Annotated in this window: 42 protein-coding genes; 17 read left to right on the top strand and 25 right to left on the bottom strand. The window is 44.6% G+C overall.

Annotation, left to right across the window (positions count from 1 at the left end):
* Positions 1 to 181: 181 nt before the first annotated feature.
* Complete coding sequence (locus tag QUA54_RS15515; protein ID WP_333415325.1) at positions 182 to 793, bottom strand: TetR/AcrR family transcriptional regulator; 612 nt, start codon at positions 791 to 793, stop codon at positions 182 to 184.
* Positions 794 to 905: 112 nt separating this feature from the next.
* Between QUA54_RS15515 and QUA54_RS15510 the strand changes: the two genes are divergently transcribed.
* The 3 genes from QUA54_RS15510 to QUA54_RS15500 all read left to right on the top strand — a co-directional run bounded on the left by QUA54_RS15510 (position 906) and on the right by QUA54_RS15500 (position 4657).
* Positions 906 to 2333, top strand: a complete 1428-nt coding sequence (locus QUA54_RS15510) for an HlyD family efflux transporter periplasmic adaptor subunit (protein WP_333415324.1) — start codon at positions 906 to 908, stop codon at positions 2331 to 2333.
* Positions 2334 to 2502: 169 nt separating this feature from the next.
* Positions 2503 to 3687: an ABC transporter permease DevC gene (gene devC / locus QUA54_RS15505; RefSeq protein WP_333415323.1), complete on the top strand. Its 1185-nt coding sequence runs from the start codon at positions 2503 to 2505 to the stop codon at positions 3685 to 3687.
* A gap of 253 nt (positions 3688 to 3940) precedes the next feature.
* Complete coding sequence (locus tag QUA54_RS15500) at positions 3941 to 4657, top strand: DevA family ABC transporter ATP-binding protein (RefSeq protein WP_333415322.1); 717 nt, start codon at positions 3941 to 3943, stop codon at positions 4655 to 4657.
* Between the two features lie 116 nt (positions 4658 to 4773).
* On the opposite strand, the gene QUA54_RS15495 is transcribed toward QUA54_RS15500, so the two are convergent.
* The 4 genes from QUA54_RS15495 to QUA54_RS15480 form a co-directional block, all read right to left on the bottom strand.
* Entirely contained in the window at positions 4774 to 5832 is a 1059-nt protein-coding gene (locus QUA54_RS15495) for a glycoside hydrolase family 104 protein (RefSeq protein ID WP_333415321.1), read from the bottom strand.
* A gap of 102 nt (positions 5833 to 5934) precedes the next feature.
* The gene (locus QUA54_RS15490; protein ID WP_333415320.1) at positions 5935 to 7200 is read right to left on the bottom strand and encodes a glycosyltransferase; all 1266 of its coding nucleotides are present in this window, start codon (positions 7198 to 7200) and stop codon (positions 5935 to 5937) included.
* A 120-nt stretch (positions 7201 to 7320) separates the two neighbouring features.
* On the bottom strand, positions 7321 to 7464 hold the full coding sequence (locus tag QUA54_RS15485; RefSeq protein ID WP_333415319.1) for a hypothetical protein: 144 nt from the start codon (positions 7462 to 7464) through the stop codon (positions 7321 to 7323).
* Between the two features lie 301 nt (positions 7465 to 7765).
* Positions 7766 to 8683 (bottom strand): YihY/virulence factor BrkB family protein, encoded by a 918-nt coding sequence (locus tag QUA54_RS15480; RefSeq protein ID WP_333415318.1) that lies wholly within the window; start codon positions 8681 to 8683, stop codon positions 7766 to 7768.
* 114 nt (positions 8684 to 8797) lie between these two features.
* Between QUA54_RS15480 and QUA54_RS15475 the strand changes: the two genes are divergently transcribed.
* A complete protein-coding gene (locus QUA54_RS15475) occupies positions 8798 to 9883 on the top strand; it encodes a hypothetical protein (protein ID WP_333415317.1) in 1086 nt (361 codons plus the stop codon).
* A gap of 241 nt (positions 9884 to 10124) precedes the next feature.
* Positions 10125 to 11021 (top strand): CNNM domain-containing protein, encoded by an 897-nt coding sequence (locus tag QUA54_RS15470; RefSeq protein ID WP_333415316.1) that lies wholly within the window; start codon positions 10125 to 10127, stop codon positions 11019 to 11021.
* A gap of 11 nt (positions 11022 to 11032) precedes the next feature.
* Here QUA54_RS15470 and QUA54_RS34475 read toward each other — a convergent pair whose 3' ends face one another.
* Entirely contained in the window at positions 11033 to 11170 is a 138-nt protein-coding gene (locus QUA54_RS34475) for a Rieske 2Fe-2S domain-containing protein (RefSeq protein WP_445301557.1), read from the bottom strand.
* A 119-nt stretch (positions 11171 to 11289) separates the two neighbouring features.
* Between QUA54_RS34475 and QUA54_RS15460 the strand changes: the two genes are divergently transcribed.
* Entirely contained in the window at positions 11290 to 11487 is a 198-nt protein-coding gene (locus QUA54_RS15460) for a hypothetical protein (protein WP_333415314.1), read from the top strand.
* Positions 11471 to 11800 carry a type II toxin-antitoxin system PemK/MazF family toxin gene (locus tag QUA54_RS15455; protein ID WP_333415313.1) on the top strand — a complete coding sequence of 110 codons (330 nt, stop codon included), beginning with the start codon at positions 11471 to 11473 and terminating at the stop codon, positions 11798 to 11800. The genes QUA54_RS15460 and QUA54_RS15455 overlap by 17 nt, the downstream gene beginning before the upstream one ends.
* 105 nt (positions 11801 to 11905) lie before the next feature.
* Here the strand turns inward: QUA54_RS15455 and QUA54_RS15450 are convergent, their stop codons facing one another.
* From QUA54_RS15450 to QUA54_RS15420, 7 genes are all read right to left on the bottom strand, one after another.
* Positions 11906 to 12955 (bottom strand): AbiJ-related protein, encoded by a 1050-nt coding sequence (locus tag QUA54_RS15450; protein ID WP_333415312.1) that lies wholly within the window; start codon positions 12953 to 12955, stop codon positions 11906 to 11908.
* Positions 12956 to 13417: 462 nt separating this feature from the next.
* Complete coding sequence (locus QUA54_RS15445; RefSeq protein ID WP_333415311.1) at positions 13418 to 20164, bottom strand: O-linked N-acetylglucosamine transferase family protein; 6747 nt, start codon at positions 20162 to 20164, stop codon at positions 13418 to 13420.
* A 27-nt stretch (positions 20165 to 20191) separates the two neighbouring features.
* A complete protein-coding gene (locus QUA54_RS15440; RefSeq protein WP_333415310.1) occupies positions 20192 to 21064 on the bottom strand; it encodes a GDP-mannose 4,6-dehydratase in 873 nt (290 codons plus the stop codon).
* On the bottom strand, positions 21061 to 23595 hold the full coding sequence (locus QUA54_RS15435; RefSeq protein WP_333415309.1) for a methyltransferase domain-containing protein: 2535 nt from the start codon (positions 23593 to 23595) through the stop codon (positions 21061 to 21063). Before QUA54_RS15435 ends, QUA54_RS15440 begins: the two co-directional genes overlap by 4 nt.
* Positions 23596 to 23631: 36 nt before the next feature.
* Positions 23632 to 24891 carry a class I SAM-dependent methyltransferase gene (locus QUA54_RS15430; protein WP_333415308.1) on the bottom strand — a complete coding sequence of 420 codons (1260 nt, stop codon included), beginning with the start codon at positions 24889 to 24891 and terminating at the stop codon, positions 23632 to 23634.
* A 16-nt stretch (positions 24892 to 24907) separates the two neighbouring features.
* Complete coding sequence (locus tag QUA54_RS15425; RefSeq protein ID WP_333415307.1) at positions 24908 to 25363, bottom strand: hypothetical protein; 456 nt, start codon at positions 25361 to 25363, stop codon at positions 24908 to 24910.
* A 348-nt stretch (positions 25364 to 25711) separates the two neighbouring features.
* The gene (locus QUA54_RS15420) at positions 25712 to 26191 is read right to left on the bottom strand and encodes a hypothetical protein (RefSeq protein WP_333415306.1); all 480 of its coding nucleotides are present in this window, start codon (positions 26189 to 26191) and stop codon (positions 25712 to 25714) included.
* A gap of 196 nt (positions 26192 to 26387) precedes the next feature.
* On the opposite strand from QUA54_RS15420, the gene ftsH3 reads away from it, so the two are divergent.
* Positions 26388 to 28226, top strand: a complete 1839-nt coding sequence (ftsH3, locus tag QUA54_RS15415; protein ID WP_172187434.1) for an ATP-dependent zinc metalloprotease FtsH3 — start codon at positions 26388 to 26390, stop codon at positions 28224 to 28226.
* A gap of 376 nt (positions 28227 to 28602) precedes the next feature.
* On the opposite strand, the gene QUA54_RS15410 is transcribed toward ftsH3, so the two are convergent.
* A complete protein-coding gene (locus tag QUA54_RS15410; RefSeq protein WP_333415305.1) occupies positions 28603 to 29451 on the bottom strand; it encodes a DUF1206 domain-containing protein in 849 nt (282 codons plus the stop codon).
* 763 nt (positions 29452 to 30214) lie between these two features.
* On the opposite strand from QUA54_RS15410, the gene QUA54_RS15405 reads away from it, so the two are divergent.
* The gene (locus tag QUA54_RS15405; protein WP_333415304.1) at positions 30215 to 30853 is read left to right on the top strand and encodes a bifunctional 4-hydroxy-2-oxoglutarate aldolase/2-dehydro-3-deoxy-phosphogluconate aldolase; all 639 of its coding nucleotides are present in this window, start codon (positions 30215 to 30217) and stop codon (positions 30851 to 30853) included.
* A 100-nt stretch (positions 30854 to 30953) separates the two neighbouring features.
* Positions 30954 to 31475, top strand: a complete 522-nt coding sequence (locus QUA54_RS15400; RefSeq protein ID WP_333415303.1) for a L,D-transpeptidase — start codon at positions 30954 to 30956, stop codon at positions 31473 to 31475.
* A 126-nt stretch (positions 31476 to 31601) separates the two neighbouring features.
* Here QUA54_RS15400 and QUA54_RS15395 read toward each other — a convergent pair whose 3' ends face one another.
* Together QUA54_RS15395 and QUA54_RS15390 are read right to left on the bottom strand one after the other, a co-directional pair.
* Positions 31602 to 32429, bottom strand: coding sequence for a YwqG family protein (locus QUA54_RS15395; protein ID WP_333415302.1), 828 nt, complete (start codon positions 32427 to 32429; stop codon positions 31602 to 31604).
* 77 nt (positions 32430 to 32506) lie between these two features.
* Positions 32507 to 34096: an Hsp70 family protein gene (locus tag QUA54_RS15390; RefSeq protein ID WP_172191256.1), complete on the bottom strand. Its 1590-nt coding sequence runs from the start codon at positions 34094 to 34096 to the stop codon at positions 32507 to 32509.
* Positions 34097 to 34464: 368 nt separating this feature from the next.
* Here QUA54_RS15390 and QUA54_RS15385 point away from each other — a divergent pair, with 368 nt between their 5' ends.
* Entirely contained in the window at positions 34465 to 35154 is a 690-nt protein-coding gene (locus QUA54_RS15385; protein WP_333415301.1) for a CPBP family intramembrane glutamic endopeptidase, read from the top strand.
* Here QUA54_RS15385 and QUA54_RS15380 read toward each other — a convergent pair.
* Positions 35147 to 37381 carry an ATP-binding protein gene (locus QUA54_RS15380; RefSeq protein WP_333415300.1) on the bottom strand — a complete coding sequence of 745 codons (2235 nt, stop codon included), beginning with the start codon at positions 37379 to 37381 and terminating at the stop codon, positions 35147 to 35149. The two genes, QUA54_RS15385 and QUA54_RS15380, sit on opposite strands and share 8 nt — an antisense overlap.
* 1142 nt (positions 37382 to 38523) lie before the next feature.
* Here QUA54_RS15380 and QUA54_RS15375 point away from each other — a divergent pair.
* The 5 genes from QUA54_RS15375 to QUA54_RS15355 all read left to right on the top strand — a co-directional run bounded on the left by QUA54_RS15375 (position 38524) and on the right by QUA54_RS15355 (position 44595).
* Positions 38524 to 39717 carry a glycosyltransferase family 4 protein gene (locus QUA54_RS15375; protein ID WP_333415299.1) on the top strand — a complete coding sequence of 398 codons (1194 nt, stop codon included), beginning with the start codon at positions 38524 to 38526 and terminating at the stop codon, positions 39715 to 39717.
* Positions 39718 to 40130: 413 nt separating this feature from the next.
* Positions 40131 to 41258, top strand: a complete 1128-nt coding sequence (locus tag QUA54_RS15370) for a glycosyltransferase family 4 protein (protein ID WP_333415298.1) — start codon at positions 40131 to 40133, stop codon at positions 41256 to 41258.
* 103 nt (positions 41259 to 41361) lie between these two features.
* Positions 41362 to 42732 (top strand): O-antigen ligase domain-containing protein, encoded by a 1371-nt coding sequence (locus QUA54_RS15365; RefSeq protein WP_333199294.1) that lies wholly within the window; start codon positions 41362 to 41364, stop codon positions 42730 to 42732.
* Positions 42733 to 43216: 484 nt separating this feature from the next.
* Complete coding sequence (locus tag QUA54_RS15360) at positions 43217 to 43957, top strand: WecB/TagA/CpsF family glycosyltransferase (RefSeq protein WP_333415297.1); 741 nt, start codon at positions 43217 to 43219, stop codon at positions 43955 to 43957.
* 194 nt (positions 43958 to 44151) lie between these two features.
* Positions 44152 to 44595, top strand: a complete 444-nt coding sequence (locus tag QUA54_RS15355; protein ID WP_333199287.1) for a DUF4079 domain-containing protein — start codon at positions 44152 to 44154, stop codon at positions 44593 to 44595.
* Positions 44596 to 44678: 83 nt separating this feature from the next.
* Here QUA54_RS15355 and QUA54_RS15350 read toward each other — a convergent pair whose 3' ends face one another.
* From QUA54_RS15350 to ubiG, 5 genes are all read right to left on the bottom strand, one after another.
* Complete coding sequence (locus tag QUA54_RS15350) at positions 44679 to 45587, bottom strand: alpha/beta hydrolase (RefSeq protein WP_333415296.1); 909 nt, start codon at positions 45585 to 45587, stop codon at positions 44679 to 44681.
* A gap of 541 nt (positions 45588 to 46128) precedes the next feature.
* Positions 46129 to 46866, bottom strand: a complete 738-nt coding sequence (locus QUA54_RS15345; protein ID WP_333415295.1) for an alpha/beta hydrolase — start codon at positions 46864 to 46866, stop codon at positions 46129 to 46131.
* 129 nt (positions 46867 to 46995) lie between these two features.
* Entirely contained in the window at positions 46996 to 47508 is a 513-nt protein-coding gene (fldA, locus tag QUA54_RS15340; RefSeq protein WP_333415294.1) for a flavodoxin FldA, read from the bottom strand.
* A 162-nt stretch (positions 47509 to 47670) separates the two neighbouring features.
* The gene (locus tag QUA54_RS15335; RefSeq protein ID WP_172191275.1) at positions 47671 to 47997 is read right to left on the bottom strand and encodes a cupin domain-containing protein; all 327 of its coding nucleotides are present in this window, start codon (positions 47995 to 47997) and stop codon (positions 47671 to 47673) included.
* 444 nt (positions 47998 to 48441) lie between these two features.
* Positions 48442 to 49287: a bifunctional 2-polyprenyl-6-hydroxyphenol methylase/3-demethylubiquinol 3-O-methyltransferase UbiG gene (gene ubiG, locus QUA54_RS15330; protein WP_333415293.1), complete on the bottom strand. Its 846-nt coding sequence runs from the start codon at positions 49285 to 49287 to the stop codon at positions 48442 to 48444.
* A 227-nt stretch (positions 49288 to 49514) separates the two neighbouring features.
* Between ubiG and QUA54_RS15325 the strand changes: the two genes are divergently transcribed.
* Entirely contained in the window at positions 49515 to 50246 is a 732-nt protein-coding gene (locus QUA54_RS15325) for a TIGR04283 family arsenosugar biosynthesis glycosyltransferase (RefSeq protein WP_333415292.1), read from the top strand.
* Between the two features lie 14 nt (positions 50247 to 50260).
* On the opposite strand, the gene QUA54_RS15320 is transcribed toward QUA54_RS15325, so the two are convergent.
* From QUA54_RS15320 to coaD, 3 genes are all read right to left on the bottom strand, one after another.
* Positions 50261 to 51313, bottom strand: coding sequence for an acyltransferase (locus QUA54_RS15320; protein ID WP_333415291.1), 1053 nt, complete (start codon positions 51311 to 51313; stop codon positions 50261 to 50263).
* Positions 51314 to 51658: 345 nt separating this feature from the next.
* Positions 51659 to 52345 (bottom strand): DivIVA domain-containing protein, encoded by a 687-nt coding sequence (locus QUA54_RS15315; RefSeq protein WP_172191282.1) that lies wholly within the window; start codon positions 52343 to 52345, stop codon positions 51659 to 51661.
* Positions 52228 to 52806 carry a pantetheine-phosphate adenylyltransferase gene (coaD, locus tag QUA54_RS15310; RefSeq protein WP_172191284.1) on the bottom strand — a complete coding sequence of 193 codons (579 nt, stop codon included), beginning with the start codon at positions 52804 to 52806 and terminating at the stop codon, positions 52228 to 52230. Before coaD ends, QUA54_RS15315 begins: the two co-directional genes overlap by 118 nt.
* Between the last annotated feature and the right edge of the window lie 59 nt (positions 52807 to 52865).

The following is a 52865-nucleotide window of genomic DNA, read 5'->3' as shown; positions in this document are numbered from 1 at the left end:
TTTCGACAATTTTCGAGCTCGACTATTAGCTGGCTTTTCTAATTAGTTTTTATTATCACCTCAAACCCAGAAGACCCAAAAACACCTGACTAAAACCTGCGATCGCAGCCATAAAGGGATCTCGCTCTTTATGGCATTTAAATAATTTTCAGATAAAATTCCTAGATTCTGTCGATCGCACTTAGGAATTGGACTGCGGGCCTAAAATCAAGTGCAGCAGACCGTCGATCAGTCGATCGCACTCCATTGGGATAATATCTTTGCCGTGCATCATATGCTGCGTTAACTGGAAATATACCAGCGATCCAATAAAAATCCGCGCCGTTGCCTCCGGATCGGGCAATTTTAACTCTGGATGCGATGCCAAATATTGAGTAAGCCGCTCGATACCCGGTTTAGCTAAGTTTTTCACAAAAGTCTGCGCTAACTGGGGAAAACGCCCTGACTCCGCAATCACTAACCTCACAAAATTGAGGAATTCAGGTTCCTGCGTCACCTGCTCTAATATAGTTGTGGCAACGAATCGCAGCGCTACGGCCGGTTCTTCATCCAGAACTGTAAAATGGACTTTTTTTTGCGCCAGCCACTGTACCAAGGCGGCGAATAATCCTTCTTTATCTGCAAAATAGCTGTAAACCGTGGCTTTGGAAACTCCCCCCGTCTTCGCTACCTTGTCCATACTCGTCCCCGCGTAGCCGTGAGTTAAAAATTCTTGCATCGCACCTTGCAGGATTTGCTCGGTTTTGTCACTTGCTGTGGGGCTGTCTGGTTCGCTGGGTTTTGTCCTGGCCATCGCTTGTTTTTGTAATTTTTGCTTGGGGTGTTGACATCATTATACTGAACGGTTTAGTCTTATATAAGAACTAAACGGTTTAGTTTTATTAACCTAAATGATGAGGTGTGTCATGGTACACCAACCAACAGCCGACGGCTTATCCTCAACTCCATCCCTAGTTAAACAACTCCTAGTTGTGGCAGCAGTAGCAACCCTGGCGGCAGGGGGAACAACAGGCTACACGATCTGGCGATCGCGCATACCCGATCCCAACGCAGTAGCCGCAGCAGCAGCCGTCGCAGCATCCCAATTAACCACAGTTACAGCCTTGGGGCGACTGGAACCCAGAGGAGAAGTAATTAAAGTCTCCGCTTCCGGTACGGCGGAAGGAAACCGGATCGATCGACTTTTGGTGAAAGAGGGAGACAGGGTGAAAACAGGTCAGGCGATCGCAATTTTGGACAGCCGCGATCGCCTGCAAGCCGCCCTCGACCAAGCTCAAGAACAAGTGCGCGTCGCCGAGGCAAATCTAGCAAAAGTGAAAGCAGGAGCTAAAAACGGCGAAATTCAAGCCCAAAAAGCGACTATTAGCCGTTTATCAGCCGATCGCAGCAACGAGATCGCAGCGCAACAGGCGATCGTCAGCCGGCTAGAAGTCGATCGCAGCACCGAAATCGCAGCGCAACAAGCCACAATTGCTCGCTTGAGGGCCGAACAGCAAGGGGAAATTCAAACTCAAAAAGCCGCAATTGCCCGCCTACAAGCCGAACTCCGCAACGCCCAAAGCGAGGATCGGCGCTACTCCCAACTCTATGAACAGGGAGCAATTTCCGCCTCAACTAGCGACAGCAAAAGCCTCGCCGCCGAAACAACTCAACAGCAACTCAACGAAGGAAAGGCAAAACTCAATCAAATTCAGGAATCCCGCCAACAGCAGATTAACGAAGCCCAAGCCAAATTGAATCAAATTCAGCAATCTCGCCAACAACAAATTAACGAAGCCCAAGCCAAACTCAGCCAAATTCAGGAATCTCGACAACAGCAGATTAATGAAGCCGTGGCAAATCTCGATCGCATCGCCGAAGTGCGTCCCGTTGACATAGCAGCAGCCGCCGCCGAAGTCAGTTCCGCCGCTTCAGCAGCCAAACAAGCCAAAGCCAATCTGGATCTAGCTTACATCCGTGCTCCCAGAGACGCCCAAGTCCTGAAAATTCACACGCATCCGGGGGAAAGGGTGGGAAACGACGGCATTGTCGAACTCGGACAAACTCGCGAGATGCTGGCTGTTGCGGAAATCTACGAAAGCGATGTGGACAAAGTACGCCTCGGACAAACCGCCAAAATTACTAGCGATGCTTTGACAGGCGAATTGCGGGGAACTGTCGAACATATTGGTTTGCAAGTGCAGCGGCAAAACATTGTTAACACCGATCCTTCTGCGAATATTGATGGTCGAATTGTGGAAGTAAAAGTGCGCTTAGATGAAACTTCCAGCCAGAAAGTAGCGGGATTAACCAATTTGCAAGTCAAAGTGGCGATCGGAGAAATTAAAGAGTAAGAAGTCTTAAACCGCAGGGTCGCTTTCGTCAATCCAAAATCCAAAATCTAAAATCTAAAATCGATCGGAGAAATTAAAGATTAAGAAGTCTTAAACCGCAGAGTCGCTTTCTTCAATCCAAAATCCAAAATCCAAAATCCAAAATCTAAAATCTAAAATCTAAAATTCTATGATTGGACTAATAAAACCCTTAGAACAGTTAAGACGCAGAACTCCCCTTGGATGGCTGCAACTGAGTCACGACAAAGGACGAATGCTGGTTGCAGTAGCAGGAATTGCCTTTGCTGACGTTTTGATGTTCATGCAGCTAGGCTTTCAAAATGCCCTTTACACCAGCAATACGCGGCTGCATCAAACCTTGCAAACAGACTTAGTTTTGATTCACCCTCAAGCGCGCAATTTGATTAATTTGTCTTCCTTCCCCAGGCGCAGATTGTATCAAGCAATGAACGTACCGGGCGTGAAATCAGCCGAGCCGCTTTACGTGAAAATTGCTAACTGGAAAAATCCCGAAACTCGGCGCGAAACGTCGCTCATGGTTGTGGGTTTCAATCCCGATCGCCCTGCGTTTGCGCTTCCAGAAGTTAACCAAAATTTGAGCGCGATTAAATTGCCGGATACTGTGTTGTTCGATCGAGCTTCTAGGGGAGAGTACCAAGGGACGATCGCACAAATCGCTGGAGGAAAAGCCGTTAAAGCTGAGGTAGAGCGGCGCACGATTAACGTCAGCGGTTTATTCACTGTTGGAGCATCTTTTGCCGCCGACGGTATTTTGATGACTAGCGATCAAAATTACCTGCGCCTGTTTCCCAGACAAAACGCCGCGAGTGTTAATGCCGGATTAATTCAACTGCAACCGGGTGCTGACCCCGTGGAAGTTCAACAAGTTTTAAAAGCATACTTACCGCCGGATGTCAAGGTACTAACCAAACAAGAATTTATCGATTTTGAGAAAAACTATTGGGCTAAGAATACTGCGATCGGCTTTGTGTTTAATTTAGGCGTCGCGATGGGTTTTGTAGTGGGTGTGATTATTGTTTATCAAGTTCTCTCAACCGATGTCAGCGACCACATGGGGGAATACGCTACTTTCAAAGCGATGGGCTACCGCAATGTTTATTTACTCGGCATCGTTTTTGAAGAAGCTCTAATTCTTTCCGTCCTAGGTTTTTTGCCGGGAGTAGGAGTCTCTTTCGGGCTTTACTCTTTAACTCGCCAAGCCACAAATTTACCCCTTTATATGACGCTGCTTAGAGCATTTATAGTATTAGTTTTGAACGTAATTATGTGCACTATTTCAGGAGCAATTGCCACTCGCAAGCTGCAAGCAGCCGACCCGGCAGATATGTTTTAAGGGGAAATTAAGCATTGAGTCGGAAGTACACTAAATATGGGTGACAACCCCTTTATAAGACTGATTAAAACCAGTCTAAAAAAACGAAATTCGAGCATATAGAAACTAAAGAAAAAAGGGAAATTAAAGCTTAATTTGTATAATTTTTGACTAGAAGAAAACAGATTTTTTTGCAAATTATTCTCTTTTTTTTCTAGGTTTTTGGCGACAAAAGCGATCGATCATTAAATCTAAAACCTCAAACCAATAAGTTATGAATTCTACTACTTTCCACCCAACAACCAACGCATTACAGATTTCTGCACCTATAATTTCCGCGCACCAACTAGACCACTACTTCGGTCAAGGTCAACTGCGAAAACAGGTACTTTTTGACATCAACCTAGAAATTAATGCAGGTGAAATCGTGCTGATGACGGGGCCTTCCGGTTCTGGAAAAACTACGCTTTTGACTTTGATTGGCGGGCTGAGATCCGGTCAATCGGGAAGTCTCAAAATTATCGGTCAAGAAATGTGCAAAGCGAGTGCAGACCAATTGGTAAAGGCGCGGCGCAAAATAGGCTATATTTTTCAGGCGCACAACTTGCACCGCAGTTTGACGGCGCTGCAAAACGTGCAGATGGGTTTGGAAGTTCACGGGAATTTGTCGCGTTCCCAAATGCGCGATCGCTCTGCAAAAATGCTAGAGTTAGTAGGACTGGAACAGCGGATTAACTATTATCCAGATGACTTGTCGGGAGGACAGAAACAAAGAGTTGCGATCGCCCGCGCTTTGGTCAGTCAACCGCAAATTGTTTTAGCTGACGAACCAACAGCCGCGCTGGACAGCAAATCCGGTCGCGAAGTGGTGAATTTGATGCAGCAACTAGCCAAAGAACAGGGTTGTACTATTTTGTTAGTAACCCACGATAACCGAATTTTGGATATTGCCGATCGCATCGTTCACATGGAAGATGGAAAATTAGCTTAATTTTTAAATTTCTGAAGAATAGACATCACCCATAACGGCCCTATTTTCAATTTTGGATGTCAAAATTTCATCCAAAATTCCCAAACTCGAATCTCCACTCGTCCTTGAACAGTTGACTAATTGCTAACAACCAATCCTTGCCGGTAAATCCCCAAATTTTGCAGGTACATTGCTTCGAGTGTGGGCATAGATGATTCTACAGAACCGCCATAACGGCGAAAAGAAGGCCAGATGTAAGCGAGTTTTCTCACTGCTGACTCCAATCGACCCGCTTCTATATCTTCTAATGCACCTTTTTCTCGGATTAACTCTATAGCCATCAAATCTTGATTTTCTGGGCTGAAATCGCGGACGCCAAATTTTTTGGCAAATCTGTCCCAAGTTGTGCTGAGAAACTGATACCGCCCCGCTGCGTCGGAACAGAGTTTTTTGCCGTAGCGGCGGCCGCACCTCATTTCCCTGGGATGATCTTGAAAGCTGACAAATTTCGTGCCGGTGTACTGGGTGCGGTAGCCGTCGGGGCTAGCGGTTCCTTCGGCGGTGGCAATCGTGTCGAGAAAGGCTTTGACTCGACGTTCGGGACCGATGCTATCGAGTCTTTTATCTTGTATGGGCTCTGGTGAATTCAGAGTTGTAGTTTCGGGCGATCGATCGCGCTTGATGTTATCCTCTCCTTTGTCTGGTGAATCGATCGCCGCAACTTCCGGCAGGCGTTTCGGGGCGGGCGAGCTTTCTGGCGAGACCGATTGTGCCCACAGCAGCCTCGGCGTCATTCGACCTAAGAAAAAGCACAAACAGATTAACAAAGTCCAAGAAATTCTAAAACGGAGGCGTTTGGACAGTTGCCTGCGCTGCCGCATCGGCCACCCGTGCAGGGGGATGGCTGCGGGCAAGATTCCCGTTTGCTGGCCGAAGGCGAACAGCGATTTCAGCGCTAGCAAAGTTTGCTTGTAGAAACCGGGTGGAAGTTTTCGAGATCTCATTGCTGCAGCGAAAGTCTCGACATCAGTCAGAGTCACTTCTGCCAGCGGTTTTGCTACAAACAACCGAAAACGGTTGGCCGCCTGCGAGCTAAAGCGCTTGCTGCGGGGGGATTTGCGCTCCACCCACAGGCGAATTAGCTCGATGTCTGAAATGGGTTGCAGATGGCTTCCCAGATGTTCTGGCGCGTACAATAGTACCTCCTGATATCACTTATAGTTGAAGGTTCCCAGTTAGAACGGATGAGTGCAACAGGGATCGAGGGAAACTGGCTTCAACTATACTAAGTGATACTACTAAGCGCTCACGGGGTCAAGCTCAAAGGCCGATTGTTCGAGCAGTTGAGTGTAAAGTTGACTGAGTTGGGAGGCGATACCGTCCCAACTGAAATAGGTTTCGACGCGCTGGCGGCCTCTGTGTCCGAGTTGCTGGCGCCATACTGAGTCAACTAACAAGCGATCGATCGCATCGGCAAAGGCTGCTTCATTTTTCGGCGGCGCAAGCAAACCTGTTTCTTGCGGCACTACAGTATATTTCAGCCCTCCCACGTCGGAGGCGATTACGGGCGTGCCGCAGGCCATCGCTTCCAGGGCGACTAAACCGAAGGGTTCGTAGTGGCTGGGAACGACGCACACATCGGCGGCGGCGTAGTAGGCGGGGAGAAGTTCTCGGCTCAAGCCACCGGCAAAAATGGTAATGTCGCTAATACCGAGTTCTTCAACGATGCTGCCGATACGATCGCGCTCTTTGCCGTCGCTTTCCCCCGCACGCCACCGGCCGCCAATTATGAGTTTTAAATCGGCTTTGGGCACGGCCGACAGACTGACGGCGCGGACTAAGGTTTCGATGCCCGATCGGGGGTCGAAACTGCCGGCGTACAACACGACTTTGGTTTCGGGGGCTATTCCCAACTCGCGGCGGGCGGTCGATCGGGCGATCGAGCCGAACCTTTCAATGTCGGTACCGCAGGAAATGATGTCAATATTGCCTTTTGAGGAAACCAGAGACCTCATGTGTTCTTTTTCTTGGGGATTGGTAGCCACCACGCGATCGGCTGTTTCCAGAAGTGTTTTTTCTACTTGCAGCCTGGTTTTGGCAATCATGGGAATTGTCGAAACCGACTTGTATTTAACTGCTGCCAAAGAATGGTAAGTGTGAACTTGCACCAGGGGTTGCGCTTTTTTCAACTCCATTCCCACCCACGAAGACAGCCAGTAATTCGTGTGAACTAAGGAATATTGAAAGCCTGACTCTAACTGAAACTTCTGAAATTCTTGAACAAAGATTGGCAAATATCCGTAAATTTCGTCGCGGGGAATAAATTCTTGCGGCCCTGCTACTAGCCGAATTGTCCGGCAATTGGGACTGTGCTGTACAATCCTTGCTTGTTGCCGATCGGATGAGCGGGTGAACATATCAACTTGCCACCCCTGTTTGGCTAAAGCTTCCCCTATTTGACGCACGTAAACATTTTGCCCGCCCGCTTCTTCTTTGCCAATTTCCACAGCGGGATCGCCGTGTACTGAGATGAGAGCGATGCGTTTTCTACTTAATGAAATCATGATCTTTTACCAAAAATTAAAATATTTTAGGAGAAGATTGAAAGTGCTATTTTGGCTGCTGCGCCTGCACTGGAATCTTCTAGCTAATTTGTATTAAAGTGAAAGTGCGGGATCGATAAATCATCCTTCAGGGATAAGTTGCAGGGAAAAATTGACAGACGACTTCCTTCTGCTGACAGAGACGTGCAGCAGCTCAAACTCTAGATAATTTAAATATAAATAAACGAGGGTGAAGGGAATTTCCTGTATTCTGGTCGCTGTCAAACTCGCACCTCCTAGCCATATCTAACTCGAGCCTGCTTTCAGCTTGCTGCTAGAGATGCGAGGTCAGCAAAAGGTAGAATTTTACCCCTCTGAATCAATCAGTAGGGCTTTCGAGAAAGCAGAAGTCGGTCGTCCCGAAGACTGAATGTTAGAGGGCAAGCGAAAAGAAAAGCAAAATTATTGCATTCAAAATTTTGCTTTTCTTCCGCCTTGCACCTTCTGCCTTTTTCCCTCTTCCTTTTTGCTTCTTCTGTCAAACCCGGAGTGCGAGTTTAACCTCAAATTTCCCGTTTGTTTAATGTTAAGAGTTCTTCCGATGTTTGCGCGCTACTGATTCCCCGTTTTCGCTATTTAGGATATTCTTTCGCGAACTTTGCATTAGAGAGCCGTATCGGTTAGCCCAAACTTGGGTAAACTCGGCACCTAAGAAGAGAATTTGAGCGGAATAATTAATCCAAAGCAGGATAATCACGAACGATCCCGCAGCACCGTAGGTAGAGGCGATACCGCTACCTCCGAGGTAAACTCCAATTATGGATTTGCCGATCGTAAACAGCACTGAGGTGATGGCGGCGCCGATCCAAACGTCATTCCAGGCAAGATTGACATCGGGCAAAAGTTTGTAAATTAAGGCAAAAAGCAGGGTAACTACGCCAAAGGAGAGAGCAAAGTCCACAATCTGCCAAATGTTGATTGGTAATTGCAGCAAGCCGTTCAACCAATAGCTGACTGCGGCTAAAATGGCACTAATTACTAAAGAGACTAGCAGTAGAAATCCTATACCTAAAATCATTGCAAAAGACAATACGCGGTCTTGCAAAAATCCCCAGATTCCGCGTCCTGGAGGAGGTGAAACATTCCAAATAGTATTGAGGGCTTCTTTAAGATTAGTAAACACGTTGGAAGCACCCCACAAAAGTGTAGCGATGCCGACTAGAGTAGCAATCATTCCCGACTTTGGTTCGGAGGCTTTGAGGATTAGTTCTTGGACGGTTTGGGCGCCTTCTTTGCCGATTAAACTTTGGAGTTGGGCGACGATTTGACCTTGGGCTGCGTCTGCACCAAAGACTAAACCGGCGATCGCAATTACGATAATTAGCAGCGGGGCGAGGGAGAAGACTGTGTAATAGGCTAGGGCCGCGGCTAGGGTTGGCGCTTTATCTTCTTGCCATTCAGTAAAAGTTTGTTTGAGCAGCGATATGACTGTTTTTAAGTTCACGGCATTTGGTTTCCTTATACTTGTTGTCCACCAAGGGATTATAATAGGTTAAGAGTTTTTTAGCGTCGGCCACAAGATAGATTTATCGATTAGCAAACTGGGAAAATTACTTTTATGTCAGATTCCAACACAACTGTTAACAGCACCGATGTAAAGTTGTCCAAAAAAGCAATTTCTTGGGCAAAACTGAGCGCATTAGTAGCGGTGGTCAATTTTTTTCTGGTAATTTTCCATTTCAGTTACCTGCAGTTGCGCCCTGTTTATCAGAGCTATTTTCCGGGTTTAGTTAAAATTTATGACCCGATTAAAGGCATTGATTCGAGTTTGCCAAATCCCGAATATTTGAAAAGCGCTGACCAGTTTTGGCGAATTGATGCGTTGTTTATCGGTTTTTTTGGGGCGGAATTTTTGATTAAAAGTCTGTTCCACACCCGCCGCAAGCCGGGGGTAACTTGGTTTGATTTTGTGCTGAGGCGCTGGTACGAGGTGTTTCTGGTGCTCCCGATTTGGCAGGGGTGGCGGATTCTGCCGGTATTGGTGCGGCTGCACAAGTCGGGTTTGGTGAATCTCGATCGCGTAGTTACTCAAATTACCTACGAACCGGTGGCTTATTTAGCCAATACGATGTCGGAATACATGATGGTGCGGTTTATCAATCAAGCTAAAAGTTCGATAAAACAGGGCGACGCGGCGCAGATGTTGCTGGCGCAGCAGCCGTACCTTCACGTCAATCAGGAAAATACGATCGAACAAATTACAAAACGGATTTTGGATCTGACAATTTACAAAGTTTTGCCGCAGGTGCAACCGGATTTGGAAGAATTGCTGCACCACAATTTGGAAACAACAATCAAACAGTCGGATTTCTATCAAATCCTGCAAACTTTCTCCCCGATTAATATTTTGCCTACTGAGATGACGGAACAGCTAGCGAATTATTTGGCTCAAACTGCTGTGGATGTGGTATCTACTACTTATGAAGACGATAAAGGTCGAAAAATTCTCGATAATTTCAGCCAAGAATTTAATCAAAGTTTGCGGCGGGAATTGCAAGATGAAAAAACTCTCGGTGAATTGCAATCGCTGCTGTCGGATTTGTTAGAAGAAGTGAAGTTGAATTACATTCAAGGCGGGTTGAAGTCCGATCCGGTGCAGACTTTTACGGAAATTAATTCGCTCCGGGAAGTAAGGGAGAGTTGATATAGCAATGAGTTCCGGCTTTGTGAATTGGATGGTTTTGAACGAACCGCGAAGACGCTTTCATGCGCGAAGGAGGATAAGAGAAGAGAAAGAGTTCACAAGTTCTACGGGTAAGGTGCGCATTGCGCACCTACGAATACCGGTAGTGGGGATATCCGCAATGTCTGGCGCTCAATCTATCTCCATCGCCAGCTAAAATTAAATAATTAACTGAAAACATCTATCGTATTAGATATCTATCTTGAACAACATTACATCGCTAGAAATAGAAGTAATCGAAACAGTGCTGAGATTAGCAATGTTGCTGGGATTAACACTTGCGATCGCGTTTTTTGTGGCGTCAGAACTAGCATTAGTATCAGCCGATCGCCATCAAATCCGCCAACTTGCCCAGTTGGACGATCGCCGAACCGCTAAAACCGCCGAACTCGTCCACCAAGCTCAGAACAACATACCGCATTATTTGTCTGTGACTCAAACTGGCACAACAGCAGGGAGTTTGCTGTTGGGTTGGTTAGGTGAGGGAGCGACTGTACACTGGATCGAACCGTGGATCGACAAATTGCCGATCGGTCATTTGTCGGCCGTGCTGACTGCTCATTCGATCGCAGTTCCCGCAGCTTTTATCTTTGTAACTTACGTAGAAATAGTCTTAGGAGAACTAATCCCCAAAGTATTAGCAACCCACGCCCCAGAACGCACCGCTTTGCTGTTGATGCCGGCCCTCGAAATCTGCTCAAAATTACTGTGGCCGCTGCTAGCAATTCTCAACGGTACCGTGCGGCTGCTGACCGGTTGGATTACCAGTAAAGAGTCTCAACCGCTGGTGTCACCTTCGGAGGCAACTATCCTTCAAAAAGATGCTCATTCAGCACTAATTTCTGGCCTATGGGAAGTGACGGCAGTTAACGAAAAACTCGGGTTAAACCTGCCGACTAACCAAGCTTACCAAACAATCGCCGGATTCGTGATCCACAATTTAGGTAAAATGCCAAATGAAGGCGATCGGCTATTGTGGGGCGAGTTAGAAATAGAAGCAGAAAATGTAGTAGAAGGCAGTTTAGAAACAGTGCTAGTGCGTCAGGTAACTCGCCCTTTGTTTGAGACTCAACAGCCAGAATTTGCAGTGAGTAGATAGCAAATCGGGCTTCAAATTTGATTGTAGCTCCAATCGTGATAATGGCATTGCAATGCGCCGCTACAAACCTTTCCTGCGGATAAAGGACTGCTGCGGTGCAAACAGCGATCGCGTAATGTCGCAGCTTGTCCATCTTCTGGGCGAAAAATTGCCAGCCACTCCCCGTCAGGCGATCGGGCTAAAACAGTGTTAGGTTGTAATTAGTCGCTCAGTGCGACAATGTACCAAAAATCTGCAAATTGCATAAAGCACAGTTTATGAGGTGGATATGCTGAAAACACTTTGGGCTACTGTTCGACAAGGGAAAATAGAATTGCTGGAGTTATCAGAGTTACCCGAAGGGGCCAAAGTATTAGTAACACTCTTACCTGATGAAGAAGCTGAGTTTTGGCTTCAAGCGAGTCAAACATCATTAGATAGAGTTTGGGACAATACTGAGGATGACGTGTATGCCCAGCTCCTCTAAAAATGACATAATTTTAGTTAGATATCCCTTTTCAGACTTGTCTAGTTCTAAGGTAAGACCAGCAATTGTTGTGAGTGCGCCGCACGTATCTCAAGACATTATGATTGTGCCATTGACAAGCAAAACTGCATCCTTACTTGAGGGTGAGTTCGTAGTTGCTGAATGGTCAACAGCAGGGTTAAATGTGGCTACAGCAGTCAAGCGAGGTTTGTATACAGTGCATGAAAGCTTGGTTGTAACGACGCTTGGCAAATTAGCGGATTCTGATGCTGAGCGACTTGACCAATCTCTTCGAGGTTGGTTAGGGTTGTAGTGCAGCCATACAGTATTATACTTCCTGTTTGTGGGGTTTCGCATAAGGAGGGCGATCGTTTATTATTTGATACTCTCAACCTCTATTGTGTTACTTGCGTAAGTCCTAAAGTAATCCATGTCGCACAAAAAGTTTGCGAAAAAATTCTTCTACAAGTTGCTTTCCGGGATCTCCTTGTAGCTCGTAACCACCAAAACGATACACTTCATATCCGCTCAACTTTAATTCACGATCGGCTGCAACCATCTCAGCATAGAGCCGAGGACTTGCTGTGTCGTCGTTATTTGCATAATGCTGCTTACCATCAACTTCAATAACCACGCGCTGTGAGCTAGGTAATAGTAAGAGAAAATCCATACGCTGTCGGGGTAGCACTTTCTGCCCATTGCGCTCACGAACTGTGTAGGGGTCATAGTGCAAATAAATTTGAGGGATTAAAGCTGGTGGTTCCTGCATCAATGGATGGATTCTTTCAAAATAGCTATTAAACAATAAACGTTCAGGCTCAGACTCAAGTGAGTCACATAATCGCTCACGTAAAGCTTTATCCGTTTCACTACTAATAGGATCTGTGTTAGTGCGTGCTGCCCACCATTGGACTAAATTAGACCAGGATAAACCTGATGATGGTACTGATTCTTCATAAAATAAGCGGTTTTTTTCATTTCCAGTAATCCCAATATCATTATTCACAGCATCAAGCAATACAATCTTTGGCTTAGGCCCCTTTGAAGCAAATATCAAATTCTTAACTCGACTAGGTACACCTCCTTGTAGCCTAGTAGCTTTATAAACTGGACAGCCAGACATCTGCTCTGTTGGATTTAGTCGATATCCATCATGGACTAAGTATGAATTGATGAGCTCAGCGTACTCCGCTTGAGTCTCAGAATCTCGAACAATAGGGTGTATTACCTGCTCTAGAAATTTTAAAAAACGCTGATCTGGTAATTGAAGAATATCAAGACACGTGAAGAATAAATACTCTTCATCCCAATCATAGTTATTTACCATGTGTTGCCAGATATCACGAGAGGGCATTTCTGACAATTTCCAAGTCCGCTCTAAAAAATCCAAAAGTTGAAGCTTACCATAGATGTTCTTTGGTAAGAGAGCTTCAATAATATTTCGTCTAGTTAGTTCTGTAATCAGCATAATTCTAGCGAGTGAATTTACAAAATATTTTATTATAACAAGTATAAAAAACAGCTATCTATTTAAAAAAATTATACAATACTTGGAAAAGTCTGTTTTACGATTAGCATCCTTACTGTTTGAGCGCTGAGGAGTGCCGTTAATCCCGCCATGAACTATTGCATTTAGGGTGGCCAGTGGAGCCCACTGACGATACCCCAGAGGAGTAGAATTACCAGCGTTGCCTTGAGCAGGCGATCGCCATAAATACTGACATCATTACTTGATCGGTAAGTGCTGGTTCGCACTGTATTCGCTACACCCTTGCCACCGTTAATCATTAATTAGAGATATTTTACCAGTAAACCCGAGACAAACAGCGGCGCGATCGCACTTTTTCAAGCAACAGCAAGCTCGATCGCCCTTGAATCCTATTTCGATATCTTGTCGGGCGAGCCGCTGCCCGCCCTACGCGAGATCCGTTTACTTCACAGCCAGCTCGATCGCACCCCCAACCAACTGCTCGTAATCCGCCAACAACCACGGAGGCAAACAAGTATTCGCATCCTGAAGCCGCAACTGTCCAGCGCGACAATACAGCATCGCCACCAACAAATTATTTACAGCTTTAGGCGCTCCAAACCCTTTACCCAACTCAGCAACCAACGAGTTAAAAAACTCGCGATCGCTCTCATTCAGCGGCTCGTTAATAAACCCGCTGCCCAGCAGTGCTTTGTAACCATTGCCAAAATCGCTCCGGTACAAAAGTTCCAGTTGTTCGCCGGAAACGCTCAGCCACAAATCGGCAATTTGCTTGCGAATATGCCGCAAATCTGCTATTACCAATTCAGCCGTCGGGTCGATTTCATAAAGATTGACGGCAGCAGTTAATTGATTGAGAAACTGCGGCAGATAATCTTGTTTGACAACTGTTTGTTCGATTGTCGCAAATGCGCTTTCAAACACCTTTTCGTAATCTTCAAGCAACCACTGCGGCAAGCGGGTGCGAGCATCGGGAACCCGCATTTTTCCCGGAACAAAATACAGCATCGCCCCCAGCAGAGCATTGATAGCTTGAGGCTGCACCAACCCTTTGCTAGTTTCGGTCAATTGCTGCAAAAATTTTTGTTCGGCTTCAGTCATTGATTCTGCTTGCAAGCCGCAGCTAAGTAGTTCTTGATATCCCTTGCGAACGTCTCCTCGGTAAAAACTTTCAAGTTTTTCTGAAGGAACAGTCAGCCAAAAATCAGCCAGTTGCTTTCGGATTTGGCGGAGTTCCAAAACTACCGATTCGTCTGACGAATCTATGCGGTAAAGATTGACGCATCCTAACAGTTGGTTCGCAAATTGTGGCGATTGAATGTATTGAGCTAGCAAATCAGAAGTTGACTCAGAGTTGACGGCAGCTTCCGTCTCAAAAACTTGTTCGTAATCCGCAATTAACCAGTGCGGCAAACGGTTGCGAGCGTCGGGAATTCGCATGGTTCCCGGTGGGAAATACAGCATCGCACCCAGTAGAGCATTGATAGCTTTCGGATGCACTAATCCTTTGCTAATCTGGGTTAATTCCTGCAAAAATATTTGTTCGCTTTCCATCATCGGTTGATGTTGGAAGCCACTCTTGAGCAGGATTTGATAGCTGTTACCTGAAGCGCTTTTGTAGGCGGTTTCGAGGTTTTCGGCGGGAACGTTCAGCCAAAAATCAGCGATTTGTTTGCGGATTTGACGCAGTTCGGATATTGCTGAGATGTTTGATGAGTTTCTTTGGTAAAGCTTGACGGCATTCGAGAGAATCTCGCCCAAATCTGCCTGCTTGGGAATGCTATCCTGTAAGCTGCGGGATGCTTCCTGGTGGCTGGTTTGCCATTTGCCAAAGAGTTCTTGGAATAATTTGCCGATCGCCCCAGAGTATGCAACACTGTCAAAACAGCGCGGATTGCCTTGCATTTTTTGCTGAATTTCCTGCCGTTTTTGCTGCCGCAATTGCGGGTTAGTGCCGAGGGTAACGGCTAGCTGAATGTAAGATGCTTCGTCATACGCAATTAAATCAGACATTTGCAGTTCCCGCAGCATCGCCGAACCTTGGCGGAACCGCAAAGCATTTCCTTCCACAACCACCGCCGGCAATCCTACTTGCAAAGGGTCAATTAACGATGTTGCCCCAGCGTAAGGGTAGGAATCGAGATAAACATCTGCTAGCTGCAAAAATTCTTTGACATCCGCGCGGCTTGGCAGTTGTTTTACGAACCGCAAGCGGTTGTTATTCACGCCGTATTTAGCGCAGACAGCGTTCATATTGTTAACAAAAGGTGTCGCTGGATAAGTGCGAGTCCAAGCCGGCCCGAAGGGATATAAAATCAATATGGAATCGGGTACAGCAGCTATAATCTTTACCCAACTCTCCCTCAATTCAGGCAGAATTTTATAGAAGTTCGCGCCGGAGATAAAAACTGTTGTTTTGTCGGAAATTCCGAGACTTTGGCGCGTAGGTTTGACTGTAGCTACTTCCGACTCTGTTGCGTATTTGAAACAAAAACCGCTGCCTTCGAGAACAGCCAACTGTTCGCGATATTGTTCTTGATAACTAGCATCCGGTGCGGTAAATTGACCGGCGATGTAGTAATCCATGTGCCGGATTCCGGTGGTTGTCGGGGAACAGAAAGAGGTAGTTTGTACCCGCGCTAAACGGTGCATTGCTAGTGAAGTCAGCGGTTTGTTAATAGCTGTTAAATTCGTACCTAAAAACAGGATATCTAAGTCGTCGGCGCGAATTGTTTGGACTTGCGATGCAAAGTCTTTGGGGAGTGCAACCAGTTTGTCGGCCCGACTTTGACAGTATTGTTCTAATTGGTGGCCGCTGGTGTTGAGCGCGTACAGGTAAATCTCGAACTGGTCGCGGTTTAAATGCTCGAAAACCGGGATTGTAGCGAAGGTTTCGGTTTGCGGCGCGAAATGGTCGTTGATGATGCCGAGGCGGATTTTTGTCCGATTTGGCGATCGCGCCGGGAAGATACAATCAATTGAACAGCCGCGATTTTTGAGTGCAAACTCAATAATTTCCGCCCGTTTGGTGTAAATATCGCGCAGGTTTGCCGTGGTAAAGTACAGCGGGATAAAGTTTGCAACTTGCGAGAAAAATAAAGCTATATTTTGCCAAAGCTGGGAATCGGGATTTTTGAAGATATTGCTGTGGACGTAATCCACCCAGCCTTGGATGAATTGATAGTAACTGTCTGCTTCTCCTCGGGTTTGGAATAGGTTGGGACAAGTAAACATGAATTTGAGATATTCGTTGGCGAACCAATTAGGCAGTGTAGCGCGATCGTACTTGAGCGGCAATTGGTGGGCCCGACGGTACAGCATGGCTGCGAGCAGGTAATTGATGGCTTTTGGCTCGTTAAATCCTTTCGCCACATTGGCGGCTAATTCGCTGACAAAACTCTCTTCTGTATCGGTTAGCGCTTCATCTCTAATGTCGCTGTTTAGCAGTGCTTGATGCGCTTTTCCTATCTCGCCAGAATAAGCACTTACAAGTTGCTCTGCTAGTAAATTAAGCCAGATGTCAGCAATTTGTTTTCTCGCTTGGCGCACATTTGCTAATGCTGATGAGTCTGACTGATTACTTTGATATTGTCCAACAATGCTGATTAGGGAAGTCATAGACGCGGGTGCAGCAACAGATTTTTTAGCCGAAAGCTGAGTAGCTGCTATCAAAGCTGAGCTAACTTTTGTAGCCATTTCAGACCAAGAGAACTTTTTAACTTGTTCCAGACCAGCAGCAATTAATAATTGACGGCGGTCAAAGTTTTGAATTTCAATAAATGCCTTTGTCAGTCCATCAACATCCTCGCCGTTCACATATAAAGCTGCTTGACCCAATACTTCAGGAATGGAGCTATTTGGAGAGGTAATTACTGGGCACCCGCAGGCTATGGCTTCCAGCAAGGGCAACCCGAAACCTTCATATTTTGAGGTCTGAACTAATGCTAAAGCGCCCGAGTAAGCGCTTTGCAATTCATCGTCGCTCAGTTTTAGCAGGTGAACTGTGATGTCGGAAGTGTATGCTTGCAACTCTTTTTCTAATACCGAGTTACCGCCGACGCAGACAATCTCAAATAGATGTTTACTGCTAAATTGAGAGAAGGCTTTGAAGAAGAAAACGGCATTTTTATAACCGTTAAATCCGACGCGATCGCCAACCCAAAGAAAGTAAGGCTTTGAAATACCATATTTCGTTTTTAATTGGTTAACTTCTACCAAGGTCGAGGGTGAGAAAGTCCTATCAATTCCGCAATGAGCAACTGTTACCGACGCCTGAGAAATATCTGGAAAGTATTTTACTAAATCGCGGGCTGTATTTTCTGAAATTGCAACGTATGCAGAAGCATGGCGGATACCCTGATGTTTCTCTTTCCACATCGGGTTAGCTAGATTCGCTCCCATGACTTCTGGAATCATGTCATAAGCCATGAATACAGAGGGTGTCGAGCGCGGTGTAGTGTAGTAAGTAGAAATAAACAAATCCGCTTGTTCTTCATCGCAGATTTGCTGCAACATTTCGCGATCGCTTTCAGTATTACTATAGTCATAAGCTGCGACTTGCCGATAATTTATCCCGGCAATTTTGGGAGCAGTTCCATTGCGATCGAGCACTAGGATGTGCTGGCTGAAACTCTGACTGGCCCATTCTGTAATTAATGAATGCCAGACGCGGGTAATTCCAGAGTTGTGTAGCTGAAACATTACGCCGTCTATGATTATTTTGGGCGATTGCTTTTGCGTTTCTGAAGTTGGCTGTTGTTCAGATTCGCTTGAGAGGAAAACAGCGGGCAGCAAACTAATTACTTTTGACGAAGTGCTACATTTCAATCCTTCTCTAATCTGTGCGATCGCCGAATTTACATCCCCTTTAACAATCATTGAATGCGCCATTTTTAGAGCTTCTATCGCATAGTGTTCTTTCGCCTGATTAGATAATTGCTCAGCCATATTTGTGGGAAGGTAAGATTGGGAAATTTTAATAGCCTTGTGAGCGTCTGCAATGTTCCCCCCAGACTGCATTAAGCGAGAAGTTTCTGAGGCTGAGTGCAGCCGGAAACACGCTAAAATCTGAGGTTCGTACCAAACTTTACAATGACATGCAATTCTTTTCCACATCTCCCAGTCAGCAGCAGAAGCAGCTTGCCCCGAAAACCCACCCAATGTTTGGTAAACGCTGCGCTTGACAGCAATAGAAGCAAATTGAATCCTTTGCCTGACTGCAATTCGCTCAAAGAAGTTTTCTATAATCCCCGCTGTTTCCCGTTCAATTTCCGATAAAAATTGCTGATTTCCACCTTCATCTATATAGTAGTGGCGGCAGAAAGCAGCTCCTATATTTTGCTCTTTTTCTAATGCTGTTTGCAGACTCTTGTAAAATCCTGGCAAGACAATATCATCTTGATGCAGGATGTGAACCCAATTACCGCGAGCACGCTGGATGCAATCATTCCAGTTAGCAACTTGGCCCAGGTTGTGAGATTGCTTGTAGAAAGAAATTCTACCGTTGCCGACTCTCTTGACAATTTCCTCTACATCAGAATTCGCAGAGCAATCATCGACTACCTCTATCTGCATTTCGCGGGAGTTTGGAGCTTGTTCCAGAACGCTTTTGAGGGTTTGTTCCAGATAGTGATTTTTCGGGTTGTAAGTCGGTATTATTACTGACCAAAAAGGTGTGTAAGTGCTTGCCGATTCAGGAGCGATCGCAGAAACTGTAACTTTTTTACCCTCTTCCCAGTCCCCAACAAACTCTTGCAAAAACTTAGAATAATTTTCCGGGGTAATTTGCAAACTTCTATTTACATCTATCTTAGGGATTAACTCATTTTGTACAAAAGTTTTTAGCTGTGGATGCCAACCGTATCGCTCCGTAGTGTGCAAAACCGCTCGCGCCGCTTTAAGATACTGCCAGTTTTGCAGGAGAGCTTGACGAACCAGATTAAAATAGAAGTTAAAATTTAAGGGAATTTGCTGGTGAAATCGGCGTCGCGCTTCGGGAAATCCTTGCACAAGAGCAGTATAAGCACATTCAACTGCGTGTTCTACCGAGCAATCCGTCATTTCTAAAACTTGCTCTGATGACTGTTGCCAATATTCAAGATCGTGCGCGATCGAAGCATATACTGATGTAGATGCCAGCAACAACTGAATCATCGGTAACGGTTTAGCCCAATCTGTTAATACTGTCTGCGTTACGCCGCTAGAACAGCCAATTAAAAGACTGCAATATTTGCTTAACTCCGCATTTTCTCGCAGAGTCAACACGCTACCATCAATAATTCGTGCATCTGCTACTGGAATTTTCAGGTTAGACGAAAGAATAATGCTGCAATCCGGTAAGCGAGACAGCAGCGATTGAGCAACAGACAAAGCATATTCTGGCTTAACAAAAGATTGACTGCTACTGCCCGTACATTCAAATAAAATAACATGACTGCGTTTCAGCAAGTTGTGCTGCTCAGCAAAATTGCGGACTCTTTCAATCTCATCAGTTCGCAGGCGCAGAATATTCTGGATGGGAACAGTAATCGGTTTTGGATAGCTGCGAAAAAGAGATGCTTTAGTAGTTCCATCATAATTTTGATAGTTATTTGGACTCACCTGCGTCAAAAATACTTCATCAAATTCACCGCGATTAAGACGCTGCTGTACTTCTTTTTCCAACTCATACCAAGCTGCTACTATTTGCTGCCAATTATTGGCGGAAAATTCCCAAATTTCATCGACAAATGGATTCTCTTCAATTACACTCCGACACATAGATGAAATTGCCCAAGTTAAATGGCAATTTGGAAAATCATGCTTAATTTGCCGAGCCAAAGTGGTTGCATGAAGGCAATCACCATTTAAGCCAAGTTGTCCTAGCAATATTCGTTTGCCAGAAGACTGTTCAGAAGTAAAAAATCGTGACCAAGAACGTTCTGACTGCAAGCGCGGTATCTCAGTTTCTAAAGACTTCGCGCTTCCCTCCAGAACAATAAGTTGGTCAATGTAGGGATTGTTTTGCAGCGCCCTCTCACTTTCAGAAGTAGTGAACCATGTAATTATGCAGTTTGGTTCGCTGTTTTTTAGCTCTTGGGCTGTTTCCAGATAGGGCGATATTTCCTGGGGCTTAAAAACCGCAAAACCGTAATGTTTGTGCATAGGTGTATAGGGGTAAGAAGCTGGCTGAGATAATTGTTTCATCATTCAAATACCTAAAGTTAGAGCGTAATTTTATCTGGTCTCGATCATCATAACTGCGAGTTGTCGCAGGTCTATGTTTGGTTGCCAGTGCAGGCTGTACATTAGCGTGGGATTGGATACTAATCGCTTATATTCAGTCTGAAAATTCTCAGTCGGCTCTACATAGCGCGTCCAATCCAAACCGAGGTGCGAAAAGCAGACTTCTATCCAATCTTTTATGGAATGAGTTTTGCCGGAACCGATCGCTGCTTCAAAAATATTATCCTGCTCAATCAATGTCATTATAGCCTGTGCTACATCACCCGCAAATGTCCATTCTTTCTCTACAGAGATATCACCTATTTGCAGTTTTTCATCCGCACCCCGTAGAATCTGCTTAGCGGCGAGTACAATTTTTTGGCTGACATGATTGGGTTTTCTGAGAGGGCTTTCGTGATGGAATAAATATCCTACATAGGCTTTGATACCGAGACTTCTGTAAAATCTGGCTGCATAAACTGATTGAATGCGAGCAACTGCATAAGCACTGCTTGCTTCAAATGCAGTATCCTCAGAAATAGGATTGCCATCATTATAGAATTGAACACCACTACCTGTAATAAAAACTTTGGAGGTAGGGCTGTGTTTGTACACAGCCTCTAAAATATTTAGTGTACCAGTTGAAATTGCTGCATGATTTTCAAACAGCGCCTCGTGTCGCGTTGTTGATTTCGCAGCTAAGTGAAATATATAGGTTGGTTTGTATTCTTTTACGAACTCCTCAACCTGCTCGCAGTCAGATACATCGCCACGAATCCAATCTCCCGATCGCGATAAGCCTGTAGGTTTGATTCCTTTGGACTTGCACAACTCACTGAGATAATATCCGTCTTGTCCGTTAGCACCAAAAATAAGAGCGTTCACAGTTTATTTTTCTGAAAAACAAAGGTGGCAAATGTATAACGACATCCTTCATAGATAAAATCTGGATTCGGACAATCCCACTGCGGCACGTCAGGGAACACACAATTTTTCAATAAAGGAAGAAGTCGTTGTCGGAAGTCTTTCTGAGTGTAAAGGCGGAAGTCTACTGCCGGAATGCGATCGCCCGGTTTATACTGGTCATTGTAATCGCACGTTAAAATTCCAGTACCTCCGGGTGCCAGAAGTTCAGCGATTTGCACCATAAACAGTTCATCATTTTGGACGTGCTCAAGCACAGATGTTGAAAAAATAATATCATAACTGCCCTTGATAGTAGAGTGTTTCTGAAAATAGGTGTTGAGATCGCAATTGATCGCCGGATCGATTTCTTCCATAGGGTAGCCGAGCTTCTTCAATGCACCAGCAGCACTATCTTCATAGCTCCCAATACATAAAATTTTAGGAGCAGCAAACTTGGACGCAATTTTTTGCACAGTATCCACAATAAAAGCTTGCTGAATATTAGCTTCCGGTATTTTACGAGCCATCATCTCAGGAACCAGCGCAAATAACTGATTAATAATAGGTTGGTACTGCGATCGGGCAGCATCATCCAATATCAGATTCAATGATCTTACATTTGGAATACCAACATCTAAATACCTGTTGCTGTGCCACTTCTGTTGCTTCCCTAATACTTGAGCAAGCATACGCTCATAATCCAAAACGAAACTAGCTTCGCTCCACTCATTGTAAAACGGCACAAGCGGTGCAATACCGTTATCAACAATTTGTTTCAAACTTGAATCTTCAATACAAATTGAAGGCTTTGCCGAAATAATATGTCTGAACATATTGCTTTTTGTGATTGCAATAGGTCTCTTTACAGCCAGGGCGTGATCGATCGTACTCGATATACCACGATTATCATGTTTTTCATAGAAAAATGCGTTAACCGTATTTTGTGCAAGAAAATCAAGTAATTTTTCTTGACTGAGAAAGTCGTGACTCAAACTGAGTTTAATACCGGGCTTAACGATCGACTGCTGACATCGTTCTGCTATAGCAATTGCTTGACTGCCGTCAGCATCGCCAAAAGTCGCAAAGGGAATATGCAGCCTAATCAGTGCCTCGTCATACTCTTGCTGTACAGTGGCAATGACCTTCTCAAATCCTTTACCTTGCATTCCAAATCCAAAACTCCCAATAGTAGGGATCTCTGGTAATCTGTAATAATTCGTGTAGGGCTGTACAATTCTTCCCGTTTTAAAAACAATTGGATTCTTCAGTTGCAATGTAGGATCTGGCCCTATATGGTACTGAAAAAGTGTATTATTTGCTGCATCTGCTACTCGCTGGGTAACTTCGTGAATAATGCCAATGTGTGGTACATTGATGGATTGAAGTATTTTCTTATTAACCCAAGGTAATGTCGAGGAATAATAGTTGTAAATAATTGCTGAGGGTTTTACCTTGTTGACATTATCCAAAAACTCTTCATAACTTGAACATTCCGCATATATAAAAGAGTATTGAGTTGATTTTTTGAGCGCTTCAGCAATATTAAGACCGTACTCATGCACGCCGCATTGTTTTTCCTTGTGGGAGACAATCAAAATTTTATCTAGCAAGTTATCGTTGTCTTTGCTTGCTAGTGATTGGTGCAATTTTGACTCGCTCGCAGAAATAATATTTGCTGTCTTGGCTTCGCCTGTAGGTAAGCTAATATCTTCCGCAAGCTTGCCAAGCCATTTTTTGACTTCTTCATAATTTTTGGCATAAACCACCGGATTTTCCAAGTTATCCCAAAGCTTCTCTGGTAAATTCCAGCCAACAATACAGCGAGGTTTATATCGATTAATCTCCGTTTGGGAGGCGGCATTTATAGCACTTCCTTTCATCAACAAACCAATACATTTGTCTCCGACTTGCGACAAGTTTTTAAGGTTCATTCCGCTACAATCAACTATATTCGTAGCGGTAAATTTAGGAGAAGCTGAACAGTAAAAATTGAGGTGAGGGAAATCTGATAGTATTTGCTTCAGATGTTCGTTTAAATAAAAATAGTTTTGATTCGATAAAACTTCTCCGTTTTCTACCAAAATGCTGTTTTTTCTAACTTTTATTACCTTCTCGGGCTGCCCAAAGAAGGTAATCATGGGGATGTGAATCGGTATCGGCAGCAGATATTTATGATTTATATGCTGCTGATACATTTGACGATTAAAGGTATGAACGTTATTTTGGTAAGTCATACCGTAGAGCTTCAAAATATCATCAAAAACCCCAAACCACATATTGACAAATATGGCATCATCGGGGCAGTTTGGTGTTCGTTCTGTGCCTTTGTATTCGCTTCCTTGATACAGCGCGATCGGCAAATCTAAATCCTGCCAAAGATAAGTAGAGACTTCAGCGCACTCCAGGGTAACTTTCGCCCCAGGAAAATTAATTTTCACCGCCTGAATTACGGCTCTTGTCAAAATCACATCGCCGCTGTGAAAACTGTTATGAATGAAGAAATGTGCCATAGCTTTATCCTGTTGTGCGCTGTCTTGTTTCTTGACTTAGTATTTGATAATTTCCACGTTAGGCAAAGGGAAGATTAGACCAACACCCCTATTCAGTATTTCTTCCTCGCGCTTGAGAAATTCTTCCTTAAAATGCCACGGCAAGACTAAATAATAATCCGGCTTCATTCCCCTTGAATCCGCTTCGCTGACAATCGGAATGTCAGTACCGAGCGTATAAGCGCCGTATTTATCTGGATTTCTCTCCGCCGCTACATCTATAATGCGATTGTCAATTCCGCACCACTGCAAAATTGTATTGCCTTTAGTCGATGCACCGTAAATGTGAATGCTCTTACCTTCTTTTTTCAACATTTTTAGCAGCGAAACTAACTGCTCTTTATGCACGTTGATCCTGTCTTGAAAATTTTTGTAGGGTTTGTCGGTATCCAGTTCCATGTCAAATTCTGCCTGACGTAATAGCTTGATGCGCGTCACAGCTTCTTGTTTCTTGAAGGCAAAGTTGTCAAGATGCGTTGCATAACAGCGAATGCTACCGCCGTTGATGTCGTTAAGTACGGCATCTACTATTTTCAAGTCAGCTTGTTTCAGTATATATTCCAGCACTGCTAAACTGTAATATTCCAAATGCTCGTGACAAATTGTGTCGTAAGAATTCATCTTGAGCATGGATGGCATATAAGACATCTCAAAGACCCACAAACCACCAGGAGCAAGCGCTTTTTTGATTTCTTTGCAGAAGCTTACCGGATCTTCCAGGTCATAAAACATGGCGATTGACGTAATAATGTCAAATTTTTCGCCTTGTAAAACCTTGGTGAGTTCTTCTGAAGGAAAAATGTCTTGAATTGCAGTAATGTCTCCGGTTATTTCTTGAGCTACGTCTGACGGATCGACACCAAATTTGATAAAGTTTTGCGGATAGCACTTTAGTAAAGTGCCGTCATTACAGCCAATATCTAAAACACGAGCATTACTTTTGCCAATTAGGGATGCGGCTTCTTCAGTAATTCCCTGCAAGTGATTTCGCATGGTTGCGTTCGTGCCGGAACGATACCAGTAGGCAGAATATAAAACTTCCGGCGGAACCGTATGTTCCATCTGCAATAAACCGCAGGCTTTCTCATCTTTGGTGGGATCGCAACGCACTAGAGAAAGGGAAATTTTTCTCAGGGGCGGTTCTTCTTTGCCTGGTTTGACAAAGGAACCTTGCAAATACTGTTCGCCTAAATTAATGACTGGGGTGAGGGCTGAAGAACCGCATACCCGACAAGTTTTACGATGACCTAAGTGCATTGTTTTACCTCTAAAATTAGTTGTTTTTTTGAGAGCCTAGCTTTTCTACCAGTGCTTTGAAATTTCCATCTATTCCATCTATACACTTATTCCGTTCTAAGTTCAAGATCGCTAGCTGTTTGACAACTCGATCTTTTTCTGAGCCTGCCACTTTTTCAAACTCATAGACTTTTTCTTGTTCGTGCCACAAGTTGCAGTTAACGTGGGCGAGCTGCGAGAAGATTTCGCCTATGCTTCCAAGGACATCAGGCACATAATTGCCTTCTTTTTTATAAACTTTATTTGAGGCGAAAGTCAGGCGATCGATAGGAATTTGACTTGATATAGCAGCGCTAATAAATTCGTTCATTTCCTGCTGAAGCTGTTTTTCTTGAACAGCAAGGCTCTTGAGTCTGATTTCGTCTTCGCAATGCCACTGTTTCAATTTAACAATTGTCAATTTGTCGCAGAGAGAGCCAAGTGTTTCTGCCATAGGTCAAATGTGATTGGTTGAAAAGAATCTAACTGAGGATATTTGGCGATAGCTCGTTGTTTCTAAAGGAAGTTTCCGCACATCACGCTGTAACCCTCGCTCCTGCCTTAGCGCTCAGTCATACACTAAAGATTTTATCGTAGTTGTTACCGCCAAGCTACTAATATAGATCGTTTGCTAACAGACGAAAACCCATTTCGGTTGTTCCCATAATAGTCCATACTATTTTATACAACGTTTTTGCACGCACACAGGATTATTTTACATAGAAAATGCTGAGGATTGAGACATCCGATCGCAAGCAGCTTTAACATCACACTCTCTCGTTCAATAGACAAATTCAACGCTCTACTCGATCTCAGCCATAGGTAGACTAAGAGAGCGAGGATTGGGATATATTTGCAACCCTCTGGGATCGACAATCAAATCCAGCGCCTCCATCACAATAGCATCGAGTAAAGCATACTTTTTCCCAGGTGGGACGATTACTTCAAACCAACCTTTCCTACCGCACACTTCGACTTCAACCCCACCAATAATATCTTTTTCAGCAGTCTCTTCGTTAGCATACTTAACTATCTGCTTCCTCATCTTAGGGAAGTTAAACTGTTGTGCAGCAGTTGATTCTGGCAAAACTAGCATCGTCGCTCCTGTATGTACTTTTGCCTCCTGATCCACTATCTCGCTGTCAGTCAAAAAATTTCTAATTTTTAAGGTAGTGTAGGTAATTCCCATCGCTGTTGACTTCTGGGTTTTTACTAGATTAACTGAACATCGCCCGCCGATCGCCGAAAATCTTGTGGGCTGGGGGGCGCCAACTCTTGACAAAAATTATTTAATATTGTTGTAACGATAACAGCCAATTCACAGACCGATGAGAAGTTCGGTTGTCAGCACCTCAGACCGCCGCACCATGGCCGGGATTCCTCACCACACAAAAACAAGTTACAATTACGTTAAGATTGATGAACATAAATAAAAAATCCCAAATCGCAGGGACTAAAAATTAGGAGGATCGACCTCGGTGAATAAACGCTGGAGAAACGCTGGCCTGTACGCACTGCTGGCTATTGTAGTCATTGCCTTAGCAACGGCATTTTTTGACAAACAGCCCCCAAGTAGGGAAGTTTGGAAGTACAGTCAATTCATTCAGGAAGTCGAAGGCAAGAGAGTAGACAAAATAAATATCAGTTCTGACCGCAGCAAAGCTCTGGTTACAGCTCAGGACGGCAACAAGGTAATCGTTAACCTGCCGAACGACCCCGAACTGATCAACATCCTGACCAAAAACAACGTAGACATTTCCGTTCTGCCCCAAAGCGACGAAGGCTTTTGGGTAAAAGCCCTCAGCAGCCTGTTCTTCCCGATCCTGCTTTTGGTGGGACTGTTTTTCCTGGTGCGGCGCGCCCAAAACGGGCCCGGCAACCAAGCCATGAACTTCGGCAAATCCAAAGCTAGAGTCCAAATGGAGCCACAAACTCAGGTGACTTTCGGCGACGTAGCCGGCATCGAACAAGCCAAGCTAGAGCTCGCAGAAGTCGTGGACTTCCTGAAAAATGCAGACCGCTTCACCGCAGTCGGAGCAAAAATCCCCAAAGGCGTGCTGCTGGTCGGCCCTCCCGGAACTGGCAAAACCCTGCTCGCAAAAGCAGTTGCTGGAGAAGCTGGCGTTCCCTTCTTCTCGATTTCCGGTTCAGAATTTGTGGAAATGTTCGTGGGTGTCGGTGCTTCCCGCGTCCGCGACTTGTTTGAACAAGCTAAAACAAACGCTCCTTGTATCGTATTTATCGATGAAATTGACGCCGTAGGCCGCCAGCGGGGAGCTGGTTTGGGCGGTGGTAACGACGAACGGGAACAAACCCTGAACCAGTTGCTGACAGAAATGGACGGCTTTGAGGGCAATACTGGCATCATTTTGATTGCTGCCACAAACCGCCCCGACGTGCTAGATGCCGCGCTGCTGCGTCCGGGTCGCTTCGATCGCCAAGTTGTAGTCGATCGCCCCGACTTCTCAGGCCGCCTAGAAATTCTCAACGTTCACGCCCGCGGCAAAACTTTGTCGAAAGATGTGGACTTGGAGAAAATCGCCCGCCGCACTCCCGGTTTCACCGGTGCCGATTTGGCGAACTTGCTGAACGAAGCAGCAATTTTGGCCGCCCGCCGCAACTTGACCGAAGTCTCGATGGATGAAGTCAACGACGCGATCGACCGCGTGCTCGCCGGCCCGGAAAAGAAAGACCGCGTGATGAGCGAAAAGCGCAAAACCTTGGTAGCTTACCACGAAGCCGGTCACGCTTTAGTCGGTGCCTTGATGCCCGACTACGACCCGGTGCAGAAAATTAGCATTATCCCCCGCGGTCGCGCTGGCGGTTTGACTTGGTTCACACCGAGCGAAGATCGGATGGATTCTGGCTTGTATTCTCGCTCTTACTTGCAAAATCAAATGGCGGTAGCTTTGGGCGGCCGCATTGCTGAAGAGATTGTCTTCGGCGAGGAAGAAGTGACAACCGGTGCCTCGAACGACTTGCAGCAAGTGGCAAGAGTAGCGCGGCAAATGGTAACTCGCTTTGGAATGAGCGATCGGCTAGGCCCTGTAGCTCTCGGCCGCCAGCAAGGGAATATGTTCATGGGTCGCGATATCATGGCCGAACGGGATTTCTCCGAAGAAACCGCAGCGACGATCGATGATGAAGTGCGTTTGTTGGTAGAGCAAGCTTACCGTCGCGCTAAAGATGTACTCGTCGGCAACCGCCACGTCCTTAATGCTTTGGCAGATATGCTAGTTGAAAAGGAAACTGTGGATTCGGACGAATTGCAAAATTTGTTGGCTAATAGCGATGTGAAAATGGCAACTATTGCCTAATTGATTTTGGATTTTGGATTTTGGATTTGGGATTGAATCTAAAGTTTAAAATCGGTAATTGGGGTGATTCTGGGATTGTCTGGAATCGCCCCGATTTTTATTTAGGATTGGGGGCTGGTGATAAGTAAAAGGAAGAAGGAAGAAGGAAGAAGGAAGAAGGAAGAATACCTATCCAGTAAGCTTTTGGGGGATTTGGATGTTACGTTTAATTAAGTAGACTTACTTATCATATCAGATCGTGTCCGATTGATTACCATAATAAAAAACGGTTGGTAGTGCGGAGTTTAGTCCGCAGGTCGGAGCGGACTAAACTCCGCACTACCAACCATTCTTAGTGGGGATTTAATATAGTTTAACTGGAAAATTCACCAGTTTTTCAACGCACAATCTGTCGGTAACGAGCTTCGATCGCGGAGTATATGCCATAAGCAATCAAACCTAAAGCGACAATTCCCAACAGCCAAGAACCAAAAGGTTGTTGTGCCAAGATTGCTAGCGCTTCACCAAATCCTTTAGCTTGACTGGCATCCGATAGTTTGGCAGCTTGAATTAAGAAAATACCGATAATCACGAAAACAATACTGCGGGCAGCAATACCACATCGACCCAACCGCACTGCCCAAGTTTGCTCTGCCTGACTCATTTGACTGAGTTTTAAATGGCGGCGGAACTTAGCTTTATAAGATTGGTAGAGATTATAAAAACCGACACCAATAACAATTACTCCTGCCAATCCTACCAACCACCGTCCAAAAGGTTGTGCTAAAAATTGGGCCGTCCAATCTTCAGTTGCATTGCCGCTGTTACCACCAGAACCGATAATTAATTTGACAGCCGTCAGCGCCAAACCTGAATAAGCTAACGCACTAAAACCATAGCCAACGCGCTGGGCAATTCGCTTGGCATCCATTTTTTCACCAGCGTGTTCCGGGTCGAGAATCGTTTGAGCAATTTGCAAAAGAACGTACCCAATAATGCCAATTGTCACAAGAAACAGCAGGAATTTTCCGAAGGGTTGGGTGACAATTGTGCTTAAGGCACCGCTGCTATCTGTGGTTCTACCGCCAGCCCCAAAAGCTGCTTGGGCGGCTAGAAAACCGATAATAAAGTAAACCAAGCCTTTGGCGGCATATCCCAGTCTTGCCAGTCGCTCGAACCTAGAGTCAGAGGTGGCGCGTCGGACTGATTGTTTAATGTTATCAGTTGGTGAGTTGCGATCGGTCATATTTTTCTACAATAATTTAGACTGAGTTGGGTATTGTAAGTGCATCATACTAAATCCGTTGCGATCGCGTAGCGTGCCTGAGGCATATCGCTCACCTATTTTTGGTTATAGGACAAGCAAGATAGGGTTTTTTTTGGCGGATGTTGGTATAAATAGTTCTCCTATTATTAATTTCTGAAGTTCAGCAATTTGTGGCATCCCTCCAGGTAGGTAAATTAGTCAGAGCGATCGCAGTCGAATAGTATCTCTAGAGGATTACGGCAGGATGCGACTTGCTCGAATTCTTGTTAGTTATGATATGGCTTTCTGTTAAGCGCGATCGGTCTTGCTAAGACCACCGCCGCTACTGTCACGGCAATAAGCTCGATACACTAAGGTTGGTGGATTTTTGTACCTCCTAGCTAAAGGAATATTTGCAACTCGATTTCTAGCTCTCTGCGAAATTTTCCGCTGACCGAGAGTAATTAGGTTCGGGGCCCCCGGATTCATCCGTGGAGGGAGAAAGAAAGCTCCGAATCATCTTGTGCTCGCCCCCGGATTCATCCGTGGGGTCGATTCTAAAATCTATAATCTAAAATCTAAAATCTAAAATCGATTGACAGGGAGCAAGTTGTTTATTTAACAGAGCGGGATCTACTACAAAAGAGCCGCACCCTACCATCTAAAAGCGGATTTGGTAATCTGTACTAAAATTATATGTAAATCAGAATAATACGAGTTCCCTATTTTGGCTTCCCATCTCAAATCTAAAATTTCAAATGGTATGAATCATCAATCTTGGTTGAAACAGCTAAAAAAACATCGAGCGATCGCCGTTATCCGTTCCTCCGAAAAGGAACTTGCTTGGCAGATGGCATCAGCGGTAGCAGCAGGAGGAATCCAGTTTATTGAAATTACTTGGAACACCCACAAAGCCGCTGAATTAATTGCCGAACTCCGCTCGGAATTTCCTACTTTTAGTATTGGCACTGGCACTTTATTAAACTTAGAACAGTTGCAGCAAGCAATAGACTGCGGCGCTCAATTTCTGTTTAGTCCCCACACCGATTTAACTATGATTAAAACAGCAGTTGACGCCGGAGTGCCGATCGTCCCCGGTGCTTTTTCTCCTACGGAAATTGTGACCGCGTGGCAAGCAGGCGCTACCTGCGTTAAAGTGTTTCCGATATCGGCTTTGGGAGGCGCCGCCTACCTGAAAAGCCTGCAAGGCCCCTTGGGACACATTCCTTTAATTCCCACTGGCGGGGTGACGCTGGAAAATGCCAAAGTATTTATTGACGCTGGGGCGATCGCCGTTGGTTTAGCCGGAGACTTATTTCCTAAACACTTAGTGGAAAGTGGAGATTGGCGGGCGATCGTCCAAATTGCCCGAACTCTCGCCCAAAATTTAACAACTTGTTAAGCCCTCTTTCCAATCTCGAATCTAAAATCTAAGATCTAAAATAGTAGAACTCAATCTAAAATCTAAAATCTAAAATCTAAAATAGTACGAGGTGTGAGGAATGAACAGCATTATCAACTCAATTTACTTCCGCCGCGCTGGAACTTTCTGTGCCGGCTGCGCTCTCACTCTTGCTGCATTCTGCGGCGGTTCAATTCCTGCAATTGCCGGCGAACAGCACAACATAATTGCCAATAAAATTATGCAGTTGCAGCAATCCAGCGAACGCTGGATTGAAATAGATTTGTCAAGACAAAGGCTAATAGCTTGGGAAGGAAATACAGCAGTTTACGCGGTGGTTATTTCCAGCGGCAAATCATCGACTCCTACCCGCACGGGAACCTTTGCGGTTGAAACCAAATACCGCGTTGCTAGGATGACTGGGCCGGACTACGACGTGCCCGACGTTCCCTATACAATGTATTACGACGGAGGCATGGCAATTCACGGCGCTTACTGGCACAATTTGTTTGGCAATCCCGTTACTCACGGCTGCACGAATGTAGCTGTCAATCATGCTAAATGGCTATTTGAATGGGCCTCGGTGGGAACACCCGTGGTGGTGCACAAATCTCAGGTTTAGGGAATTGGGAATTGGGCATCGGGCATAGTCAAACACTATTCAATCTGTTACAGCCCCGACTTCTTTTAAAGAAGTCGGGACTATGAGTATTACGTTTTTTTAGGTGTGCTTACTTCACTGCTGCTTTCAAGAACAATCCCAATTGTATAAAACCTTACTAAAATCTAATTGTCTGAGTGCTGATTCCTCAATAAAAAAGTTACCTATACCCATATCTCCCCACATAATATCTACTGTATCCTTTCGCTCTGTATCTATTTGGAATAGCAGAATGTCTGACTTGTGTTCCCGACCGTATTTACTACTATATTCTCTTAGATCATTTTGCGTAAAATCAGGATAACCACCTATTTTATGACCAAAGGAATGCGATATTTTTCTGTACTCATTTTCAATTTCATAGTCGTTCAATAACTCATAAATTTCTGAACTTAAAAGTTCTGTAAATCTGTAGTCACTGATACTAATCGGCGCATATTTTTTGGTAAATTGCAAGCTGCAACAGCCACGAACAGGAAAAAATTCTGGTTCCGGCAAAAAATCATAATTGGTAATGATGTTTTCAACGTTCAAGTCTGGCTGAGGAAAATAGATTATTTTGAATCTGTCTTTGACTGTGGGATTATCTAGATCGACCTTATTGCCCAAATCTAAACCATATAAGTCATCGTCTCCAATATAAAACTGCAAAATTCCTCGATCGGGAAAACTATCTAAAGGCGGTACTTCAGAAAAGTTGATTTGTGCTAGCAAGAATAAATATTTACCGTCAGCAGTTTTTGGATACTCAAAGCCTTTAGGTAAATAAGGCAATCCCCCAAATTTACTCTGCCATAAATTAAGCCTATCGTTATTCTGGATTTGAATTTCAATGTAAGGTTTAATCGTAGCTTCGATTCGGTCGCGATACTTTTCTAATTCGGGAGAGAGTGGAAATTCTAGGTTGTAGTTCATCTACGTTTAACAATCAATTTGTTTTGCATGCAATCAGTAGGGTGCGCCGAAGCGCACGTTACCTGTAAAGCCTATTCCTAACTTAGCTGCACCACTGGTTTATCCTCTAACAAAGTTTCATTTGTCAGCAAATCTTCCACGCTAATGCGCAAAAAGCGCTGTTCGTCAACGCGGAACAAAACTTTTATGCGATCGCTCCCGGGATACCCTGGCGGCGTCAATTGAGCGATGCTGCGTGCTCCGTCTTTGTCATTTAGTGGCTGTACCGATCTTTGACCCGCGAGTTGGCGAGTAATTAGCCTGTCGCCATCAAAATATATCTCCGTGCCACCAGTTTCCGCTCCCAATTCGCCGACAATTAATTCTATACTTCGTTGATTTTCTAAAGAAGCTCCCAAGACTAATTCTACCGGTTCGCTCATCGGATAAGACTGGCCGGATTTAATTAAACTGTGCCAACTGTGGCAATTTTCGCGGCGGTTCCAGTAGCGAATGCCGTAACTGTGATAGAGAAAATCTTTGATTTCTATGCCTTGACTCAGTTGCAGAGCACCTTGGGCGATCGCCTCAAAGGGTTTGTCGCAGCGAATTTTTGCAGGCTCGAAATATTGCTGCACCCAACGCTGCACAGCGGGAATTTGTACAGTACCGCCAACTAGCAAAACTGCATCGATGTCGCCAATTTCTAAGCCTTGGCGCCGCGCTTGCTGCAATACTTGATTCATGCACTCGTCGAGGTTGTCAAAAAACTGATGTTCCGCGAGGATAGATTCAAAGCGAGAGCGATCTAATTCTAATTCGTAACTCTCAAAATTTTCGTCATCAAAATAAACCTCAACTGCCTGATTTACCAAAGACAACTGAATCTTTAACCGTTCTGCTAATCTGGTTGTTATCGGAGATTTGGCCAGCCCTTTTGTTTTGAAAAAATAGTCAACCAACCAATTATCAATATCAGAACCGCCTAAATTTTGTCCGGCTTTAGCCAAAACCCGGGCAACTTTTGCCTTTTGCGCTGAAGATTCAGCTAATAACTTTTCACCCCACTTGAGAATAAAACCGAGAGGCTTTTTGTCGGAGGAAGCGTCCAAACGCACTACAGAAAGATCGAGAGTTCCGCCGCCGAAATCAATGACTAACAGAATTTCGCGATCGGCTAAACCATAACCCAAAGCAGCCGCCGTAGGTTCGTCCAATATCCGCACCTGTTCTACTTGCAGAGATTCAGACACTTTGCCCAACCAATGGCGGTAAGCTTCAAAACTATCTACTGGCACAGTAAAAATCAAAGAATCTACGGGCAAGGGCAGTTCGCGAATTGAGTTCACAATTTGGCTCAAATACCACTCACCTACTCGTTCAAAAGTAATAAGTTGCCCGTCAAGTTCCGGCACAAAACCCTGAACAGAAGTGCCAATTCCCCGCTTAAAATTGCGGAAAAACCGAGAATCTCCACTCAAATCAAGGCCTCTGTCGCGGACTTGCTGACCGAGTATTACTTTATTTGCCGCAGCGTCCTCAACGTAGAGTAAACTGGGAATTAGGGGGGGGTTTTGAGCCGAGATTGCCGACAATCCCGGTAATTTCAAAGTTTCGGGCTGCTGGAGGGCTTGATTCCAGCGAGCGACGACGGTGTTGCTAGTTCCAAAATCAATTGCGATCGTCATTCAGCCAAAATACACAGCTACTAAGGATTAGATTATATTATGGTATTTGGAGCCGCAAATACCAACATAATATCAAATTGTGCTTGAATAAAGACTTTGTTGCAACCAAAACTCCTTTAGCAGCGGAGTCTTCCATTTTATGCAACTGGATATTTTTCGTTGCAACAACAAATAAGCGCCACTTTTATAACCGGCACAAAACTCATACCATTTTAGATTTTAGATTAAAGACTTGGGAATGACTTACTGGATAATGGTTTGGATCGCGGGCCTACAGTTGCGTTGTTTTTGGAAAGTGGTATCATCTGTCCGCCGCCGCCAAGCTTTTACCTTTGATATTAATCCAATTTTCAAATAAAGGGTGAAAAATGCTGCACATGGGCGATCGCAAAACAGCACTATTGGCTCTAACACTGCTTGTCCCTGCTGCTAGTATTGGTATCATAGCAGGCTTGTATATTGCCCCTGGAAGCTGGGGACAAACACTGTCAGTATTGTGTCAAGTTTGGTTGCTGGTTTTTCCGATCGCGTGGTCTGTTTTGGTCGAGCGCAAAAAACTGCGTTTATTCCTGCCCAAGCCCCAAGAGTTGCTGGCTGGATCTATGTGGGGAATATTCATGTTTGCGATGATTGTAGGTATCTATCGGCTTTTCGGCCAGCACTGGATCGATCCTGTAATTGCTAAAGAAAAATCGCACCAATTAGGTATTAGCAGCGCTAATATTTACTTGATTGTTGAAGCATATTTTGTGCTGGTTAACTCGCTGATTGAAGAATTTACTTGGCGGTGGTTTGTCTGCAACAAGTGCCAGATTCTCATACCGGGAACAACAGCAATATTTCTGAGTTCGCTATTTTTCACCCTCCACCACATTTTTGTAATAGCAGCTTACAGCGACTGGCAGGCTGTGATCTTAGGCTCCTTAGCTGTCTTCGCCGCCGGGATAATTTGGTCTCAGTCTTATCTGACTTACCGTTCACTTTGGTCTAGTTATATCAGCCACGCGATCGCAGATTTGGCGCTGGCAATGATTGGTTGGCAAATACTCTTTAACTAGCTGCTTTTTTAGCGACTATCGCTGGTAATTCTACAGTAAAAATTGACCCTTTTCCCAACTCACTCTCCAGACTAATATCTCCACCCATCATCTGACAGAATTTCTTGGCGATTGCCAGTCCCAAACCCGTACCACCGTACCTGCGAGTAGTAGACTCATCCGCTTGCGTAAAAGCTTGGAATACTCTCTCAATTTGAGCTGCGTTCATTCCAATTCCAGTATCGCTGACTTTGAAACTAATCCATTCTTCACCAGCCCGAATATCCGATTCTGATTCTTTCTCGCTTTTGGCTCCTTTTCGCTTCGCTTCTAAACCTAAAACATCCGATTCTACTTCTTCCTCTCCCAGACAAATAAATTTTTCTTCCGACTTCCATTGAGCTTCTTCCTTCTTCCCTCTTTCCTCTTCCCTCTCCCTTCTAAAGCGTCTTACTTCTAAAGTAATTTCACCAGCTTCGGTAAATTTGCTGGCATTGCTCAGCAGGTTTAACAAACACTGATAAATCTTAGTAACATCAGTATAAACCGTGCCGAGATCGGGCGGACACTTTACTACGAAAGCATTGCGATTTTTGTCAGCCAAAGGTTTAATAGTAGTAGCGACATCCTGAATGATTGTCGAAAGTTCGCAGGTTTCTAAGTATAATTCTATGCGACCCGCTTCAATTTTAGAAATATCCAAAATATCATTAATGAGAGATAGTAAATGTCTGCTTGCATTATTAATATTTTGCAAATCAGGGACTAATTCTTCACAATTGAGGTCGAAGGATTCTTCTTGTAACATTTCGCTGTAGCCGATAATCGCATTCAGAGGCGTGCGGAGTTCGTGGCTCATATTTGCCATAAATAAGCTTTTTGCCTTGCTAGCTGTTTCAGCTTCGGTGCGAGCTTTGTCTGCTTCCTGATTTTTGGTTTCCAAGCTAGCAAATAACTTTTGCAACTGCACAGCCATGCGATTGAAAGCTTTGGCTAAAGTTCCCAATTCATCTTGGCGATCGATATTTACTCTCTGATTCCAGTCACCCCTAGAAAGCTGTGCTGCTGCAACTGTCAAGTCCCCGATCGGCCGAACCAAACGGCTGGTTAATATCCACGTCAAACCGCCAACTCCCAAGACTGCAATGGCGGCAATAGTAATTGCCAACTGCCAAAATAACTGTTCTTTTTCTAAAACCTCGGCTTCTTCCTGCAAGATAATTACGCCCCAGCCACTTTCTAATTGGTTCAGACATGAAAGCCATTTCACTCCCCGATCGTCGGCGAAGTAAAATGCACCACTTTTGCCTGCTAGTAGAGTTTTGACTGGCGGATAGTTGCTGAGGTTTATTAGTTGCTTTTGAGCAAGTAAGTTCGGATCGGGGTGAGCGATTAATTGACCTTTTTTGTCTACCAAAAAAGCGAAGCCTGTTTTGCCGATTCGGACTGTTCCGATCGAGCTAGCGATGTCGCTTAATAATATACCTATAACAGCTACTCCTTGAATTTTTCCCAGTTGGTCGGCAGATTTATCTATTGAATTTAATTGGTGTGTTTGAGAAAACTTTTGTTGAAAATTAGTTGCTAGTTCGAGAAGCTGCTTGGTTGTAAAATCGACGCTGCCACCTGCAGGCAAGCCTGAATATTTTTTTTTAAATTGAGCAACTGCCTTGGCGGTGGTGTTGCCGTAAATTCCCGTAATTTCGTTTTTGTAATAGCCGAGTTGTTTGAGTTGCTGCTGCAATTCGCTGACTGAATTTCCTCGATCGCCCAAACTTAAACTAGCAAATTCCCGAATGGGTGTTGAGAAAATAACTGCTGGTTTTCCCGTTAAGCGAGATATCAAAGCTTCGTAAGTAATTTCAGTCCCAGCAACTGCACTTTTAAACCAATAGCGATCGCTGCGTTTGATGCGATCGGGCGGCGTGCCACTGCCGCGGGCAACAACGTACCCTTCTAAATTGTAAGCTTCGGCAAGGTATATGTGGCTATAGCTGCGGTTGATGCCAACTAGCAGCGGCAACATTTTGCTGGCATTCATGCTGACTGTACTCGGATCTTGACTGATGCTGCGCAACAATCGAACGTTCATTTGTTCCCACCGGGAGATGCTTTCCGTTAACACATCTGCTTTCAATTCGAGGTTTTGTTTTGCTTGCGATCGAATAATGTTAGCTGCGTGAAAACTGGCAAACCATATTGCTGCAAGCATCGGCGGCACAACCCCCAAGAGCACACCGATTGTCATCCGGAATCGCAAACTTAGGAATAATGATTTTTTCATAACATCAAATTTTTTTAAGCGAGGTCATTTGATACATACCGCGAAGCTGCAGCTGCAGTTTAGGAGTCAACGTTGGCACGATCTAGGCCGATCGATCCAGAGCATTCCTTTTATCTTTACATGGTCATTGAATAATTTGCTGAACTTTTTTACGGTAATTACTTAGACAGGGCTTGCGCAGGCACGCTACATAATATACTCCGCCCAGAAGTGGCAGTCGCTTTTGGGAACTTTTTTAGGCGATCGCCTTTTATTAACAAATTTAAAACTCAGCCAGCTAATTAAATTTATATCGGTGAAATTCTTTGTTGTGTAGCACGATTGGGAAACCTATTTTTTCAAACAGTGGACGCATCAACCGGGTTTTTTGACGAACATACGATCGGTGAGGGGAAGAGATATCGGTTGAAAAATTGGGTTTTTTCCCTCCTTCGCCCGTCCAGGACGGTTACTCGCTCGCGCTTCAGCAGGTATTTGAGAAAACCACTATGTCTGAATCCTGACAGAATACGATATTGTGTCCAGCAATACCGACAGCACCGTTACCAAAAAACCACAATCGCCGATCGGTGTTTAGATCTGTTGGAGCGATCGGGAAATCAACATTTTCAAAATAAGAATTTCATCTTTAATGCTGTATAAAATTTTGCTAACGGCGCTCATCCATCTACTCTAGATTGTTACAAATGCTACTTTTTGTCCCCCATTAAAGGTTGGATGCTTTTCGGTTTCCCGTACCTCCCTTTCTGTAGCATAAGCAAGTTCTATTCTGTTAAAAAGGAAGTGTTGTTTAGCTTGGTGTTTGTCGCGAAAAAAAGATGCTGTTTGATAATGATGAATCAGTCTTTAGGAGGAACTTTTGCCCACCTAAACATTATCCCTAGAGGACTGTTTCGCGAGCGCATCAGTTGTTATTATCCATTCAATGACAGCGAACTTGTGGCATATCAATACTGGCGTGTTGCCAACAGTCGCAAGGTTGGATTCTATGTACACACCAGGAAAGCGGTAATTAATATTCACCCGCCCCTCTTTCCTTTCGATCTCTAACATCAGCGCTGGTAGCAGCGCCGTAAGCGAATCGGAGTCTTCAGCGGGACTTAAAAATGAAAATCACCTTTGTGCTTCCTACTCTGTCTTGGACTGGTGGAATACGAGTAGTATCTATTTTCGCAGAACGTTTGAGAAAGCGAGGACACTCCGTGTTCGTCATCTCTGTACCCCACGCCCAACCGAGTATGCGCCAGCAAGTCAAGTCGCTGCTGCGGGGACGGGGTTGGATTTCCACACCTGAAAACGAACCCTCATTTTTCGATAACTTAGGTGTAGAACACAAAATTACCGATCGCTACCGGCCGGTAGAGGACAAAGATGTACCTGATGCTGACGTAGTAGTTGCCACATGGTGGGAAACCGCCGAGTGGGTAGCCAAACTCTCTCCCAGCAAAGGAGCAAAAGCTTATTTTATCCAGCACCACGAAGTTTTTGATTATCTACCTCAAGGTAGAGTAGAAGCAACCTGGATGCTGCCCATGCACAAAATTACGATCTCTAAGTGGTTAGTGGACCTAGCTCGGACTAAATACGGCGATCGCACAGTTTCCTTAGCTCCTCCTACCGTGGACACCAAGCAATTTTACGCCAGTCCTCGCAACAAACAATCGGTTCCTACAGTTGGCATACTTTACTCTCCAATCTACTGGAAAGGAACCGACATCGCCCTCAAAGCTTTTGCCTTAGCTGCTGAAAAGATCCCCAACCTGCGTTTGGTTGCCTTCGGTACAGAGGCCCCATCCTCGGAATTGCCCCTACCGGCCAATGCCGAGTATGTAATTCAACCCGACCAAGACAAAATCAAAGACTATTACAGCAAATGCGATGCCTGGCTGCTGGCGAGCCGCTCAGAAGGCTTCGGCTTGCCAATTATCGAAGCGATGGCGTGCCGCACTCCCGTCATCAGTACCCCAGCAGGTGCTGCTCCTGAAATTTTGAGCGGCGGTACTGGCATACTTGTAAGACCAGAAGATCCCGAAGAAATGGCCAAAGCCATAGAGTATATCTGTCAGTTGCCAAATTCCAAGTGGCAAGCCATGTCAGAAGCGGCCTATGCCAAGGTGAACAATTATACTTGGGATGATGCCACAGCTCATTTTGAAGCGGGCTTGAAAGTTGCTATAGACAAATCTAAACAGCGGGACGTTAATATAGTTTCCTCTTCTCCCTACGATGCGGTCCCAGCAGTGGCCAACAAAAAAATTGGGGTTGGAGGCGAACTGCAGCCATTTGAAATTCTGCGCTAGCGGCTCGCTCTGGCGCGGGATTCTCAGCAGAAACTCAATATTGTTTGGTGGGGTGCTTCTGCCACAACTAAAATCGCCCGTGTCCTGTTTTCTACCCAGCAGTCTCGACACGAATTCTGACGCCACTGACGAGCGAATACTGGTTATAAAGCGATCGGCCAAAATCTGAACCCGAGTGCAACGGAGTTTTTAAAGCTGGCTTCGTTACAGGTTAAACTTGTCTAGTCCTCAAACATTTCCCGATTTGTAATTGGGAAAAGTCCCTGAGGACAAAGTAAGATCGGCTCGACTATCGAGTTACGATCGCCTCCAGCAGAAACCCGCACCCTGCTGAAAAGCCAAAAATAGGCTGGTAAGTGCGAACTTGCTGTTATGGAGGAGTTTTAACCAGTATCAATCTTCAGCATCTATTCATGAAAATTACTTTTGTCCTGCCTACCCTTAGCCTTACAGGTGGCATGAGGGTGTTATCTATTTACACAGAACTTCTCCAAAAGCGAGGACACAAAATATTTATCGTCTCTACGCCCCCTGGGCAACCTACTTTGATCCAACAATTGCGATCGCTCCTCAGAGGTAGGGGTTGGCAGTCCGCTCCCAAGAAACAAGAGTCTCACTTTGACAAGGTGGATGTCGAACGCCGAGTTCTCGAAACCTACCGTCCAATTACCGACATTGACGTACCTGATGCCGATATTATCATGGCTACTTGGTGGGAAACTGCCGAGTGGGTGGCAAAACTCTCTCCCAGGAAAGGAAGGAAAGTATATTTTCTCCAACACTACGAGGCTTTTGACTACATACCAAAAGGTCGAGTAGAGGCAACTTGGCGGTTGCCGATGCACAAAATCGCTGTGGCCCAGTGGATCGCCGACATAGCTCGGAATGAATACGGCGATTTGTCTGTATCTCTCGTCCCTCCCACCGTGGACACCAAACAGTTTTACGACCCCCAGTCGCGAGGCAAGCAGCCGCGAGGCAAGCAGTCAGTTCCGACCGTTGGGATGTACTATTCTACAACTCCTTGGAAAGGCTGCGATCTTGCCCTGAAAGCTTTCTCTATAGCTGCTGAAAAAATTCCCAACCTTCATTTAGTTGCCTTTGGTTCGGGCGATACTCCTCCTCCCAATTTGCTGCCTGATGGCACGGAGTATAATAAGGCACCTACTCAGGATCAACTAAAAGAATTTTACAGCAAATGCGATGCTTGGCTCTTTTCCAGCAGCTCCGAAGGCTTCGGCTTGCCAATTTTAGAAGCTATGGCTTGCGGCACTCCAGTCATCGGCACTCCTGCTGGTGCGGCTCCGGAACTACTTGCTGGCGGGGGTGGCATACTTGTCAAGCCAAATGACCCAGAGGATATGGCAAAAGCGATCGAGCAGATTTGTCAGTTGTCTGATGCCGAATGGCGGGCCATGTCCAAGACTGCTTTGGAGACAGTGATAAATTATACCTGGGAGGATGCAACTAATCTCTTCGAGGCGGCACTGTACGCTGCTGTGGAACCTCAAACACAATTAACGAACAAGGCGAAGGCGTAAAATAGAGGTTGATTTAAAAGATTGGGGTTGGGCGATCGTTTAAGCGAGAATTTTTATTGGGCAAATTAAGTTGTCTTTCTAAAATTTTACTGCAAAAAAAACTATGGTTGCATTAATCCCACTTGCTATGTTCGGCTTTATTCCAATCGTTTTTTACCTGTTTGTGAGGTATCCGCCTCAACGGGCGGTAATTATCTGTTTTGTTGCAGCGTGGCTGTTTTTGCCGCAAGCTTCTTATCCCATCCCCCTATTGCCGCCCTATACCAAAATCTCGGCAGCTTGCTACGGCATTTTGCTGGGGACTCTTATCTACGATACTGCGCGCATCACCACTTTTAAGCCCGGTTGGCTGGACGTGCCAATGGTAATTTGCTGTTTGTCCCCAATTGTTTCACAAGTTACTAATGGCGGCAGCCCGATTTCTCCGACTCTCAACCAAATCGTTACTTGGGGTCTGCCTTATTTTTTAGGACGCTTGTATCTGGGTAGTTTAGACGGGCTGCGACAATTGGCGATCGGGATTGTTGCAGGTGGGTTGGCTTACATTCCTTTTACTTTAATTGAAGGTGTTAAGGGCCCAATTCTGCACCAAATGATTTACGGCGTCAATGCCTTTGAGGACTGGGGCCAAGCAAGGCGTTTGGGGGGGTGGAGACCGGTAGTATTTATGCAGCACGGTTTGATGGTGGGCGTGTGGATGATGACAGCCGCCTTAATCGCAGTTTGGCTTTGGCAAACTGGGGTGATCAAAAAGTTTATGGGCCGCAACATCAAGACTTTAGCAATTATATTAACGATCGCTTTTTTGCTGTGCCGTTCTACTGGCGCCTACAGTTTATTTGCAATGGCGTTACTCGTATTATTCTCGGCAAAGTGGTTTCGCACCTCTTTGCCCCTGCTATTTATAATTGGATATATAGTATTTTATCTGTACGTAGCTGCATCGGGTCAATTTTCGAGCAAAGACGTGATGGACTTCATCACTCCAATATTTGGCGAAGAACGAGCCGCCTCTCTGAAGTTTAGATTTGACATGGAAGAGATATTGGGGGAAAAAGCGCGGCAAAATTTTCTTTTTGGCTGGGGGGATTCTGGTGGCAACCGCGTGTACGACCAGTCCGGTAAAGATATCTCGGTCACCGACAGCTTATGGATTATTGCATTTGGCGTCAACGGTGCCGTCGGTTTAGCTAGTCTATTTTCTTCATTGTTACTTCCTGTTATCGTCTTTTGCGTGTTCAAGTATCCCGCCAGAACCTGGTCTAATCCCAAAGTAGCGCCCGCTGCCGTCCTGGGAGTAGCCTTAGTTATGTACGTGTTTGACTGTGTTTTGAACGCTATGGTTAACCCGATTTTTGCGATGATTGCTGGAGGAATATCGGGTCTGGTCTTAAAAGCTCCCGAAAGCCTTAAGACCAAAAAAACCAGTTCGCCACCAAGAAGACAGTCGCTGGTTCACCAAAAATCAGGATGATTTTCAGGGATGCGCGGCTTCACTTCAAGCTTGAAAATATCTTGCCCTCGCTGAATACAACAACTAAAAAAATTCCTATTTTTGCATTAAATCAAGTTCGGAAGTTGCGCTATATTTGTCAATAGCTTAAAATTAAGGCAAAAATTTTTTTTGACCTTAATTTGCAATGCTTCAACTATTAGCACGGCATGGGTTTTTTATTGATACTATGTTGCGATTTGTAAAGAAAATGGGCTTAATATACTTTTTACTAAAACGACCTGATTCTTTACACAATCTTTAAAAACCATGACTGGACAGGTAGGGTGTACGGGCATATACTTAAGAAAGTTTATTCACTGAAGCGCCCAAGTAGTGAAAACACGAACCTGTATTGTGCGTTATAATAGTTTGAGTTGTAGCTTAATATAAAGCGGGAAGGGAATAATAAATGAACACAGTTAATTTATTGAATGTCTCGATAGATAACTTGTCAATAACAGAGTTGTTTGAAAAACTCGACTGCGAAGGTGGTGTCGTATTTACGCCCAATGTAGACCACTTGATTAAGTTGCAGTACGACCGCGACTTCTATGAAGCTTACAATACCTCTACCTATAGAGTCTGCGACAGTCAAATATTGATGTATGCCTCCAAGTTTTTGGGAACTCCTCTCAAAGAAAAGATTTCTGGTTCGGACTTGTTCCCTGCATTTTATATGTATCACAAAGATAACGAGAACATTAAAATATTTTTGCTAGGAGCTGCTGAAGGTATTGCTAAGAAAGCCCAGGAAAAAATTAATCAAAAAATTGGTAGAGAAATAGTGGTTGAAGCACATTCTCCTTCTTTTGGCTTTGAAAACAATGAGGAAGAGTGTGAAAAAATAATTGACACGATCAATCAATCAGGAGCTACAGTTCTGGCCATAGGGGTCGGAGCCCCCAAGCAAGAGAAGTGGCTGGTGAAATACAGGAGCAAATTAACACACGTCAAAATTTTCTTAGCAGTAGGTGCAACCATTGATTTTGAAGCTGGTTGCAAAGCAAGAGCTCCCAAATGGATGAGCGAAGTCGGCATAGAATGGGCGTACCGACTGTTAAGTGAACCGAGAAGGTTGTGGAAAAGATATTTGATAGAAGGTCTGCCTTTTTTCCGATTAATCTTAGAACAAAAATTAGGGTTTTATAAAATGCCTTTCCTTGAGAGCAAAACCAGGAAGCTAGAATGGGAAGGCGGCTCCTAAAAACGGGAGCGACAAATCTCTAGCGTAAATTAAGCTGAGTATGAGAGAAAGTAGGTTTGACTTCAAGCTCAGACGGATGCAAGCTGTGGATAGTCCGATCGCACTTTCTCTCAAAATTATTCATTTTTGCTTTCAAGTCCAGGTAAAATCGGAATGAAACCTTTGTTGCAAATCCCTAATTAGGGATTTAAATCATGAATCTGCCTTCTTTCTTGTGGTTGTGGAAAATAGCAGCTTGGTCAATGGGTGTTTCCCTGTTAGCTTACCTGTTGCTGGCCGTTACTGGAACCTGGATGTTTGCCGCCCGCAGTACCAAACAGCAGCGCCCAAAATGGCTGCGTCCCTTTCATTTGGCGACTGGTGTGGCGATGGCGACTTTGGTAATTTTACTGCTGGGAATTGGTGTAGTCGGTACCCTGGGATACTACGGCAATTTGGGTCACTCGGCTCATTTACCGGCGGGATTAGCTGTTGTTGCTTTGGTGTTGGTTTCTGTTGGAAGCGGTCTACAAATTGGTCCTAAACATCCTTGGGCGCGTCCCCTCCACATCACCACTAATTTGGCTTTGTTTGGGGGATTTGTGACTGTGTCGATCACAGGATGGACGATCGTACAGAAGTATTTGCCTAAAGTTTGAAACCTGTCTGTTTGACATCAAACTATATACCAAATGCGCAAGATAAAACATATATGTAAGGTGCGCCGCAGCGCACCCTACATTTAAATGTTTTGCGTGAGTCCGCTTTTATTTATGAATTCTAAAATATGCTGTGCCGTAATCTCTGGCTTTTCTAAGTGGGGAACGTGCCCGCAGTCGGGTATCCAAATTAGTTGAGAATTGGCGATCGCACTTTCAAACTTTGCCGCATCCGCCGTCCCCAAAATGCGGTCTTGTTTTCCCCACAAAATCAGCGTCTGCTGCTGAATTTGCGACAGTTTATCCCGAAAACCTCCGTAACCGCCGCTTTTGGTAAACGCAATTAAAGCTTGATTCCAGTTGGGCATTTCCAAGTGCAAAGCAGCGCAAGTTTGAGCGTCTAGAGAAGCCAATTTTTTATCGAAATAAGCATTGATGCTAATTCGCTGGCGGATTTTAGGATTTCGCAAAAATGAAGTTGCCAAATATCCTAAGGGAGGAATGAGAAATTTTCCCTTATTAGAAGTGACGGCAAAACCTGCACTGTCTATTAACACCAATTTTTTGACAGCTTCGGGATAGGTGAGGGTGAAATCAATTGCTGCTGCACCTCCCATTGAAGCACCGACTAAGATTACAGGCTGCGAAATTAGCGTTTTCCAGAAATAGTAGAGGTGAGTGGCGATCGCTTTTTGACTGAATGCCAAACCCGCCGCTCTTTCTGTAAAGCCAAAACCCAACAAATCAACCGCCCAAGTTTCATTTTCGGCAGCCAGCAGCGGCAACAGGCGGCGAAATTCAAACAGCGAACTGTCGAAGCCGTGAATTAGCAAAATAGGGGTGTTTCCGCTGCCTTGGTGCGCGTAAGTTGTGGCAATTGCCCCAGATGATAGGGGAGTTGTAATTGCCTCTCGTTGAATGCTTTGGGCTAAAGCAATGGATGTAGATTCTGTTAGCTGTGCGATCGATTTTGGGAGAAAACTTGCTGACATAATTCTTGATAAATTGTTAATCGGTAGGGGCAGTGTCCCTGTACTCACCCTAAGATTTAAGTATATATGTTTGCTCGCTCACTATTTTAGGAGTTGGGGCAAGCGATATCTTAAAACTCGATCGATACTTAGTATCCCTCTGCCCAGCCTAAGCCTGAGTTTCTTAACCTGATGTTAAAATATTTTATAATCGTTGCCAATAATTTCTGTTTAATCTACTATTACCTTCCTCTGCGTCAAGAGCACCTCTGCGGTTTTTTCACAAAAACTCATTAATAAATCCAATAAAATTAGCATACTATTTACTCAAACATCTTAATATACGTTAAACAATTTTTACAATTATTCTCAAATCTAAAAAAGATAGTGATGATAACTCAAACTCCATGGCTCAAAACCCTACAAACTAAAATTGCCGGGAAGGACTGGGGCAACTGCGCCAAAACAGTATAAGCAGGTCTGAACAAATTGCCCGGAATTACCGAAATTAATGTAGTATTTACCGCATACAATTTCGGTATCAAAAAATAGCAAATGCGACCTAAAATTTAAAATTTAGAATTGCTTGGCGGCTGTGTAGAGATAGCCAAAAATTAAGTATTTCTTCGCCGACTTGTTCTGGATAGAAGTGGTGAAAGAAATGCCTACCGTCTTGACATTCCCAAAGCCGATCGCCTTTCTTGAGAAATTTCGACCAGCGGCGCATGACCACAGGAGATACCACAAAATCTGTTTTGCTGCTGCATATCAACAAAGGTACTTCTACACCTTGCTCGCGGGAATTACTAATCCTAAATAAGGAGTGAGGACAAGGAGAACAGGCTAAGTCATCCTCAAAATATGATATAAATCTTTGATTAATTATTTGATTTGGCAATCCCAGCATATCGCCAACCATTTGAGTCAAAACTTGTTTTCGGCTCCAGGGAAAAGCTGAAAAATGCGTATAGTAATGTGCTTGCCAATTAATAGCAGATGGCACACCAACAGATAAAAGCCCCAAAGAACTTACTTTGTGAGGATAGCGGCGCGCATACATTAAACCAACTAATCCGCTGGTACTGTGGCCTATTAGATGAATTGGGCGATCGCGCATTGTTAAATAATCGTGCAAAAGTTCAACAGCCATATCTAAAGAGCAAGCTTCATCTTCAGTTTGTTGGTATTCCCATATTTGCACTGGTACAGAATCATTTAAGTAGGAAAGCAGCGAGCGATCGAAGAATTGCAAACTCGGACTTACACTTAACCAAAGCACGTCTTCTGAACTAAATTGCATCTATTTTAAGTTGGAGATCTAGTTATTAACAATAATAATGTATTTGCTAGATTTTTGGGGCGGGTTGAGTGCGTAACTTTGATTGCCGAACATAATCTAATTACAAAACTCACCCTGCTACCGTTAAGTCTACAAGCTAAATTCTTTCTTGAGTTGAGATACCCAAGATTTGATGCGCGATTCCGTCAGATCGGATTGGTTGTCTTCATCAATAGCAAGACCCAAAAACTTGCCATTAACTACAGCTTTAGATTCATTAAAATCATAGCCCTCTACCGGCCAATAACCGACTGTTTCGCCGCCCTGTTCCGAAATTTTTTCAGCCAGAATGCCCATTGCATCCATAAAATTATCCGGGTAGCCTTCTTGGTCGCCAGTTCCCACATAAGCTACTTTTTTGCCGCTAAAATCAATATCGTCAAGTTCGGGAAAAAAACCTTCCCAGTCGCTTTGGAGTTCGCCGATATTCCAAGTCGGACAAGCGATAATCAGACATTCGTATTCGGCAAAATCATCATTTTCAACGCTGCCGATCTCGTGCAATGTCACGATATTGCCGCCAAATTCATCCCGAATCATTTCAGCTACAGACTCAGTTTTCCCAGTTGTAGTTCCGTAGAAAAGACCAATTGCTTTTGACATTTTTACTCCGAAGGTGATATTTGATAGTGCTTGAGAATTATTTTTTTTGAGTCAGGATTTGGCATTTCCTGCCTGCAATTCAGACAAAAACAGTAGACACGGTTGTGGCAAACCTGAGAAATTAGGGAGTCAAGGCAGCAAGGACACTGTTTTTTCATCGGGTTAAAGTTGAAAATTCATCAACCAAGCTGACTCGCTCATATCGGGGTCGGGTTCGCAGTCAATTAGTAACAAATTCAGCGTCGTTTGTACTTTTAGACTGCGCGGGATGCCGGCGGGTACAAACACAAATACTCCGGGTTTTAAAGTGACTGTTCGATCGCACACCGTGAGAGTCCCCACTCCTTCTAAGACGGCGAGGGTTACATCTTTAGAGTTATCGAGGTCAGGTATTTCGGAATTTTTACCCAAACTCATCAGTTTTTGGCTGTCGGCGGGTTGTCCGTCGCTGATTCGCGAGGCTGACGCGGAAACTATTGCTGCTGTCACGGTGATTGACCTCCAGGTACTATTAACTTCCGGCACTTATTGCAATTAATATTCAATAAGCTACCATGCAATTTAGATATATTGTCAAGAGTAAAACATTAAGATTTATTACAAAAGGCTGTCAAGCTAGGTGTCCGCTCAACGCGAGCAGCCCCAAACTAAGACGGGGCGGTATTTTGGGACGCTCAGACTGCGCGTCACAAGGGCTTAACTAAAAAAAATAGTTGGTAATTATTTGCAGTTAGTTCTTGAAATTACGTTTGTAGTGCGATCGGCAATACAGCAATTCTCAATTGCCTGCAATACAGTAAGGTGCACCGCTGCGTGCGCACCCTACAAAATGCAATAGAGGCGGGTTTTAGTCGGATTTGTCTATCGCAAAAATCCGTCTCAAACTCGCCTCTAATGACAACAGTTAACAATCCACAATCAACAATTAACCGACTAATTCTTCGCCCCTACGCCAACATACATAATCGACGTATCCTCATTGATTTTGATTTTAAACAAGCCAGACTTTTTGTAATCAACATAGTGAGCGATATTAGAAATTAGCACTTGAGAAACTTGTTTCAAACTTTCCCCCGAAGGAAATAGCTGCTTTCCACTTGTAAAATTCCCCCAAAAACCGTGCATCTGGGCTAAAATAGCGCCCATTTCTCCAAACATATCAAAACCTTTAATTTCAATCTGGCCGAAACCCGTGTCGCGCATTACCACAGACAGTTCATCCGGGGTAACAAACTTTTCCCAATCGTGAACGCCCCGCTTAATTTCCTGCAATGTATTTTCCATCAGTCCAATCATCACAATTTGCGAGGAAAAAGTTCGGTTGATTGTATCAAAAAAGAACAGTCCCCCAGGCTTGAGAATCCTGTGAACCTCTGACACAACCTTTTTGTAATCGGCCACGTGTTCCAAAACATCCACGCAGATTACAACATCAAAGGTATTGTCGTCGTAGGGCATATTTTCGGCAAAACCTTGCCTGTAGTCAATCTCAAAACCGCTGGTAACTGCGTGATTTTGAGCAGCTACAATACATTTGTCCGATCGATCTATTCCAGAAACAATAGCGCCTCTCTCGGCCATAAACTCGCAAGAAAAGCCGCCGCCGCACCCGACATCTAAGGTTTTCAGCCCTTGCCAATTAGTCGCGTGTCTGTCGAAAAACTCAAATCTGGGTTTGTTTAGATGGTATAAGGCATAAATTTTAGCGTTTTCGTCCCACCAATTATCGGCATTTTCCTCATAAAATTCTAAATCATTTTTTACTTCTGTTTTCTGCACGATTTTCTCAGTCCTGATTAGTGGAAAATATAGAGGGCGATCGCACTTTTGCCTGATTTTATAGGAATAGCCAACAAACCCGGTTTCTGTGAAAAATCCGAGGTTTCGTGACGAGTTCGCAGGCAGGAACCGGGTTTCGGAATCCGCGCGCATAAGTTCTATTTTCTCTAAAGTTGCGAATCGCCACAGCTTTTTATTATAATACTTTTGGCACAAATTTCAACGAAATGGATCGCGTTTCTATTATCATCCCAGCCCTCAACGAAGCGACTTGTCTGGAACGCACCCTCCGCCAACTCAGCATTCTCAATCCTCCGGCTTGGGAAGTGTTGGTGGTAGACGGCGGCAGTCAAGACGAAACAGTGGCGATCGCACTTTCCGCTGCCACCCGCGTTATTTCTAGCAGTACAGCCGGACGTTCCGTGCAAATGAACTTAGGTGCCCAAGTCGCCACCGGCGAGATTCTGTGCTTTCTCCACGCCGATACTTTAGTTCCCGACGACATCGTAGCAGTCATCCAGAAAACATTGTCCGATGCCAAAATTGTCGGTGGCGGGTTTATCTCCTTGATGGGTGGTTTGCAGCAAACAAGATGGGGTTTTTCACTGCACAATTACCTGAAAACTTATTACGCGCCGCTGTTATTTCGACCTCATTTATTTTTCAAAGGATTGCGCCTGCTGTTTGGCGACCAAGTTATTTTTTGCCGCCGTACCGATTTTTGGGAATGCGACGGTTTCGATGCCGCGATGCCAATTATGGAGGAAGCGGATTTGTGTTTGAAGTTAGTGCGACGGGGGAGAATTAAGTTAGTCAATCGGGTAGTAGAAAGTAGCGATCGGCGAGTGGCGAATTGGGGCGAATTTAAAGCAATTGCGATCTATCTTTCCATTGGTTTTTTATGGGGTTTTGGCGTTCCAGCGAGGTATCTCAAGCAGTTTTATGAAGACATCCGCTGAAACACAAAATCCGATTAAATTCCCAGAATGTACTGCCTATAATTTTTGGGCAAAACTTTTTCCAACAGGTAAATAATCGCCCAACAACCTAACAAAGTCCCCGTAACTAAAAAGCCGAGCTTCAGCAGCGGATTTACCGGGTCAATAAACTTATAAAACACTAACAACACATATTTTACTACTGTCGAATCCAGGAGATATATAGGGAATGAGTAAGCAGCCAATATTTTGACTAACCCAGATACTCTACTGGGAAGTGCGATACTCTTAGAAAATGCGAGAATCGATAATACGAACAAAATTGCGTATCCTTGAGCAGATAGTTTAAAAAACGATCGGAGAAACCATGTCTCCGAATTAACTCCACTTTTCAGGTAATATTCCCAAATGCTAGCTAGATAAAAAAGGATCGTTGCCCCTAAAATTGGCATTTTTTTCCGTTCGAGAACGGGTTGAATTCTGTCGTACGAGGCACCCAAAAACAGACCAGTTGAAAATGGCAAAATCCAACTAAAAATCCAGCGCTCCATCAAAGGTAGAGGTATTGATATATATTTGAAAGCGGTTAAGTAGAAGAATATTGTAAAAATTGTTTGAATTGTTAAGCCCAAAGCCAAAACTTTTCGGGGTTCTAAAAATCTTAATTTCACGAGAAGCCACCACCAGCCGTAGCATTGAACAATCACAACGATGAAGTAATAGGGAGGCATCACCGAGCCGGTCAGGATATCTCTGAGTAATGACAGTAAATCAAATTTTTGGAGTTCCCCCCAATTATTTAAAATGTACAAAGCTACTGACCAAAATAGATAGGGGGGTAGAATTCTTGACAGTCTTTTTTGGACTACCACTGCGGGATTATTTTGATTTTCCAGTTTGTTGGTGAGAAAAAAGCCGCTCAGCAGTAAAAATGCAGGTACGCAGAACAGTTGAAATGTATCGATCGCAACAAATAGAATTCTGCGATCTTTAAATGCCAAGAACCCAGCATGAGTAATCACAACACTGACGATCGCTAAAGCTCGGATCAAATCAAATTCAGCGAACCGATTAGAAGCTTTTTGCATGGTAAAAATTAGATTGCAAAAATTTGATTTAAATTAGGAATTTTTTGTCTGATACGAAATCCGGGTTTGCTACCCTTTTATCATTCGGCGGTTGAAACCGCTGCATAGAGTCAAACGAAGTCCGCCTCCGCGAACTGAGATAAAGGGGGTTTTTAAGCCGGATTTGGTATGAGTAGAATATCATAAAATGTTATATTTGCTCCTATCTTCACAAAACTTATCTCGGCAAAAATAAGTCACCGAGTGCTGGAATTGAGGAAGAAAGACTATAAAGACTATTCAAAAAAAAATCTACCTAAATTAGGTAGATTTTTATAAAGGTTCAAGCAATGAGTTAACTGTTGGCTAACCGTTGGTGTGATGGATGTGCGACGCAGAAACACTATCCAACCGATCGCGCCCGTTGCGGATCACGCGCAGCATATCGCTCAACTTGTGTTCGATATTATCGAGCACTTGGTCGGCATAATCGTCGGCTCCGTTTTGAATTTCCTCGCATTCAGCCATCGCCCTCACTCTCATCTCTTCCAATTCCTCTTGAGCCTGGTAGCGAATTTGTTCCACTTCCGCCAGCGTCGCCTGCTGAATTGCCTCGCAGTCAAGCAAAACTTGCTGCCGCAACTGATCTGCCTCTATCTTCGCCTGCTGGAGCAGGCCCATGTCGTTTAAAAGTTCTGCCGCTCTCTGTTCTGCTGCTTCTATCACTTCCTGAGCGTAAAGTTCCGCCTCTTGAAGCAAGTCGTCCTTGTGGCGGATGATCGTTTCGGCTTCCTGAAAGGCTATCGGCAAATTTAGCCTCACCAAGTCTAACTGATCGAGCAACTGTTCTTCATCCACCAGAGTGCGTCTGGTCATAGGAATTCGCGGGCTGTCGAGAACAATTTCCTCAAGCCTGTTCAATTCCCGCTGGATGTCTACTCCTGCGGTTCGGGTGGGATCTCCGAAGGCGGCTGTGTTCTGAGGTGATTCGTTCTCAGTGCGGAGGCCGGTACTGTCGGGTTCGATGCGAGTTGGTTCCTGCTGGCGTAACATTTGTAAATATCTAGGGCGACGTGTTTCGGAACAAGATGATCTACGGAGCCACCAAACTTGGCTATTTCTTTAACTACACTACTACTTAAAAAGCTGTACTCGTTAGAAGTTGCCAAAAAAACTGTTTCAATTTCACCCAGAAGGGTTTTATTGGTGTGGGCCATCTGGAGTTCCATTTCAAAATCTGTTAATACCCGGAGCCCCCGCAGCAGCACTTTGGCTTGTCGAATCTTAGCATAGTTTACTGTCAAACCCTCAAAACTGTCTACTTCTACATTTGGCAAGTGTTGGGTAGATCGCCGGATCTGCTCGATCCGTTCCTCTACGGTGAAGAGAGGGGTTTTGCTGGGGTTTCTGACTACCGTAACAATTACCCGATCGAACAGTTTAGATCCCCGCTCGATAATGTCTGCGTGACCGAAGGTTATGGGATCAAAGCTGCCTGGATAGATTGCAATCACGAGTTTGGCGGAGTTTGGGGGAGTGAGGGAGTGTCCGAGTGGGGGAATGAGAGAGTGGG

It is taken from the genome of Microcoleus sp. MOSTC5 (genome assembly GCF_036701825.1).
Lineage (GTDB): Bacteria > Cyanobacteriota > Cyanobacteriia > Cyanobacteriales > Microcoleaceae > Microcoleus > Microcoleus asticus.
Note: the sequence above shows the minus strand (reverse complement) of the source record. Positions and strands in the feature narration are given on the sequence as shown.

Bases quoted from the DNA above. Each gene is read 5' to 3' on its own strand.
- QUA54_RS15405 (WP_333415304.1), top strand. From the start codon at position 30,215: ATGAATCATCAATCTTGGTTGAAACAGCTAAAAAAACATCGAGCGATC.
- QUA54_RS15350 (WP_333415296.1), bottom strand. From the start codon at position 45,587: ATGTCAGCAAGTTTTCTCCCAAAATCGATCGCACAGCTAACAGAATCT.
- QUA54_RS15345 (WP_333415295.1), bottom strand. From the start codon at position 46,866: ATGCAATTTAGTTCAGAAGACGTGCTTTGGTTAAGTGTAAGTCCGAGT.
- QUA54_RS15365 (WP_333199294.1), top strand. From the start codon at position 41,362: ATGGTTGCATTAATCCCACTTGCTATGTTCGGCTTTATTCCAATCGTT.
- QUA54_RS15370 (WP_333415298.1), top strand. From the start codon at position 40,131: ATGAAAATTACTTTTGTCCTGCCTACCCTTAGCCTTACAGGTGGCATG.
- QUA54_RS15445 (WP_333415311.1), bottom strand. From the start codon at position 20,164: ATGATGAAACAATTATCTCAGCCAGCTTCTTACCCCTATACACCTATG.
- QUA54_RS15385 (WP_333415301.1), top strand. From the start codon at position 34,465: ATGCTGCACATGGGCGATCGCAAAACAGCACTATTGGCTCTAACACTG.
- QUA54_RS15390 (WP_172191256.1), bottom strand. From the start codon at position 34,096: ATGACGATCGCAATTGATTTTGGAACTAGCAACACCGTCGTCGCTCGC.
- QUA54_RS15395 (WP_333415302.1), bottom strand. From the start codon at position 32,429: ATGAACTACAACCTAGAATTTCCACTCTCTCCCGAATTAGAAAAGTAT.
- QUA54_RS15380 (WP_333415300.1), bottom strand. From the start codon at position 37,381: ATGACAATCGGTGTGCTCTTGGGGGTTGTGCCGCCGATGCTTGCAGCA.
- QUA54_RS15410 (WP_333415305.1), bottom strand. From the start codon at position 29,451: ATGACCGATCGCAACTCACCAACTGATAACATTAAACAATCAGTCCGA.
- QUA54_RS15510 (WP_333415324.1), top strand. From the start codon at position 906: ATGGTACACCAACCAACAGCCGACGGCTTATCCTCAACTCCATCCCTA.
- QUA54_RS15320 (WP_333415291.1), bottom strand. From the start codon at position 51,313: ATGCAAAAAGCTTCTAATCGGTTCGCTGAATTTGATTTGATCCGAGCT.
- QUA54_RS15460 (WP_333415314.1), top strand. From the start codon at position 11,290: ATGCTGAAAACACTTTGGGCTACTGTTCGACAAGGGAAAATAGAATTG.
- QUA54_RS15475 (WP_333415317.1), top strand. From the start codon at position 8,798: ATGTCAGATTCCAACACAACTGTTAACAGCACCGATGTAAAGTTGTCC.
- QUA54_RS15325 (WP_333415292.1), top strand. From the start codon at position 49,515: ATGGATCGCGTTTCTATTATCATCCCAGCCCTCAACGAAGCGACTTGT.
- QUA54_RS15515 (WP_333415325.1), bottom strand. From the start codon at position 793: ATGGCCAGGACAAAACCCAGCGAACCAGACAGCCCCACAGCAAGTGAC.
- QUA54_RS15400 (WP_333415303.1), top strand. From the start codon at position 30,954: ATGAACAGCATTATCAACTCAATTTACTTCCGCCGCGCTGGAACTTTC.
- QUA54_RS15425 (WP_333415307.1), bottom strand. From the start codon at position 25,363: ATGGCAGAAACACTTGGCTCTCTCTGCGACAAATTGACAATTGTTAAA.
- QUA54_RS15500 (WP_333415322.1), top strand. From the start codon at position 3,941: ATGAATTCTACTACTTTCCACCCAACAACCAACGCATTACAGATTTCT.
- QUA54_RS15435 (WP_333415309.1), bottom strand. From the start codon at position 23,595: ATGGCACATTTCTTCATTCATAACAGTTTTCACAGCGGCGATGTGATT.
- devC (WP_333415323.1), top strand. From the start codon at position 2,503: ATGATTGGACTAATAAAACCCTTAGAACAGTTAAGACGCAGAACTCCC.
- QUA54_RS15315 (WP_172191282.1), bottom strand. From the start codon at position 52,345: ATGTTACGCCAGCAGGAACCAACTCGCATCGAACCCGACAGTACCGGC.
- QUA54_RS15355 (WP_333199287.1), top strand. From the start codon at position 44,152: ATGAATCTGCCTTCTTTCTTGTGGTTGTGGAAAATAGCAGCTTGGTCA.
- QUA54_RS15450 (WP_333415312.1), bottom strand. From the start codon at position 12,955: ATGCTGATTACAGAACTAACTAGACGAAATATTATTGAAGCTCTCTTA.
- fldA (WP_333415294.1), bottom strand. From the start codon at position 47,508: ATGTCAAAAGCAATTGGTCTTTTCTACGGAACTACAACTGGGAAAACT.
- QUA54_RS15490 (WP_333415320.1), bottom strand. From the start codon at position 7,200: ATGATTTCATTAAGTAGAAAACGCATCGCTCTCATCTCAGTACACGGC.
- QUA54_RS15455 (WP_333415313.1), top strand. From the start codon at position 11,471: ATGCCCAGCTCCTCTAAAAATGACATAATTTTAGTTAGATATCCCTTT.
- QUA54_RS15430 (WP_333415308.1), bottom strand. From the start codon at position 24,891: ATGCACTTAGGTCATCGTAAAACTTGTCGGGTATGCGGTTCTTCAGCC.
- QUA54_RS15375 (WP_333415299.1), top strand. From the start codon at position 38,524: ATGAAAATCACCTTTGTGCTTCCTACTCTGTCTTGGACTGGTGGAATA.